Origin of the sequence: Novosphingobium subterraneum, from assembly GCF_000807925.1 — a bacterium.
GTDB classification, from domain to species: domain Bacteria; phylum Pseudomonadota; class Alphaproteobacteria; order Sphingomonadales; family Sphingomonadaceae; genus Novosphingobium; species Novosphingobium subterraneum.
Map to the genome: position 1 here is coordinate 1 of NZ_JRVC01000033.1, position 56,818 is coordinate 56,818.

The 56,818-nt window shown below is 61.5% G+C and carries 53 protein-coding genes and 2 pseudogenes (1 of these 55 cut by a window edge); 25 read left to right on the forward strand and 30 right to left on the reverse strand.

The window, feature by feature from the left end; translation table 11 throughout:
- Positions 1-188 precede the first annotated feature (188 nt).
- Positions 189-1,568, reverse strand: a complete 1,380-nt coding sequence (locus tag NJ75_RS21525) for a nicotinate phosphoribosyltransferase (RefSeq protein ID WP_039338029.1) — start codon at positions 1,566-1,568, stop codon at positions 189-191.
- A gap of 59 nt (positions 1,569-1,627) precedes the next feature.
- Positions 1,628-2,692, reverse strand: a complete 1,065-nt coding sequence (locus NJ75_RS21530; RefSeq protein WP_039338030.1) for a bifunctional nicotinamide-nucleotide adenylyltransferase/Nudix hydroxylase — start codon at positions 2,690-2,692, stop codon at positions 1,628-1,630.
- 102 nt (positions 2,693-2,794) lie between these two features.
- Between NJ75_RS21530 and NJ75_RS21535 the strand changes: the two genes are divergently transcribed.
- The gene (locus tag NJ75_RS21535) at positions 2,795-3,499 is read left to right on the forward strand and encodes an NUDIX hydrolase (protein WP_052242734.1); all 705 of its coding nucleotides are present in this window, start codon (positions 2,795-2,797) and stop codon (positions 3,497-3,499) included.
- Between the two features lie 156 nt (positions 3,500-3,655).
- On the opposite strand, the gene NJ75_RS23995 is transcribed toward NJ75_RS21535, so the two are convergent.
- Positions 3,656-3,820 (reverse strand): helix-turn-helix domain-containing protein, encoded by a 165-nt coding sequence (locus NJ75_RS23995; protein ID WP_231735508.1) that lies wholly within the window; start codon positions 3,818-3,820, stop codon positions 3,656-3,658.
- 51 nt (positions 3,821-3,871) lie between these two features.
- Here NJ75_RS23995 and NJ75_RS21540 point away from each other — a divergent pair, with 51 nt between their 5' ends.
- The 4 genes from NJ75_RS21540 to NJ75_RS24575 all read left to right on the forward strand — a co-directional run bounded on the left by NJ75_RS21540 (position 3,872) and on the right by NJ75_RS24575 (position 5,661).
- A complete protein-coding gene (locus NJ75_RS21540) occupies positions 3,872-4,069 on the forward strand; it encodes a carboxymuconolactone decarboxylase family protein (protein ID WP_230487962.1) in 198 nt (65 codons plus the stop codon).
- A gap of 212 nt (positions 4,070-4,281) precedes the next feature.
- Complete coding sequence (locus tag NJ75_RS24565; protein ID WP_156135919.1) at positions 4,282-4,443, forward strand: hypothetical protein; 162 nt, start codon at positions 4,282-4,284, stop codon at positions 4,441-4,443.
- Positions 4,428-5,330, forward strand: a complete 903-nt coding sequence (locus NJ75_RS24570; RefSeq protein ID WP_062780551.1) for a hypothetical protein — start codon at positions 4,428-4,430, stop codon at positions 5,328-5,330. The genes NJ75_RS24565 and NJ75_RS24570 overlap by 16 nt, the downstream gene beginning before the upstream one ends.
- Before the next feature lie 169 nt (positions 5,331-5,499).
- Entirely contained in the window at positions 5,500-5,661 is a 162-nt protein-coding gene (locus NJ75_RS24575) for a hypothetical protein (RefSeq protein WP_156135920.1), read from the forward strand.
- A 1,067-nt stretch (positions 5,662-6,728) separates the two neighbouring features.
- Here NJ75_RS24575 and NJ75_RS24580 read toward each other — a convergent pair.
- Together NJ75_RS24580 and NJ75_RS21550 are read right to left on the reverse strand one after the other, a co-directional pair.
- Positions 6,729-6,878, reverse strand: a complete 150-nt coding sequence (locus NJ75_RS24580) for a hypothetical protein (protein WP_156135921.1) — start codon at positions 6,876-6,878, stop codon at positions 6,729-6,731.
- 170 nt (positions 6,879-7,048) lie between these two features.
- Complete coding sequence (locus NJ75_RS21550) at positions 7,049-8,137, reverse strand: IS5 family transposase (RefSeq protein WP_039338312.1); 1,089 nt, start codon at positions 8,135-8,137, stop codon at positions 7,049-7,051.
- A gap of 232 nt (positions 8,138-8,369) precedes the next feature.
- On the opposite strand from NJ75_RS21550, the gene NJ75_RS24000 reads away from it, so the two are divergent.
- The 6 genes from NJ75_RS24000 to NJ75_RS21580 all read left to right on the forward strand — a co-directional run bounded on the left by NJ75_RS24000 (position 8,370) and on the right by NJ75_RS21580 (position 12,095).
- Positions 8,370-8,639 carry a hypothetical protein gene (locus NJ75_RS24000; RefSeq protein ID WP_174544622.1) on the forward strand — a complete coding sequence of 90 codons (270 nt, stop codon included), beginning with the start codon at positions 8,370-8,372 and terminating at the stop codon, positions 8,637-8,639.
- 457 nt (positions 8,640-9,096) lie between these two features.
- On the forward strand, positions 9,097-9,678 hold the full coding sequence (locus tag NJ75_RS21560; RefSeq protein WP_052242736.1) for an SRPBCC family protein: 582 nt from the start codon (positions 9,097-9,099) through the stop codon (positions 9,676-9,678).
- Between the two features lie 284 nt (positions 9,679-9,962).
- Positions 9,963-10,256: a hypothetical protein gene (locus tag NJ75_RS21565; protein WP_156135922.1), complete on the forward strand. Its 294-nt coding sequence runs from the start codon at positions 9,963-9,965 to the stop codon at positions 10,254-10,256.
- Positions 10,257-10,452: 196 nt separating this feature from the next.
- Positions 10,453-11,445, forward strand: coding sequence for a methyltransferase (locus NJ75_RS21570; protein ID WP_052242737.1), 993 nt, complete (start codon positions 10,453-10,455; stop codon positions 11,443-11,445).
- Positions 11,435-11,794, forward strand: a complete 360-nt coding sequence (locus NJ75_RS21575) for a hypothetical protein (RefSeq protein WP_230487956.1) — start codon at positions 11,435-11,437, stop codon at positions 11,792-11,794. The genes NJ75_RS21570 and NJ75_RS21575 overlap by 11 nt, the downstream gene beginning before the upstream one ends.
- Positions 11,795-11,882: 88 nt before the next feature.
- The gene (locus NJ75_RS21580; protein ID WP_039338035.1) at positions 11,883-12,095 is read left to right on the forward strand and encodes a hypothetical protein; all 213 of its coding nucleotides are present in this window, start codon (positions 11,883-11,885) and stop codon (positions 12,093-12,095) included.
- Positions 12,096-12,608: 513 nt separating this feature from the next.
- On the opposite strand, the gene NJ75_RS24585 is transcribed toward NJ75_RS21580, so the two are convergent.
- From NJ75_RS24585 to cas9, 3 genes are all read right to left on the reverse strand, one after another.
- Positions 12,609-12,845: a hypothetical protein gene (locus NJ75_RS24585; protein WP_156135923.1), complete on the reverse strand. Its 237-nt coding sequence runs from the start codon at positions 12,843-12,845 to the stop codon at positions 12,609-12,611.
- 377 nt (positions 12,846-13,222) lie between these two features.
- Positions 13,223-13,570 (reverse strand): CRISPR-associated endonuclease Cas1, encoded by a 348-nt coding sequence (locus NJ75_RS23560; RefSeq protein ID WP_156135924.1) that lies wholly within the window; start codon positions 13,568-13,570, stop codon positions 13,223-13,225.
- An 18-nt stretch (positions 13,571-13,588) separates the two neighbouring features.
- A complete protein-coding gene (gene cas9, locus NJ75_RS21590; protein WP_039338036.1) occupies positions 13,589-16,792 on the reverse strand; it encodes a type II CRISPR RNA-guided endonuclease Cas9 in 3,204 nt (1,067 codons plus the stop codon).
- A 338-nt stretch (positions 16,793-17,130) separates the two neighbouring features.
- Between cas9 and NJ75_RS24590 the strand changes: the two genes are divergently transcribed.
- From NJ75_RS24590 to NJ75_RS21600, 3 genes are all read left to right on the forward strand, one after another.
- Complete coding sequence (locus tag NJ75_RS24590; protein WP_156135925.1) at positions 17,131-17,289, forward strand: hypothetical protein; 159 nt, start codon at positions 17,131-17,133, stop codon at positions 17,287-17,289.
- 281 nt (positions 17,290-17,570) lie between these two features.
- Complete coding sequence (locus NJ75_RS21595; protein WP_211257966.1) at positions 17,571-18,725, forward strand: ATP-binding protein; 1,155 nt, start codon at positions 17,571-17,573, stop codon at positions 18,723-18,725.
- On the forward strand, positions 18,703-19,038 hold the full coding sequence (locus tag NJ75_RS21600) for a response regulator (protein ID WP_039338037.1): 336 nt from the start codon (positions 18,703-18,705) through the stop codon (positions 19,036-19,038). The genes NJ75_RS21595 and NJ75_RS21600 overlap by 23 nt, the downstream gene beginning before the upstream one ends.
- Before the next feature lie 469 nt (positions 19,039-19,507).
- Here NJ75_RS21600 and NJ75_RS21605 read toward each other — a convergent pair whose 3' ends face one another.
- From NJ75_RS21605 to NJ75_RS21615, 3 genes and pseudogenes are all read right to left on the reverse strand, one after another.
- Positions 19,508-20,188 (reverse strand): thermonuclease family protein, encoded by a 681-nt coding sequence (locus NJ75_RS21605; RefSeq protein ID WP_211257967.1) that lies wholly within the window; start codon positions 20,186-20,188, stop codon positions 19,508-19,510.
- Between the two features lie 772 nt (positions 20,189-20,960).
- Positions 20,961-21,566, reverse strand: a complete 606-nt coding sequence (locus NJ75_RS25225; protein WP_039338041.1) for a DUF6927 domain-containing protein — start codon at positions 21,564-21,566, stop codon at positions 20,961-20,963.
- A gap of 282 nt (positions 21,567-21,848) precedes the next feature.
- Positions 21,849-22,145: pseudogene (locus NJ75_RS21615) on the reverse strand (zincin-like metallopeptidase domain-containing protein); the annotation flags it as partial.
- A gap of 137 nt (positions 22,146-22,282) precedes the next feature.
- Between NJ75_RS21615 and NJ75_RS21620 the strand changes: the two are divergent.
- The 4 genes from NJ75_RS21620 to NJ75_RS21635 are packed head-to-tail and all read left to right on the forward strand — an operon-like array spanning position 22,283 to position 27,447.
- Complete coding sequence (locus NJ75_RS21620; RefSeq protein WP_039338042.1) at positions 22,283-23,416, forward strand: tyrosine-type recombinase/integrase; 1,134 nt, start codon at positions 22,283-22,285, stop codon at positions 23,414-23,416.
- Complete coding sequence (locus tag NJ75_RS21625; RefSeq protein WP_039338044.1) at positions 23,416-25,188, forward strand: site-specific integrase; 1,773 nt, start codon at positions 23,416-23,418, stop codon at positions 25,186-25,188. Before NJ75_RS21620 ends, NJ75_RS21625 begins: the two co-directional genes overlap by 1 nt.
- Positions 25,185-27,020, forward strand: a complete 1,836-nt coding sequence (locus NJ75_RS24925; protein WP_039338224.1) for a site-specific integrase — start codon at positions 25,185-25,187, stop codon at positions 27,018-27,020. Before NJ75_RS21625 ends, NJ75_RS24925 begins: the two co-directional genes overlap by 4 nt.
- Complete coding sequence (locus tag NJ75_RS21635; protein WP_039338226.1) at positions 27,007-27,447, forward strand: hypothetical protein; 441 nt, start codon at positions 27,007-27,009, stop codon at positions 27,445-27,447. Before NJ75_RS24925 ends, NJ75_RS21635 begins: the two co-directional genes overlap by 14 nt.
- Here NJ75_RS21635 and NJ75_RS21640 read toward each other — a convergent pair.
- The 5 genes from NJ75_RS21640 to NJ75_RS21660 form a co-directional block, all read right to left on the reverse strand.
- On the reverse strand, positions 27,431-28,330 hold the full coding sequence (locus NJ75_RS21640; RefSeq protein ID WP_039338227.1) for an ArdC family protein: 900 nt from the start codon (positions 28,328-28,330) through the stop codon (positions 27,431-27,433). The genes NJ75_RS21635 and NJ75_RS21640 overlap by 17 nt on opposite strands.
- A 2-nt stretch (positions 28,331-28,332) precedes the next feature.
- On the reverse strand, positions 28,333-29,055 hold the full coding sequence (locus tag NJ75_RS21645; RefSeq protein ID WP_082013520.1) for an ArdC family protein: 723 nt from the start codon (positions 29,053-29,055) through the stop codon (positions 28,333-28,335).
- An 823-nt stretch (positions 29,056-29,878) separates the two neighbouring features.
- On the reverse strand, positions 29,879-30,271 hold the full coding sequence (locus NJ75_RS21650; protein WP_211257968.1) for an RES family NAD+ phosphorylase: 393 nt from the start codon (positions 30,269-30,271) through the stop codon (positions 29,879-29,881).
- 107 nt (positions 30,272-30,378) lie between these two features.
- Entirely contained in the window at positions 30,379-30,729 is a 351-nt protein-coding gene (locus NJ75_RS21655; protein WP_039338229.1) for an antitoxin Xre/MbcA/ParS toxin-binding domain-containing protein, read from the reverse strand.
- A gap of 528 nt (positions 30,730-31,257) precedes the next feature.
- Positions 31,258-33,282, reverse strand: a complete 2,025-nt coding sequence (locus NJ75_RS21660; protein WP_039338231.1) for a ParB/RepB/Spo0J family partition protein — start codon at positions 33,280-33,282, stop codon at positions 31,258-31,260.
- Positions 33,283-33,538: 256 nt separating this feature from the next.
- Here NJ75_RS21660 and NJ75_RS21665 point away from each other — a divergent pair, with 256 nt between their 5' ends.
- Complete coding sequence (locus NJ75_RS21665) at positions 33,539-33,997, forward strand: helix-turn-helix domain-containing protein (RefSeq protein WP_039338233.1); 459 nt, start codon at positions 33,539-33,541, stop codon at positions 33,995-33,997.
- Positions 33,998-34,009: 12 nt separating this feature from the next.
- Positions 34,010-34,600: a PIN domain-containing protein gene (locus NJ75_RS21670; RefSeq protein WP_039338235.1), complete on the forward strand. Its 591-nt coding sequence runs from the start codon at positions 34,010-34,012 to the stop codon at positions 34,598-34,600.
- A gap of 23 nt (positions 34,601-34,623) precedes the next feature.
- Here the strand turns inward: NJ75_RS21670 and NJ75_RS21675 are convergent.
- The 8 genes and pseudogenes from NJ75_RS21675 to NJ75_RS21715 all read right to left on the reverse strand — a co-directional run.
- A pseudogene (locus tag NJ75_RS21675) lies at positions 34,624-36,396 on the reverse strand (strawberry notch C-terminal domain-containing protein); the annotation flags it as partial.
- 108 nt (positions 36,397-36,504) lie between these two features.
- Entirely contained in the window at positions 36,505-37,509 is a 1,005-nt protein-coding gene (locus NJ75_RS21680; RefSeq protein WP_039338238.1) for a tyrosine-type recombinase/integrase, read from the reverse strand.
- Positions 37,506-38,420, reverse strand: coding sequence for a tyrosine-type recombinase/integrase (locus NJ75_RS21685; protein WP_039338241.1), 915 nt, complete (start codon positions 38,418-38,420; stop codon positions 37,506-37,508). The genes NJ75_RS21680 and NJ75_RS21685 overlap by 4 nt, the downstream gene beginning before the upstream one ends.
- Positions 38,414-39,667 carry a tyrosine-type recombinase/integrase gene (locus NJ75_RS21690; protein WP_235527230.1) on the reverse strand — a complete coding sequence of 418 codons (1,254 nt, stop codon included), beginning with the start codon at positions 39,665-39,667 and terminating at the stop codon, positions 38,414-38,416. The genes NJ75_RS21685 and NJ75_RS21690 overlap by 7 nt, the downstream gene beginning before the upstream one ends.
- A gap of 439 nt (positions 39,668-40,106) precedes the next feature.
- On the reverse strand, positions 40,107-42,575 hold the full coding sequence (locus tag NJ75_RS21695) for a strawberry notch family protein (RefSeq protein ID WP_039338246.1): 2,469 nt from the start codon (positions 42,573-42,575) through the stop codon (positions 40,107-40,109).
- 426 nt (positions 42,576-43,001) lie between these two features.
- Positions 43,002-43,592 carry a hypothetical protein gene (locus NJ75_RS24595; RefSeq protein WP_156135927.1) on the reverse strand — a complete coding sequence of 197 codons (591 nt, stop codon included), beginning with the start codon at positions 43,590-43,592 and terminating at the stop codon, positions 43,002-43,004.
- Positions 43,593-44,202: 610 nt separating this feature from the next.
- Positions 44,203-44,406, reverse strand: coding sequence for a hypothetical protein (locus NJ75_RS21710; protein WP_039338252.1), 204 nt, complete (start codon positions 44,404-44,406; stop codon positions 44,203-44,205).
- 867 nt (positions 44,407-45,273) lie between these two features.
- The gene (locus NJ75_RS21715; RefSeq protein WP_039338320.1) at positions 45,274-45,840 is read right to left on the reverse strand and encodes a porin family protein; all 567 of its coding nucleotides are present in this window, start codon (positions 45,838-45,840) and stop codon (positions 45,274-45,276) included.
- A gap of 948 nt (positions 45,841-46,788) precedes the next feature.
- On the opposite strand from NJ75_RS21715, the gene NJ75_RS21720 reads away from it, so the two are divergent.
- Entirely contained in the window at positions 46,789-47,262 is a 474-nt protein-coding gene (locus NJ75_RS21720; RefSeq protein WP_039338254.1) for a Ros/MucR family transcriptional regulator, read from the forward strand.
- Positions 47,263-47,589: 327 nt separating this feature from the next.
- Here NJ75_RS21720 and NJ75_RS25385 read toward each other — a convergent pair whose 3' ends face one another.
- The gene (locus NJ75_RS25385) at positions 47,590-48,225 is read right to left on the reverse strand and encodes a GDP-mannose 4,6-dehydratase (RefSeq protein WP_322788230.1); all 636 of its coding nucleotides are present in this window, start codon (positions 48,223-48,225) and stop codon (positions 47,590-47,592) included.
- A 722-nt stretch (positions 48,226-48,947) separates the two neighbouring features.
- On the opposite strand from NJ75_RS25385, the gene NJ75_RS21730 reads away from it, so the two are divergent.
- A complete protein-coding gene (locus tag NJ75_RS21730; RefSeq protein WP_269078642.1) occupies positions 48,948-49,817 on the forward strand; it encodes an IS1595 family transposase in 870 nt (289 codons plus the stop codon).
- A 268-nt stretch (positions 49,818-50,085) separates the two neighbouring features.
- Positions 50,086-50,772 carry a transposase gene (locus NJ75_RS21735; RefSeq protein ID WP_039338261.1) on the forward strand — a complete coding sequence of 229 codons (687 nt, stop codon included), beginning with the start codon at positions 50,086-50,088 and terminating at the stop codon, positions 50,770-50,772.
- 6 nt (positions 50,773-50,778) lie between these two features.
- Here the strand turns inward: NJ75_RS21735 and NJ75_RS21740 are convergent, their stop codons facing one another.
- From NJ75_RS21740 to NJ75_RS21750, 3 genes are read right to left on the reverse strand one after another with little or no spacing between them, the layout of a single operon-like run.
- The gene (locus tag NJ75_RS21740) at positions 50,779-51,351 is read right to left on the reverse strand and encodes an LptA/OstA family protein (RefSeq protein WP_231735519.1); all 573 of its coding nucleotides are present in this window, start codon (positions 51,349-51,351) and stop codon (positions 50,779-50,781) included.
- Positions 51,348-51,992: an LPS export ABC transporter periplasmic protein LptC gene (gene lptC, locus NJ75_RS21745; RefSeq protein ID WP_039338263.1), complete on the reverse strand. Its 645-nt coding sequence runs from the start codon at positions 51,990-51,992 to the stop codon at positions 51,348-51,350. Before lptC ends, NJ75_RS21740 begins: the two co-directional genes overlap by 4 nt.
- A 24-nt stretch (positions 51,993-52,016) precedes the next feature.
- Entirely contained in the window at positions 52,017-52,634 is a 618-nt protein-coding gene (locus NJ75_RS21750) for a ribonuclease D (RefSeq protein WP_039338266.1), read from the reverse strand.
- A 306-nt stretch (positions 52,635-52,940) separates the two neighbouring features.
- On the opposite strand from NJ75_RS21750, the gene NJ75_RS23575 reads away from it, so the two are divergent.
- A complete protein-coding gene (locus NJ75_RS23575; protein ID WP_052242741.1) occupies positions 52,941-53,408 on the forward strand; it encodes a helix-turn-helix domain-containing protein in 468 nt (155 codons plus the stop codon).
- On the opposite strand, the gene NJ75_RS24600 is transcribed toward NJ75_RS23575, so the two are convergent.
- Together NJ75_RS24600 and NJ75_RS25530 are read right to left on the reverse strand one after the other, a co-directional pair.
- Positions 53,374-53,667, reverse strand: a complete 294-nt coding sequence (locus NJ75_RS24600) for a hypothetical protein (RefSeq protein ID WP_156135929.1) — start codon at positions 53,665-53,667, stop codon at positions 53,374-53,376. The genes NJ75_RS23575 and NJ75_RS24600 overlap by 35 nt on opposite strands.
- Positions 53,668-54,123: 456 nt before the next feature.
- Positions 54,124-55,086: a DUF7146 domain-containing protein gene (locus tag NJ75_RS25530; protein WP_456152439.1), complete on the reverse strand. Its 963-nt coding sequence runs from the start codon at positions 55,084-55,086 to the stop codon at positions 54,124-54,126.
- Between the two features lie 1,210 nt (positions 55,087-56,296).
- Between NJ75_RS25530 and NJ75_RS21765 the strand changes: the two genes are divergently transcribed.
- Positions 56,297-56,818 carry the 5' portion of a hypothetical protein gene (locus NJ75_RS21765; RefSeq protein ID WP_156135930.1) on the forward strand. Its footprint extends 27 nt past the window's final position, so the window shows 522 of its 549 coding nt (coding positions 1-522); its start codon is at positions 56,297-56,299; its stop codon lies off the right edge, out of view.

The following is a 56,818-nucleotide window of genomic DNA, read 5'->3' on the forward strand; positions in this document are numbered from 1 at the left end:
ACACATAGACCAGCGCGTGGGGCCCGCGGGTTCCTGCACTGGAGGCTTTCGTACGCAAGCGCCCGAAACCCTTCACAAATCCAGTCACTTCGGTGCCCATCTATGAACGGCGGCTACTTTCGAGAGCTGCCAAAGCGACATCATAGAATGCAAAGGGGGCGCCAACGCGGACGCACCCTGTGCAAGTCTCAAGCCGCCCGCGCCCGCAGTTCGTCAAAGCTGTGGCGCACCAGCATGGTCCCGTTGCGCCAGACCGGGCGGAGCAGGTTGTCGGCATCGGCCACGTCGTCCATCCGCCGCGCCACCATGTGGCCTGCTTCGAGCACCACCGCCTGCCGCCCCGCCTTGCTGGCCTTGCCGAGGTCGGTGGCAGGCGCCTTGGACACGTCGTGCCACACGCCTTCGGCATCGCCCATGGCGTTGGCCTTCATCGCAAAGCGCAAGGTGTCGCGATTGACCTGCTGGAGCAGGCCGCCGCCCATGCCGAAGGCGATGTTGTCGATGGCGAAGCCTTCCTCGATCAGCCGATCGATCAGACGGGCAATCGTGGCAGGCGTCATGCCATCGCCCTGGATCACGCGGACGTGGGGATCGAGCACGCGATAGCCCTTGGCGTTGACCGTGCCGCCGAAGGCCTCCCACAAGGTCTTGACTGCCCGCACCGGGGTTTCCACCGGGTCGCCACTGTCGGGCCGGACGACGAGCGTGCCCTTGCGCGCCAGCACCTTGTCGCGCAGGCTCCCGCCCCAGATTCCAGTCAGCGCCGCATCGAGGTCGTAGCTGTCCGAGACCACGGCGACGACCTTGCCTTCACCCTCGAAGGCGTCGAGCATGTTGGCATAGGCCGCTTCCTCGCGCTCGCGCCCCCAGCTGGTCATCGTGCTGTGCTCGGCCGCCGGGATCGAGAAGCCGGCCATGTCCGCTCCGTAATAGCGACGGGCGGCGATCAGCCCTTCCATAGTGTCGGTGCCCATGAAGTTGACAAGGTGGGCCATGCCGCCAAGGCCTGCACTCTCGCCGCTGCTGGTGCCGCGGGCGCCGAAGTCGTGCAGCTTGAATGGAAGCTGGCCTTCCACATCCTCGCTGGTCTTCGCGAGCCCTGCACGGATGATCAGGCGGCACTGGCGGCTGAGCGTGGCGACCGTAGTCGGATACCAGATTGCGCGAAGCAGCGCGGTCTCGATGAAGGTTGCCAGCCACGGCAGGCGCGGGTCTGTCGTTTCGACCTGCACCATCGGCACCCCGGTCGGCACGATCATGCCTTCAGGCAGAGCGCGGATCTCGATCGGCAGGTAGGCGCCATGTTCGTCGAGCACGATCTGCCAGCCCTTGCGATTGAAGGGCACGCCATGCGCGGTGCAGACTGCCTCGGCCTCTTCGATGTCAGCCTGGGTGATCGGCCGCCCGAGATAGTCCATGAGATAGGGCTGCAGGCCCATGAACAGCACTTCGTCAGCAAAGTCGTTGGGGCGAGCCTCGATATAGGCGCTGATCGCGCGGGTCTCGGGCGGGTACTGCAGATAGTGGCTGTGCTTGTAGCTGTCGGTTGCCAGGAGCAGGTTGGTCATGATGTGAACTCCTCACATTTTCGCCGGGTGCAGGACTCCCCTGCGCGGCGCTTCCGTCTTCAAAGGTCGGCCATTTCCTCGATGATGGCCCAGTGGTCCTCGAACAGCATTTCAGGCGACAGATCGCCAAAGCGGTACCACTGCGCGTGCGCCGCATCGTCACCGCCCTTCACGCTGAACAGCTTGCGGCGTTCGGGCAGGCGGAACAGGAAGGCGTGGGTGATGATACGACCACGCAAGGAACGGTTCGGCGCATCGAACACCCGCGTACGCGCATCCTCAATAAAGCTGGCGAGCATAGCCGGCGGGATCTGGCCCTTGCCGTCGCTGATCGCGGTTTCCTCGCGCAGCTCGCGGATCGCGGCGTCGCGAATGCGCTCGGCCGGATTTACGAAGCCACCCGGCAGTGCAAGCAGGCCCTTGCCCGGTGCCCATCCCCGTTCGACCAGCAGGATGTGTCCCGACTGGACGACGACCGCATCGGCGGTGACGAAGGGCCCCCTCCCCCATTGCGCAGGATAAGCCGCCAGAAACTCGGCTTCCTCAAGCAGCGCCTTGAAGGTCTCGCCCAGCATGAACTCGCGCAGGAACTCTGCAACACCTGCAGAGAGGATGGCGGCGGGCACTTCAGGGATGCGCTGGAAATAGCGCTGGCGCACGTCGCTCGACGAGAAGGTGCCGTACTGGCTCTCGACCTGCAGGTTCTCCCACTCCGGGAACAGCTTGAGGTAATAGGACGAGGCATCCTTGCCGTAGCCGGCCAGAGCGACACGGAAATCGCTCAGCCCATGGTTCTGGAAGCCGTGACCGTTGCCATGCTCGAGCACCAGGGAACGAACCTTGCGCTGGACCTGTGTGACCCAGGCGGTGTCGGAATAGAGGTGATCGTCGATGGGGGCGATGATCAGGCGGCCCTGTGCCACTTCGTGCCGGAAAGCGGAACGCAGCATCGCCTCCCGCTCGGCATAGGTGAAGGGATTGCGCGGATCGCGCGCGACATTGGCCGACCCCACCAGCACGAACAACCGCTCGACCTGTTCGAGCGTGCGCGTGATGACGTGTTCATGGCCGACGTGCAGTGGCTGGAAGCGTCCTATTAAGACGCCGAAATCGAACTTGCTCATATCCGAGGCTCCCCCAGATGATCGTAGCGAGGCGGACTCCCCGACTCGCACCAGTCTTATACACACTGGACTTATATCCAGTCAAGATATAAGACGGACGTCATGAGCCATCCACCCTTCGCCGTCACTGTCGACCTCGTGCTGATGACCGTCGTCGACGCTGTTCTGTCGGTCCTGCTGCAGCGCCGGGGCGAAGAGCCTTACGTCGACGCGCTTGCGCTGCCGGGCGGGTTCGTTGGCATTGAGGAGACGCTGGACGATGCTGCAAGGCGCATGCTGGTGGGCAAGGCAGGCGTTGCCGCGCAGGACAGCGCCTGGCTGGAGCAGCTGTACACCTTCGGCGATCCGCAGCGCGATCCACGGATGCGCACAGTGAGCGTCGCCTACTTTGCTCTGCTGCCACATGCGGTTCTACAACAGGCCGTTACTTCGAAAGCAGATCTTGCGTTACGCCCGGTCACAGAACCTGGCGAGCTGCTCGCATTCGACCACACCGCCATCATTGCAACAGCGCATGGGCGGCTCCGCGGCAAGCTCGACTACGCTCCCCTTGCCTTCTCTCTGCTGCCTGACCTCTTCACTCTGCGTGATCTCCAGGCCGTGCATGAGGCCATCACTGGCAGCACCTTCAACAAGCCCGCCTTCCGTCGCCGCATGCTCGACACTGGCTGGATCGAAGCAACAGGGCAGCGCGAGAGCGACACGCCGTTTCGGCCGGCGGAGCTTTACAGAATAAGTGCGCGTGTCACCGATAGCAGTGAAGTTTATCAACGAGACTTGGACCGCCGATACTCGAGGGTGCCCTGACAATTTCAAAAGTGTTTTGTGCTGTCTCCGACCAAATAAAGTCGTAGGGCCATGAACATCTAAATGGCAGCTCGACCCAAAACTAGACCATGATCTGCTCAGCTGTGATACAACAGGGGCGAGCCGAACGTTTGACGACCGAGCCAGATTTAGCATCTAAGCCGCCTTGGCCAGCCTACGCGGGGTCTGTGGTGGCTGGCCATACTGGCGCACGAACGCCTCGCGCATACGACGGATGTCGATGAAGCCCGATTCCAGCGCGATCTGGTCCATCGGGTGACGGGTCTCCTCGATCATCAGCCGCGCTGCAACCAGACGCATCTGCTCGACGGCCTTGGCCGGGGTTTGGCCGGGGCACCTCGGACGATCCCCGTGCCGCAGCCGCTTCCGCCTTCCCGCAAGGTTGCCGAAGCTCGAGGCAAGGTTTCGGCAGAGGATATCGAGGCGGTGAAGGAAGCCGGGTTCAGCGAAGGCCAGATCATCGAAATCGTCGCCGTGTTGGCCGAGATCTTCTTCACCAACCTGATCAACAACGTTGCGGGCACGGAAGTGAACTTCCCGGCGATTTAGGTCAGTGCTCCCAATGCCGAGGAAGTTGCGGCCTTGTGCGATTTTAAATCGCACTGGGCCGCGACCGATCGAAGGGAGGCCAACAGCGACACTGCTCGTAATCCGAGTCCGTCGCAAATGACCGCTTCGTCTCACGATCCGTTGATCCATTGCGACAGCAGCCGACCAATAGTGTTGAAAAACCCACTGCTGGGATCGAGGGTAATGTCAACTTGGCAACGGTTGAGGAAACGATGGGGTCGGACGTTGCGGGCCTGTTCCGTCCATGGCTGCAATTCATCGCGAATGAATGGGTTTACGATCGTGCGGGCATGAGCAAGCTGGAAGCCTTCATGCGGGCGACACAACGCTCGTCGGCATGGCTTACCGCCTAGGTACGATGTTCGCTCAGCTTGGTGGCTATGTCGGCTCGGTGGAGCGTATTGGTCCTCACTGGTTCGCGGCGGGCATGAACACGACGCTGCGCAATCCTAAAGAGGCCAGTGCCTTCGCTCTCGATCGTAGCCTTGAACTCAAGAGCCGCTTCGACACGCTGGACCGCGACATCAGGGAAAACGTGCGCCGCTTCGCTGGCAAGACTGACCTTGCTTCAATGGTGCAGCGCTACAGGTTCACCGGCATCAGCTTCTTCGATCGCCTCGTCGTCATTCCGACCTGGATCGGCGCGTACAACAAGGCCATCGCGGCGGGCATGGACGAAGACCAAGCGGTGCACGAAGCGGACTCCGCCGTCCGTGAAAGCCAAGGTGCGGGCGCTGCCAAGGATCTGGCTGCAATCCAGCGCGGGAGCGGTCCTGCCGGTGAGATGGGCAAGTCCCTGACGATGTTCTACTCGTTCCAGTTCGCGAACTATCAGCGGTTTCTGGAGTTGGCTTGGGACGCCGGAGAGGCTGTTCGCAGCCGCAATGGGAGATGGTGCCGGAACTGGCGATGCGCGGCCTGTTGCTGGCTGTCGTTGCTCCTATCCTGCCTGCGCTGCTGTCAGGGCAAGGGCCTGACGATGACAACGAGGAAAGTTGGACCGAATGGGCGGCCAAGACTTCGGTGTATGGTTTGGCGGCTCCTATCCCGTTGGCGCGCGATATCGTGCCTGTGGTCGGCCGCAAACTCGCAGGCGATCGGTCTTACGGCTATCGCTTCTCGCGAATCCAAGGCCTCCGGGAATCGCTTGAGCGTGTCGCTGGTGACGTTCGAAAGGCCGCTGAGGGCAGGGAAACCAAGAGGGCAACCCGTAACACTCTGGAAGCTGCTGGCTACATGACAGGGCTTGTGCCGGGGCAAGGCGCGGCATCGGCGCAGTTCTTCGTCGACGTGCTCGCAGGCGATACTCAGCCCCAAGACATGGGCGACTGGTTGCAAGGCGTGTGATTCGGTAAAATCTATGCGGAGCAATGACTTAGTTGCGTCAACGCAAGTAGGAGGTGGCCGCAATGGATGACATGGTAGAAATGTTAGCCTTGATCAAACAGGCCCGCGACATCTGGGAAGTTGATCCGGACGAAGCCAGCATCGAAGAGCAGCAGGCTTGGGAGGATTTAAACGAGGTCGGCATCAAGCTGGCGAGGCTCAAAGGTGAACCCGAACCGGGCTAGTCCTTCCAAATCGGCCCACACCGCACATCCTTGCACCCGTCATTTCGAGCACCTAAGCAAAGGCTCGACGAACATCATCATCAGGCTGCGGCCCTGCTTGTGCAGCGTTGCGTCAGAGCCCCGCATAGGACGTGGCTGGAATTATTTGTGATCGCCCTTGCGCACGTCGTCCAATTGACCGGAGCTTCGGAAGCGTTTGCAAATCATGTCGGCGATTACCCATGCGACGATAAATCCAAGTAGGACTATTGCGAGAACTGGTATGATCGGCATTACGATGCCCTCCGGCGAGTCGTCACTCTGGAGCGGCGCATTAAAGCCTACTGACTTTAGTTATGACAAGCCCCCCCTGTCTCCACGGGAACGAAGGGTCGATTGGGCTGTTGGTAGAAGAGGCCGGACGCCCCTTATCCGGCCCCTTTTACCGGTTGCACAAAATACTCCGGTCTGGTCATCAGATCGGAGTTTTTTGGATGGCAAACATGCTGCGAAGGCCGAACGTTGCCCGGTTCTTCAACGAAGGTAATATCTTGCCATCACGACAGGGCTTGAGTCGCCTGGTCGTGATGCCCTAGCCCTTGGGTGATCCAGCAAGGGCTAGGGCAGCTTATCGGAATACAACCCCAAGCCTGCAAGCATGCCGACGAGTAAGCAACCAAGCCCTGCAAGCGTCAGGACCAGCACCCACTCTGCAGCGTTCCAATCTGGCAGCTTCATGGGGTCCCTAGCCGTTCACTGCGAGTTGCAAGGCCAACAATGCCTTGCAGACGGCTCACCTAAATGTGAGTCTCAACAGTGTACCAAGGCGTTCTTTCCCATTGATTAATTGGGAAATTCGTCATCCTCGGTTCGGTCGCGCGACACGAATTTCCGAGACAAGATTTCCGCCAGGAACAAGGCCACAGCCAGGCCGACAACAACGATCAGGATTACAGGCAGGAGAGGCATTTGACGCGTCCCGTTGCATGCCGGGAGCGCGGTGGTCTCTCAAGCACCAGCAGGCGAACTGGCTGGTGACATCGATCTCCTACACTCGTTTGGAGTGAGTGTCGAACCTTACAAGGGCATTAGCTGTTTTGCGTTTCCGCTTTCACCGCGATCTTTCGCTCAGCATCAGCAATAGCTGCCTCGTCGAGTTTCCCAGACGCCTTCAAATAGTAGCCGGATTCGATGTCGAAACGGTCAATCTTGTCGCCTAATCCCACTGCTATTGCCACCTCTTGAACGAGGTCCAGAAATGCGGCGACAAAAGTGGACGGTTCGAAGAACCGTCTGATTCCGGCATGATAGGGACGCGATGGCCTGTGAGGAGATGGTGAGCCTCGGTGCTGGTTGGCTGATCCGCTGATTTCCTTGGTGGATCCGACTTCCGAACGAGGTTTTCGCGTTATGCAGGCGCACTACGCCCCTCAAGCCAGGCGAGCCTCTGGAAGTTATAGGCAAGGTTGGCCATGCCGATCTTGATGCGGGCGCGGGCAATGCCAATGGTGCGCACGATCAGGCCCATGCGGTGCTTTTGCCCGGCAAAGACGTGTTCGACTGCCGAGCGGATGGCTGAGCGCTTCGCATTGGCTCTGGCGACACGCTCGGGCATGGCACGGCGGTTCGGCTTGCGCTGGTGGATGTGGCTCTTGAACATACCCTTCTCAAGGAAGGCCTCGTCCTTCTTCGAACGGTAGGCGGTATCGGCCCAGACGCCCGAGCCGGTGTTGCTCGTGCTGATCAGATTCGGCAACCGGGCGCCGTCATTGGCATTGGCGGCGCTGGCATCCCAGGTCCGGATCAACCCGTGAGCCCGGTCGATGCCGATGTGGTTCTTGTAACCGAACATCGGGATGGCGAGATCGACCGGCTTGAAGGCCTTGGGATCGGCACCCTCCTTCACCTTGGCCTTGGTGTACTTCACGCTCCAGCGGGCATCGCGATCCTTCTGACGGAGCCGGGCTGGCTTTGCCTTCCATGCCTCCGGGATCCGGCCGTCCTTGATCGCTGCCTTCTCCTCCTCGGTGTTGCGCTGTTTGGGTGCAGGCACAACGGTAGCATCGATGATCTGGCCGCCCATGGCGAGATAGCCCCGGTCGGTCAGTGCGGCATCGAAGCGGGCGAAGAGCTTGTCGATTGCCTTGGCTTGCACCAAGCGCTCGCGGAACAGCCACACCGTCGTTGCATCCGGCACCGTGCCATCGAGCCCAAGGCCCAGGAAGCGCTGGAACGACAAGCGATACTTGATCTGGAATACCGTTGCCTCGTCCGAAAGCGAATAGAGCGCCTGCAGCACCAGAATTTTGAACGTCATCACCGGGTCAAACGGCGGCCGCCCGCCTTTGCCACGAACACTGCGGCGCAGAGCGGCGATCAATGGCCCCCGGAAAACCTCAAAGTCGACCACCCCGGACAGACGCTCCAACGGATCACTCGCTGCGCTCAAGGCCTCGTACTGGTTCGAAAGATCAAAGAAACCGGGCTGTCCCGCCATCATCGCCTCCGCTCATCCGCAAGGGCAGTGAATCAGGTCAGGTCACCAAACTCCAGAGTTTTTCGAGCCGTCCAAGTATCAGCGTCAAAGGGCTTCGCGTCCGCTGCTTTCATAAACATGCGCCGTGCGGTGATTGAAGATCTGAAAAAGAGGTAAGCCTTTCAGTTTTCAACTCATTCTTCGCACTTCGGTGTTAGTGGAGTCGGGTCTAATGAACTTGAGGTTGGTTTCTATGATCGAGTGGCGCCCCATTGAAAGCATGCCTGACAACCGAAAAGATGGCCGATACCTGCTTCTTTGGGATGCTGACGGCGCAGTGGTAGCGAGCTGGAATGCCGACGATTGGGAAAGGAGCGGCGGGTTCGACGACCCTATTGACGGTATTACCCATTGGGCGGACATTAATCGTCCAGGCGATCGCGCAATGAGAAATCCAAGCCAGGACGAAATTCTCAACGGGCTGGTCGAGAAGTTCAAGATCAGGCTCAATCGGTCAATCTGACGGCGGTAACGATCTCTAGCCCCACCGAGGCGTACGACACGGCAAGCCGAAGGCGGCAATGCGGGATGCACTGGGGGTGGTTGTTTCGCCCACCACCCGCCAAATTGGCGGAAGCAGAAGGCGACTGATCATCCGCTGTTATTGCCGTGCGCGACATGCCCGAGGGCTTCGACACGGGAGCCCACGCCCTGCGACCGGTGGCCATCCAGAATGTCGGCGGCCTGCTGTTCCTCTGCCTTTCCGAAAACCCGCCGCCGATCGACCGGGTGAAGGAGGACATTAGTTCCCCAGATCGCACTCTATCAGTTGGACAAGCTCAAGATCGCAGCCACTGAAGAGCTGGTTGACCATGCCAACTGGAAGCTGGTGATGGAAAACAACCGGGAGTGCTATCACTGCGAAAGCAATCACCCCCGAACTGCTGAAGTCACTGGATGGATCAGGCTTTGGCAAGGGCTTGCCCGAGGACAACGTCTGCGGCGTGAAGACCGACGCCGACCGGGCGGTCGAGGCACAGCGGGCCGAATGGGAAGCATTGGGCATCTATCGCGACCTGATTGAATTTCCGGACGGCTGGTGGCATAGCGTCGCCCGCCTCGGCCTTGCTCCGGGTGCTGTTACCCAGACCCTGAGCGGCAAGCCGGCATCGCGCAAACTGATCTGGCCCCATGGCGATCAGGTGGAAACCAGCCTGTCGGTGTGGACGCAACCCAACAGCTGGCATCACTTCTGCTGCGACCATGTGGTGACGTTCAGCCTCGTCCCGCTCGCCGCCGACCGTACCCTGCTGCGCACCAGTTGGCTGGTTCACGAGGATGCCGTCGAAGGCGTGGACTATGACGTGGACAAGCTCACCGAGGTGTGGCGCGCCACCAACGCCCAGGATGGCCGTCTTGCGGAGAACAACCACGCGGGGATCAAGACCGACGGTTATCAGCCGGGCCCTTACTCGAACGAGGAGAAGCTCGTCGATGCGTTCAAGTCCTTCTACGTCGTGAAGTCCCTCGAGGCGCTTGAACCGGCCGCAACAGAGGGCTGAGGATTGCACGGGGCCATCTCGCCGGCTTGAAAGCGAAAAGCTCAACCCGGCGATGATGGCCGCAGCGCTGACACGAGCAGGCTGGAACTGGTTGGCCCGACCGGTGCGCCCCGATCCCGCATGAGCTGCGCTCCCGGTAAAATCGGTCATGGCGCATTTCGCACACCTGGGCCGCAGTGCCGAGGGTGAAACGCCACACCCTTTTCACCCTCTATAAAGTTTATCCGCTTGGCGAATAAGCTTTGCATACGTATGGCCCGCATGACTTGCACCGGGGGGGTCAAATGGTCGTGAATTCAAATGCAGACGAGCAGCAATATTCTGTGGCGACGATGGCCATACATATCAATACTTTAAGAACACTGATCTCATGCTTGCTGCCCATGGCAGCGAAGAATGCCAATGATCCGTCACTCTGGATCGCGCAATTTGAAGCTCTGGCATTGCGAAGTGCCGATTACGCCGCATTCGAGGCCTCAGGCGCTGTCGATCCCGAGCTGATGAAGGCGGCAGTCATCAGTTCGCTGGAAGAGATTCTCGGCGCGGCCAAGCGCGCCATCATTCACGTTCAGGGCTGAGGCGCCACCATACGCCCGCTGGGCTGACGAGCTTAGCCCGGATCATGTTGCCGGCAGCAAGGGCGGACGACGCTCGTGCGTGGCTGGCCGCGGCTGCCCGCCAGCTGGCGAACAAGCATGGAGGCTGAGTGGGAACTTCCAGCCGCTGCGGTGCACTCCTGCCGCAACGATTCCATGGATCAGACATTGATTGCTGATGTTTGATCCGACACCAGAAAACCCTCTGTCCGCTCCAGATCAGGCTCTCGTTGCGCTGCTGCGTGCCTTGAAGGCGCGGCGCTATGTCTTCGTCACGCCAACTCCGGCGACGCACGCGCGGATCCGTGCCCGCGAGCCGACACGCGATGCCGCAGACCTGCGCGACGCATTGGGATGGAACATGCCGTTCGCCAAGGACCTGCTCGATCCGGAGATCCGCGACCTCCTCGACGCAGCCGGCGCGCTCGACAGGTTTCGGGACGGGCGATGGAAGTGCACCTTGCGCGTCTCCAGTCTCGGCACCGACCTGTATCTCCACTCTTCCTACCCGACCATTTCGGAAGACGCCGTCTTCTTCGGGCCGGACAGCTATCGTTTCGCAAGCCTCGTCCAGCGCGAACTCGCACCGCTTGCCCTGGCAGATGGTTGCCACCTCGTAGACATCGGCACCGGGTCCGGGGTGGGCGCCATCACGGCCGCGCAGGTACAGCCGGGTCTCCAGTTAACCATGACCGATATCAACCCGAACGCCTTGCGTCTGGCCCGGATCAACGCCTGCGCAGCGGGCATCAGGGTTCGTTCGGTCCAGGGGGAGACCCTCGACGGCGTCCGCGGGCCCATCGACATTGCCCTGGCCAATCCTCCCTACATGATCGACCGCAAAGCGCGTGCCTATCGTGACGGCGGCGACATGCACGGAGGTCAGGTCGCTTATGACATGGCCGTTGCAACAGTGGAGCGCCTGTCGTCCGGAGGAAAGTTCATCCTCTATACCGGCAGTGCGATCCTTCGCGGGCAGGATCACCTGCGCGAAGCGCTTGGCGCGATGGCATCGGGCTACGACTGCGACTTGCGCTATCGGGAGATCGATCCGGACGTCTTCGGCGAGGAGCTAGAAACTGACGCCTATGCCGCTGTCGAGCGCATAGCGCTCATTTCAGCGGTTTTCACGCGGCATGGCCAGAAAGCCCGTACAGCCAATGCCCGATGAAACCGAGCGCGGCGAACAGTTGCCGGGAACGATGGACCGGACCAAGCGCTTCACCCATATGCGCATTTCGAACTGGATGAGCCTCGGGCTTGAAAGCTGGACCTTGGCGGCAGAAGCGTCTGCGGTGATCGCCCTGCGCCTTGCGAGGTTCACCACCTGGGATGCCCGCTCGCAACACGAAGCGCTGCTGATGGTTTCCGAGAAGATCGGTACTGCCCTGGAACTGCAACAACGCGCAATCACTGGGCAGCTTGGACGGACGCCATACTCGGCCGCGAGCGCCTGCCTTGTGCACTATCGCAAGGCCGTGGTGGCCAACCGGCGGAGGTTGTCCAGGCTGCGGCACTGACGGGGACGTTGCATTGAATCCCGGCGCCGTGAAACCAGCGGCCCCCTGCGCCGTTGCGCCGTTGGACGGGATAGTGGAGTGCGCGGCTATGGCTTGGTCCTATCGCATCATCGATCACGGTCACTATTTTGCTCTTCACGCGGTGGAGGAAGGCAGCGCCGGCGAACTGCTGCAGTGTTCATCCAAGCCGATCGACTTTGCCTTCGACGCAGCCGGCGGGCCCGACAAGGTGGTCACCGAGCTGGAAATGGCCCTGAAAGCTGCTTCGAAGGCTCCCGTGCTGCCCATGCCACAAGAGTGACGCACCAGTCCAAAGCGAGCGGATCATGCCGGGCGCTGGCTGGTTGACAGGCTATCCCAACCTGATCCGGCGCGAAGAGATCTGGGAAGCTTCATTGAGGTTCAACGCTATAGGAACCAGCGGTTGTGAACACGTGCTGATTGAGGAGTGCCTTTCGCAAGCCAGAACACGCTAATCTCGACGTGCAGGAAGCCGGGCAGCCTTCGACTGGGTGGCCAGCGAAAGACTCTGTCTGGCTGCTTGGAAGGGCTTTGGGCTGGTCAGATGCAAGCGATAAAGGTCGCGCGACTCTGGGATTTAACATTCCTCCAAATGGGTCCCATCTGGGTCCGAATCGCGCTACAGCTGGACCGCGATTTCCAGAGTGCTATATTGTCGTCGCTCGCTTGACGCTTAGGGCGTTGTTGCAGCTGGACCGCGATTTCTGAAATGCTTTGATGGCTAGCAGAGCGAAGTGAAGTGCCGGGGTCGCAGCTGGACTGCGATTTCGGAAAAGCTGTGACAGATGGGCGTCTAACCAGTTGAATTGGGATTGGGAAAAACCCCATCTGTCACAGCGAAAATGCGCTTAATCTCAATGGCGAGTGCCGACTCGCGTTCTTCGAAACGCCTCGCAAGCAATTGAGCAAGGCGTTGGATCGCCACAGACACAGGCGAAATAGTTCCGCCCAGACGCAAATCATGCCCGATCAGCCGGGAAAGCCCTTGTTTTGCTTCTGGAGTTCCGGACATGATATCTTCGTCGATCATCCGCCGACTAGCCGGTCAACCCGAGGGCGAAACAGTTCCACACGATCGTCAGCGAGCGCGAACCGTTTATCCGATTTTTTGGTGGTGCAGGCCGATTACAGGGGGCAGTCCTGCCCCGATGATCGCCCCGGGCACGCAGGATCGCACGACAGTGCAGCGATGATTCAACTGGGCAGTGGCACCGCCGGCGTTCAGATCACGGGGAAAGTCAGCGCCCATCAGAGCCGGCCAATGTTTTCGTGCCGCCTGCGCCTCAAGATTGTCGCGGTCGCCGGAGCGGACGCGCCGCACCATCAGCATGAGTGCTCTGGCTTCTGCCTGCCTCGCGCTGCCAGCGATCACGCGTGCACTGTAATCCTGGTGACAAGGCTTTTCTGTCAAAGCTGTTTGAATAGCGGGCGAGCCGCATCCACTTTCGCCCGTATTCTCGCTGCCCGGGGATGGTGGCCGTCAATCGGTGATATGAAGGCGACCGCCGTATCGGTGTAAGTGCAAGGCACCAGGATTGTGCAGTGTTCTGCGAGCGCCACGACAAGGCTGGTCGTCCAGGTTACGCCGTGCGCATGAACAATAACCGCTTGAATATCGTCGAGCGCCACCCGCCCCTGTTCCTGACGATCAAGACTGACAACCAGAAATCCGCGATACGCGGACAGGTGAAGATCATCCGTGGCAATATCAACAATGCGATCCATGGCCAGCCTTTCGGGGTTGAAGGCTGGCACACCATGGATAATGACTGGTTAACGCGGTCCCGGATCAAAGATACGACCAAGTTCGTCGATACGGATCTGCCGAGCTCTAGCCTTCTGCAAACCGCCAGCAGAAGAATAGAAATATTTGAAGGGATCAATATCGGGCGAAGTCGCGTCTCGCGCTTTCAAGGGTCCTGCTTCCTGATGTTCTGCAAAGGTAATCTGACCCCCACTGGAAAATTTCACGACCCGCATAATCTTGCGCGGCTGACCTTGCGGCTCGACCGCTACCAAATCGTTCTGGCGCAAACTCAAAACTCTCTTCGCCGCTGGGTGTGGGCGCTGGACAGGCTGGCCGGCCTGGTGCGCTGCAAACATGGTTATGATGCCCGAATGAGCTTTCCCGTCCCTGTCCCTCCAGCTTGATACCCATTTTCCGTCCGGCATCCGCCACACGTCATATCGCGCGTTGGCATCGCCCTTGTAGGCTTTGAAGGCATGACCCGATGCGTCACGGATCGGGATGACCTTCAATGTTTCCCGCACTCTGACATGCCGTATACCCTTGAACACAGGGTCTGATTTGGAGAACTGGGCCAGCGCCTCCTGGAAATCCTTACCCGATTTGCCGTCAGTGGCCTCCCGCAGTGCCCGCTGCAAAGCAGCGTCCGGGATGCGGATGGGATTGGAAAGGTCATCCGGTTTTAGGCTGAGCAGAGGCACACGGTGGACGACAATCGGCAAGCCGCTTTCGCTGGTCAGGCCGGTCAGTCCGTAGGCAGTCTCGTTGTGCAGCCGTGCGGCGGTGGCATCCTTGCCCTTTGCCGGAACGCCCTTGCGGCCATGATCGGCCTTGTGACTGCCAACAACGCGCGCCAAAGACTCATGCAAATCTTCGCGGAATGTTTCCCAAGGTTTAGGCAGATCGATGAAAAGCCTGTCGAGATCCTGACGCTCCGCGCGGCCCGCCGCCCTCGAAATCTCGTTCAACAGACCCCGTGTCGTGACCCCGACAACGGCGGCATCAATCGCATGGTGGCGATGATCGAGGCGATTCTTGGGCGCGCCGCTATGGGGATTCTCGACATAGTTATGATCGGGCAGAAGCTCGTTCAAACCCCATAGGCGCCGCAGCATCGCGGTCATGCGACCGGGAATGACATAAACCCCGGCAGTGTCGGGATAAAGGCTCGAAAGATAGGTCCGTGCCATCCGCGACAGATATTGCGTGTCGCTCAGCTGACGCGCAATAAAGCCGCCCTCTTGATTGAAGCGTTCGATTGCGTCCGGGGCAAAGCGCCATTGCTTTGATTTATGGAGCCGTGACACTTGCTCGGCGATGATCGCCCAGCGCTCCGTGTGTCCCCAGGCTTCCCAAGGCGTCCTGTTGCCCTTCTCCCTGTTGCAGCTGCGATGCGCGATGACCTTGTTTGCGGCGCTATCGTCGAGTGAACGGGAATAGGGAATGATGTGTTCAATCTCGGTTTCGCCTGAGAACAGCGCCATTTGCCCGATGTGACGTCCGCAAAACGGACAGCACCGGTCGAGCGGATTGTTCGGATTGAGGTCTTCCCACAATTTCAGGAGCGACCGGTTCGCCCCGGTATCAGGCTGTCCGCTTTCGAGTAGTTTCTTCGACCTGGCCTCAGCAGCGCGAGTGTTAGCGCCGATACGCCGGTTGTGTTCGGCCTTGTCTTTCTCGCTGAGCTTCAGTTCGCGTGCCAGTTCGACAACAATCTCATCCGGGCGGCCATGAGCCTTGATAAGGGCATTCAGCAAGCGGCGGAGCTGGTTCAGGCCGATATGGACCGTGGGATTGGTGATCTTGCCCCAGCGTATTTCGTCGTCGTCGTCCGGATCGAGCGAGCCGGGCGGAATTTCCCGTGAAAGGATTTCACCGTAGTAAGGCAGCTGCTCCAGTATCTCGCCGGTGCGGAAATCGCTGTGCGACTTTCCGAGCGCGGCTTCCACTGCCTCGTTGTATGTCAGCGGATGTCCATCTTTCGACCCCGACTTGAGTTGGGCGAGAATCAATCGGCTGGCCGTTTCGCCGAGGCGCCCATGGCCTTCTGGCAGGCGCACACGCCCAATTGCTTCCGCCTGTTCCACAGTGACACCGTGCGTGGCCATCAACCAGTCGCGCAGGCGCACCGGATCTTCCTCCTCTGTCACCGTCTCGATAATTGACCATTGAACGCCGGGATCGAAATGCGCCCAACGATCACCAAAGCACCTTTTGTCGCTGAATGAGGTGAAGATATCATCGCCGGCAAGACCAGTGCGGTTTTCGGTAACCCTGCTGAAGCTCTCACCATCAGCGAGCTTCAGCAGTCTCGCCAGGCCTGAGAAACTCGCGGTCTTCGCCGATTTTAGTTTGCGGATGATCTTGTCGCGCTGGTCGAGCGTCAGCTTTCGAGATGGTGCTCCCGCTCTCGTGATTTCAAGCTGATTGACCTCTTCATACAACCGCCGTTCCTGAAACAGCGGGTGGGCCTTGGGCAGGCGTGGCTCTTCGTTGAAAAAAGTGCAGCCTCCGACTTTCGGTGCCTTCAATGGTCGCTGGAAAAAGATGATGCGCCGCAAGCGGTCACGGACAACATCGGTCAACAACGCAGGATTATATGCGGCCTGCGCGTCCCAGATTGCATCGAACTCAGCTTCCAGATGGCGGCGCTCGGGGTAAAAGTCATAGCCATCTCCTTCCGCGCGCAACCGCACGCGTCTTGAATCCCTGCCAGCCAGAAACTCCCCATAGGTGCGCGCGCCTGCTTCATGCATCGCCAGATCGAGCGCCTTTGCACCGTCTGCGATCTTGCCCCCCTCCTTGTCATCCCCTGCTTTGCGCTCAGCCTTACGGTTCGATTTGAAGCCTCGCCGCTGGTTCAGATGGAAGAGCACTCGGCCAAGAAGGTGGGCATCCAACGCTCTATCCAACGCTTGCGCGCGCAGAACATAAGGGTCGCACCCGGTCAGGGCTTTGGATTCCTGAACGTCAGCAGGCATGAGGCCAGTGTTTATCAGGGCCTCCAGCAGAGCTGACCGACGCCGAATATAGCGATCACGCCGCCGCCGCATTGCGCGTGCGACTCGTCGCTCAACCGCAAGAGACGCTCCTGACCTGGGATCGCGCCCGTCCGAGAAAATGCGAACGCCGATGTCGCGTATACCGATCGGCCTGCCTGATCCATCAAGATTGAAAAGGCACCAACCAATGCTGTTCGTGCCAATGTCGAGACCGAGACGCGTACCCATCGCAAATCCTGCTGTAAGCCGATATCCGATTTTGACGAGGGATATTGACGACTGCAAGCGACATGGTATTTTCAAGTCTCAGAAATTGCAGGTCTGGTTGTTAACAAGCAACTTGATTGCACCAAATAAGGTGGGGGCTGCGGCCCCCATTTTTACAGCGCGATTTATTTGAGTCTCGCGCTGAATTAGCTCGACCAGCGACACTCAAAGGCGCAAGTGGCGGTATCTTCCGGTCTATGTCAGGCCTATCCCCGCGAGACACACGAGATGGTGTTTGACGCCCAAGCCCAGGGCTTCGCCTTCTTCAACCGCGTTCCGCTGAGGGGGATCCATGACACATGAAAACCCGCAGATCCGCGGTCTTCGGGGCAAGAAGCGTTTACGACGACGGCATCAATAGCACCGTGACTTTTCCACCGGCCGCGACCTTCACCGCCGGCGCTCGAGTTACCGCGGCCTTCAACTCCAAGCTGAACCTCTATGGCAAGGCAGGCTAGGCCAATGCCCGCATAAAGAACGAACTCAACGGGTCCGTGATAACTCACCGAGTTTGGCAATCCGTCCAGGGAGCCCTACTGGCGAGGGGTGCTTGCCCGTCAGTCGCGGAGCCGCTTGGCGGCACAGGGCGACAGTGCGCTTGCGATCAATCCAACACAGTCTCGATCACGTCCGTGAGGAGAATCCTGTATTGGGGCTCAGGATTGAGCCACCCCGCGCAAGCAGGCCGATTGCTTCCAATGGCGATTGCGACGATGCTCGACCCTGTTAGGAGCGATCGATGGAAATGCTCGACAGGTTAATGCGCTTTATCCTGCAGACAGGCTTGCCGCCCCATGGCTTTTGCCTCCTTTGGGATCCGGGTCTTGTCTGGACGCATGTCATCGCCGACGCGCTCATTGCAATGGCGTATTACTCAATTCCAGTGGTTCTCTGGCTGTTTCTGAGGCGTCGTCCGGACCTTGAATTCGGTTGGGTCCTGGGCCTTTTCGCCCTCTTCATCCTGGCCTGTGGCACAACGCACCTGATCAGCATTCTCGTGTTGTGGGTTCCGGCATACGGTATCGAAGCGCTCGTCAAGGTCATCACGGCTGGCGCCTCGATCGTGACAGCGATTGTTTTGTGGCCACTTCTACCAAAGTTGGTTGCCGTACCCTCGCCGAGCCAGCTGCAATCCGCACTTGACCGATTGCATGAAGAGGTGGCCGAGCGCCAACGCGCGGAAGAAATGCTGCGGCAGTCGCTAAAAATGCAGGCTGTGGGCCAGTTGACTGCAGGGATCGCACATGACTTCAATAATCTTTTGACGATCATCAATGGCAATCTGGAGCGTCTGAAGCGCGGAGTTGATGACGAGCACAAGGCCGCAAGAAGCATCGAGAATGCCCTTTCAGCCAGCGAACGGGCGGCAAGGTTAACCGGTCAGTTGCTCGCTTTTGCCCGCAAGCAGCCCCTCCTGATCGTCCCGGTCGACGTCAATCAGGCAGTCTGCGATCTTGTGCCGCTAATCGAACAGACGACCAATGGGAAAATGACGATCGAGACGGACTTGTGGCCCGCGTCCCTGGATATCGCGATCGACAAGAACCAGTTCGACGGAGCGATCCTGAACCTCGCGCTCAATGCCCGGGACGCGATGCCGGCAGGTGGTCTTTTGCGGATCACCACTGCCCTGGAAGGTGGGTCCGTTGCTATCTTTGTGAAAGATCAAGGCGTCGGGATGGACAGCGAGACCATTTCACGGGCGGTCGAACCGTTCTTCACGACCAAGCCTGTCGGTTCTGGCACCGGCCTTGGCTTGAGCCAAGTCTTCGGATTCGTGGTGCAAAGCGGTGGGCAGGTCAAGATCGAGTCCGAGCCGGGAACTGGAACCAGCGTGAAGCTTTCTTTTCCGCGACGTGTTGGAGGGGCAGATGAAGCGAGTGCTGGCTGTTGACGATGAGCCGTTGCTTCTCGAGCTTCTCGTCGATGAGCTTGAACTTGGCGGCTACAAGGTCGAAAGTGCCTCGAACGGTGATGCTGCCATGGCCCTGCTGGGTTCGGATCACAGGTTCGACGTGATCGTCACGGACTTGAGGATGCCTGGCAAAGTCGATGGCTGGATGCTTGGCCGTCATGCCCTCGACAGCGATCCGGATGCTCGCGTAGTCTACATGACAGGGTATGCCGAAATGCCGGCGGCGTTGACCGATCGAGAGAAGTTTCTGCGCAAACCCTTCACAATGGACAAGCTTTTCTCGCTCCTCTGAGAAGGACCGTTCTTCCCTTCCAGGCCTTGCAGGCGATCTTTGTGTGTCGTCCTGGATCAACCCCTACGTTCAGTTACGAGCCGTAACTTGAGCCGCTGCGCAATGCGCAAATTGGCAGTCGCCCCGCAATTCCCGCCAATGACCGACCACCGGGCCTGACGCGAAACGAAAGTCACCTTGGCGATGATCGCCGAACCCACACAACCGGGCTGCCGCATCTGGCTGCGCCATGCCGACCTTGACGGCCATCCGGTGCCACAGGGATGCCAGCAGCCGGCAATTCATCGATAGAGCACCGGCAATAGGATGATCTGACCGATGGCAAGCAAGGCTTGCCATTCATGATTAATGCAAGCGTGCCATCGACTTTCCGGCAATGGTTTTGCGGGTGTGCCTTAGCGGCGGAGATGGCCGGGCCGTCGATCGCCGGGTGAACACGGCCGTTGACGGTTCGAGCGTGCGCTGCATCTCACGGCCGGACGATGGCCCGCCTGTATCCTGCCGCTTGCGCCTCCGCCTCGCTACAGAAGATTTCCTCCGGGCGGGTGGCTTCATAATAGGGCATCCCCGGCAGATGATAGATCCACTGGCCGCGCCTGTTGCGATTTCCCTTGATCACGCAACCGGACACGCGCGACGGGCGAGACGTGGAGGCTCGTGCGGTAGCGGCACGATCTCGAGGTTGGCCTGCATGGCGAAAATCGGCTGGCATCTGGAAGGTGCTGCTCCAGATGCCAAGGCCGTAGCGTTTGGCCCGAAGCTCCGCATCGACATAGTCGAGACTGTACTCGCGATAGGCTGTAGCCCAGCCATTCTCGACCAGAACCCTGTTCAGGTCTTCCGAACCGGCCTTGCAGATAGACACCGCCCGGCCATAGCTGTCTGTGCTCAAGCGTCTGCAATGGACCTGGGCACCTGCAATCAAGGCGGAAAGTTGCTCTTTGGCCGCTTGGCCGCAGGCCCAGGTCTCGCCATCGCGCTGGCATGTCTGAGCAAGTTCGGGCGCATCGATTCCGAACAAGCGGACCTTCTGGCCTGCGACAACAAGGGAATCGCCATCTGCTGCCGTTGCACTGCCCGTTATAACCTGAGCGTGTGCCGGAAAGGCCAAGGCTGCAACCAGGGCGAGGGCAGCGATCCAGTTGCGCATCATCATTCCTTTGCCGGTTCAAATCGCATAACCTCCATAGAATTCAAGAAATTACGATTCGGTGATCGGGCAGAAGCAGGACCACATTTGCCGATCTTGCAGCGCTCGGGTTTGGCGCGGCAAGAGACGATAATCCATGCGCGCGAGCGGACTCTTCGCAGGGCTTGTAACGCGTTGGCCGGGACACGCCCTGCTTGCCCATAGCGATAGCATTGTGAGGCATGAGCTTGATCGCTTGCCCTGGTCACCGTTATTCGAGGCACTGGCACCGTTGGCTAGCCCTTTTTCAAGCCGCGCTGGACATGCGGCGTGCATCTCATGGCCTGGCTGAGAGCCTTGCCGGTGCCCCCTCCCCTTCGCCGCACCATCTATCGCCGCGACATCGGCAGCGTCGAGCCTGAGCGTGAAAGGCGATGCCCAGCCCCGGGGCTCCCTCGGGCGCGTAGATTGCCTCGCCAATCTTCCAGCGAGCCAGATCGAGAATATCGACGGCAAGCCGCCGATCGCCGTCCAGTCGCGCTGCGCGTCTTCGAGCAGCTATCTGAACAGTCAATCTGTCTCAGGCGCATTCTGAAGCGCTCGACAGATCATTCGTACTGCTTTCGCGGGTGGCGAAGCGCTGGCGGGAACGCGCGGTTGGTGACCTGGTCGAGCCTTGCATTCCTATATCTTAAGTGGTCCTGGACATGCTCGGCGACCTGTGTGGCGATCCGGCTGGACGAGCATTGCCTCGGCGCGCGATCCGTCATGGCGCTGCCCGCTTGCTGCCAGGTCAGGAGGCAGACGGGGCGATGGCCGGCGGCACGATCGTCCAGGCCCTGCTCATCAGCCTGCTGATTTTCACCCCGACCCCATCGCTGACGCGGCACAGGATCGTCTTGTGGCCCGACTGGACTACGCGAAAGCTCCGCTCGCTCTGCCCGTCGGTGAAGGTCAGCGGCTCGGCGAGAACCAGCATATCGCCGGGCGACGGCTTGCGGCGCGCGGTCAAGGCAAGGCGCTGACGGCAGTGTTCGCGCCACTGCGCGGCATGTTCATTGCCGGGTGGCCCGAGCAGGTCGAGGATCGAGGCCGGGCAGTCGTAATTGTACGGCCCCATCGTTTCGGTGAGATCCTTGTAGCCGAACGCCTCGCTGCTGCGCGCGGCGGGCTTCCATTTGACGAGGCAGATGATCGCGAAAGTCTCGCGCGGGCCATCAGCGTCGTAGCTCTGGCAGGCGGCGTAGTAGGCACCTGAACGAACCGTCGACTTCAGGACACGCAGGCCCGTCGTCCGGCCCCTGTCGGGGTCGGGCGGATAGGTGCACTGGTTGTCGAGATAGGCTTGCGGCGTGGCGAACGGAGCCATGCCATCGCGTGACATGAATAGCCAACCCATGGTCTCTTCTCCTCAACTAGCGCCCTTTGGCGCGGATTTTTGAGTTTGCGGCCTTGCGGACGACAAGCGCGGGGAAACGCGTCGGCATGGCAAGGACGACGACGAGGCAGGAGTGGTTGCTCACCCCCGACCTGGCCGCACCAGCACTGATGGCGCAGGCGCGGCGGTCGTGGCGCTTATCGGGGAGGCGCTGTTGGACACAAAGATTGCCGGACAGAGCGCTTCCACATTCCTGACATGCCAGCGCCATGTGCCTTCCCGCGTAGACTTCCAAAGCGCAGGTCATGCAGCGAACTCCTCAGGCTGGGGCTGCTGGGCGTGCATCCAGTCAGCAGCAGCCTGAGCCTTGCTGGCGGCAGAGAAGATGGCGCGATGATCGTCTTTCAGCACGCGCAACCACGATGCAACGTAAGCAGAATGATCGGCGCGCGGATGGTGGGCGATTCCGAGGTCGGCAAGCACGAAGGATGCTGTCAGTTCAGCACAGATCTCCTCCATTGCCAGGCTGTCGCGCTTGAACCTTGCGGAGAAGTTGCGGTCGAGCCGGTGCCTTGCTCCTGTGGCGTGGGCTGCCTCGTGGTAGGTCCCATCCATAACGTGTCCTTTCTGTCCTCTTCTGCCAATCAAGCAGGACACATGATCCGAGCCCCCTCTTCTCTGCCGGACAGGGAGGGCCCGAGGGCCCTTCCTGTCCGGTTGCAATCTTGGGAGTGGGTATGGCGCAGCTGTTGTTCTCGACGCCTGCATTCCGGCCCGACGGATCATCGGTGGAGAATGTCCCGATGCTGCTCGACGCCCGGATGCGGCTCGTCGAACCGGCCTGCGCATGGCTGATGCACGTTGCTTTGGTGCGCGGCAGGACCCGCAGCCCGCAGACCTGGCGAACCTACGCTGAAGCTCTCTACGACTGGTGGCAGACGCTAGAGGCCAATGGCTGGGCCTGGGACGAGGTCGGTCCTGGCGAACTGGCCGCCTATCGCGATCAGATGCTCCGGCCCCGTGGCGACAGCGGCAGACCGCTGGCACGCAGTACAATCAACGGGCGGCTCAGGACCATAGGGCGTTTCTACCGCTGGAGCGTGGCGACCGGACTGATGAAGCAGGTCCCGTTCGCAAGCCAGGAAATCGCGTTGTCGCGCAGTCGCCCGCAGGCGTTCCTGGCCCATGTCGATGCCACCGGCGGTCGAATCCGGGCCAACGAGCTTACCGTGCGGCATATGCCGATGTTGCCGCGCCCGCTCGCGCCGGAAGCGATCCGGCGCATCATGGCCGCAATGCCGGCACGCGACAGACTGATCGTTGAATGGGCAGTGACTACGGGAATCCGTCGGATGGAAGTGGCGGGCCTGACCGTGCGTCATCTGAAAGGGGCCGGCAGTGAACCGATGGTGCCAGTGCAGATCGACGAAACCAAGGGTGGGCGGTCGCGAATAATATATCCACCGGCCCCGCTGGTCGATCGTACCCGTGCCTATGTGCGGGAAGAGCGGGCGGTCCTCGTCCGTCGTGCGGCGACAAAACGGGCAGATCGCGATCCCGAGGCTCTGTTCCTGACTTGTCGGGGGCAGCCCATGAAACCGCGCAGGGTTGGCGCGATGTTCACGGCTGCCGCCGAGGCAGCGGGTGTGACGGCGACGTTCCATGCGCTGCGACATACCTTCGCCGCCGCCATGCTGCGGTTCCTGCAACGCGAAGCCCGGGCCAATCCCGAACTCAATCCCTTGCTCGCGTTGCAGGTGCTGCTCGGCCACGCCGATCTGGCAACCACCGCGGTATACCTGCGCGTTGTCGAAACCGACCTCTCGGCAATCGAGACCTCGGTCGACGATCTCTATGCGGCGCTGCTGTAATGCCGCGTCGGCAAAAGGACTACCGGGTCGAGCCATCGCCGAAGCCGCTGATCGGCAATCCGGGCGCATTGCTGGTCAATGTCGTAGATGCCGACGGCCAGCTCGAATGCGCGTTCGACTTCTCGATCTTCGATCGGCCGACGATGGCTGCCGAGTGGGCGCTCGCGTTCCGGCATCACTATGCTGCCAAACAACCGGCCAACAGAGGCTCAGCGTTCCGTACTTTGAAGTTCTGGTTTGCGTTCCTTGCCGAATACGATTCCGCCATCTTAGCCACGCGCGACGTCGATAGCGGCATTCTCAATGCGTTTATCGTTTGGCTCGGCACGAGGCCCTGGAGCAAGGGGTCACGGTATACTGTCTGGTCGATCATCAAGCAGCACATGGCCTGGCTCAAGCGCAACCGGCCCGACCTGGTTCACCCCGAACTCGAAATCCCGTTCAATCCGTTCCCCCGCAAGAATGCGGAAGCGCGCCAGCGTGAGGCACTGAGCCGCGATGAAATGGAACGCGTGCTCACGGCGGCCCATCGGGACATCGAAACAGCCTGGGCACTGTTCGAGGAAGGCCGCGCTGCGCTGGCTCGGGTCGATCGCAAGGCCATTGTCTCCGAACCCGACCTCGCCAAGCTCGATCTCGACGATATCGGGGTCATGCTCGCGGTGATCGACGGTCGGTTCGGCGGCGTGCCACCCAAAGTCGGCGACATGTTGAGAAAGGGCGCGGGCCTCTCGCATCTCCACTTCGCCATGATCCGCCATGGTGGCATGGGCGAAATCGCGGGGCGGCTGTTTGCGCTGCCGGATACGATCGTTGCCTATATGATCGCCATCGGCGCGCAAACCTTTGCAAATGCCGAGGCCCTCAGGCTGATGCGGCGCGACTGCCTGAGCGAGCATCTGCTGCTCGAAGGCAGGGTTCTGGTCAGTTGGCGCAAGGGGCGCGCGGGACGTGAACAGCGCCGCAGCTTCCTGCGCGACAAAAGCTCCTCGGTGCCCGTGCTGATCGATCAGGTTCTGGCTATGACCGAAAGGCTGGTGTCGCATACGCCACGCCGCGACCAGAGTTATCTCTTCCTCACCGGGATGATACACGGGTCTCGCAGAGTCGGTGTGATCCCCGGCTATCTGGCCACGAAACTTACCCGGCGGTTTGTGGAGCGCCATGGCCTGCTGGGCGACGATGGCAAGCCGCTCAAACTGACGCTGGCGGCGCTGCGCGCATCGGGGCTCACACTAGCGCACGAGCGGCTCGGGCATGATATCCTGAAGACGCAAGTGCTGGCCAACCATGCTACTCCAGACACGACACAGCGCTATGTGGACCGGCCCCGCGTCCGAAAGGCGCAAGCGCTGGCAATCGGCAGGTTGCAAGCCCGGTTTGTGGAAATGGTCCGGGGCGATGTCGAGTCCCCGCCCGGGACGGAGGTGCTTCCCGATCTGCGCCACGCGACCGCAGGCGGATTTATCTGTAGCGATCCCCTTGCCGGCGCTGCCGAGGGACAGCGCAAGGGCGAGCTGTGTACGGCCTGGCTCGGATGCTTCACCTGCCCCAATGCCGTGATCCCGCTCAACGAGGACGTGCTGGTTCGCCTGCTGGCGACGCGGGCAGCGCTCACCGACGCGCGTGCCGCCATGGCTCCCGAACGCTGGCGGCTGCTTTATGCACCCAAGCTGGAAATCCTCGAGCGCGATATCCTGCCCCGGTTCTGCGAGGCGATGCTCGAAGCAGTTTCGAGGATGTCACTGCCACAGCTGCCGCCAGTCGAATGAACCAGCACCCCCACCCACTCACGCAGTCGTCGCCATCCTGGGAGGATGCGCGGCTTTCCCCGTGGAGCCGGTTCGGCGACGATGAATGGCGGCTCGATATCCGCACTGCGGGTCGCCGCGCGGATCAGAAGCGGTTCAGTTGGGCGTTGGCCATGCCGGAGCACACGCGCATCGGGAACAGTGATCATGCTCAGCTTGTCCGCGCCGCCAAGCACTTCCTCTGGTCGATGCACTATCATCCTCCATCAGGGCGCAAACGCTCGTCTCCGGCGTCGATCCATCACAAAGCAATGTTGCTGCGCGCGCTGCTGGAATGGATGGCATGCGAAGGACACTCGCGCTTTGCCGGGATCGATCCAGCTTCGGTCGAACAACTTTGCAAATGGTTGCGCAGTCGTCCTGCACGCGCCGGCGGAGGCAAAGGCAATATCTCAACTGCCACAATCACGAACTATCTGCTCGTGATCAAAGACCTTTATCGTCAGCGGGAAAAGCTGAACGATGCGCCACTGGTCGATCCGCTGCCGCTGGAAACGACCTATGAGGCCGCCGGCCACACCAGGGCGACCAAGGGCGTCATACCGTTCATCCCCGAAGACGTGGCCGTTGCAATCCTGAGCGAAGCCCTGCGGTGGGTCGAGGAGCATGGCGATACGATCGTCGCAGCCGAAACGATCCGCCGCGAAGCGCGAGCGCAGGGTCTGCGGCGCGGCAAGCGCCAGGCATCTGATCATGTTAGAGCGGCGCTGAGGCTCGCATCGCTGGCCGGACCATCGGGCGAACGGTTCGATGGCGCCTATGCAGTTCGGCACGCCGCCGTCCACCTCGTCGAGGCGTGCTATATCTTGATCGCGGGCTTCGTCGGGATGCGGTCCAGCGAAATCCTGTCAATGAAAACAGGGGCAATCGAGCATCACCCGATCGGCGAAACCGGCGTTAATCAGGCATATGTCGTGTCCCGGCTGTTCAAGACTGTCGATGATCTCGATGGCCGTAGGGAGCGCTGGGTTGCCCCGGCACCGGTCGTGCGCGCGGTGGAGCTGCTCGAGCAGCTGAGCGCGCCGCTGCGCGAAGCCTCGGGCCGCGACGATCTGTTCCTGGTGAAGAACACGCAGTATGGCCAAATCGTGCCGGTGACGCACATGCATATCGCCTGGCGCATCAATGACTTTGCGCGGCATGTCGGCATCCCCGATCATGATGGGAAACCCTGGAGGTTCAGCACGCACCAGTTCCGTAAGACCTTTGCCCGGTTTATTGCCAGGCGCGACCGTACCCAGCTTCTGGGCCTGGCCGAGCACTTCAAGCATGCTTCCGTTGCCATGACCGCGCGGGGCTACGTCGGCAACGACTTCGACCTGCATGGCCTCATCGACCACGAAGCCCGCGCCGAAACCGCAGCCGCCCTCGATCGCCTGCTCGCCGCGAAACGGCTCGGCGGCAAGATGGGCGAACGTATCGTCGCCGGAAACGCCCGGTTCCGCGGCCGCGCGGGAGAACAGGTACGCCGAGACTATGTTGCGTTTATCCTCAAGGAGACTGATCTTCGCATCCATGCCTGCGACTATGGCTGGTGCGTGTTCCAGCAGGAGACCTCCCGCTGCGGCGGCGAACTGCAACCGAATGAGGTCGGACGAGCGCCGGCGGTCTGCCTCTCATGCGCCAACATGGTGATCGAAGCGAAGCACGGAGCCTACTGGCGGGATCGCCGGAGACGCAATGCTGCGCTGTTGCCGGAGGCCAATCCGATGACGGCGGCCGTGCTCAATGAGGCGATCGGACAATGCGAGCGGGTGCTCACGCAAATCGGAGATGACGATGGGCAAGGATGATCAGGGGCAGCGCTGGCAATCCGCGGCAAGGAGCTACCGGGCGGCGCTGGCGAGGCTGGTGCGCGGCGAAGGGCGCCACGCCGACCATGCGGGACGCGTGAAGATCACGCCGACTTCGGTCGCGCGCGAAGCGGGACGCAGTCGCAATCCGCTCTATACGAGCCATCGGGACATCCTCGACGAGATCGAAGCTGCGGCAGGACCAGGCACGCCCGCACGCGACCTGGCAGCGCGCATCGCCACGCTCGAGACCGAGCTGACGCACCTCAGGGCCGATGCCCGGCGTCACGCCGAGGAGCGGCGCGAACTCGCCAGCGAGAACCTGACGCTGTTGCACCGCGCCCGAAGCGCAGAGGATCGGCTCACGGCGCTCCTGCGGCGAATGCCTGAGGCATCCACCGCAGGTGCCATCATGCAGCCACGCTGAGTTGTTCGGGCTGCTGCGTATGCATCCAGTCAGCTGCCGCCTGCGCTTTGCTCGCCAGCGTGAAAATCGCGCGAGCGTCGGCCTTGAGCACGCGTAGCCAGGACGCGATGTACGCCGCATGGTCCGGCCGTGGATGGTGCGCGATACCGAGATCTGCCATGACCAAGGCGGCTCCCAGATCTGCGATGGCCTCCTCCGCTGCATATCTGTCCGATCCGAACCTGCCGGACAGATCACGGTCGCAGCGGGACGCCGCTCCTGTGGCATGCAGACCTTCATGGAAAAGCGTGCCATAATAAGCGGCAGGCTCCCTGAACTGTGCGAAGGGTGGCATTTGCACGCGATCTTCCGAAGGAATATAGTACGCCTCGTTGCCGCCATGCCGGCACTCAATGCCAAGGTTGCCCCAAAAGATATCGGCGTTCCGCATCCGCGCATCGTCGGACAGGAGATCGATGGTTGGTGGAGCATAACCCTCTACCTGCGCCTCGTTGAAAACGCTGTACCCCCGCGCAAACATGCGAGCGCGGCCACGCCCCTCCTGCTCGGAATCCCGGTCATCGGCATCCTCGCCGCGATCGTTGACCTTCCAGAAGACAATCGTGGTGGCCTGCTCGCCCTTGCGAACCTGGGCTCCCAGCGCTTGCCACTGACGATAGCTGGCCCAGCGTCCGGAACTGTAGCCTGCAGCCTGCGCCGCGATCCACAAGCTGAGAATGTTGGATCCCCGGTAAGCCTTGCCGGTGCCGGCGTTGATGGGGCGCGAGGTCGCTGATCCATCGTGATGCCACGGCATTGTCCACGAGCCCGCCCCTGCCTCGATGGCGGCAACGATCTCGTTGGTGACGCGCGTGTATATATCGGTGCGTTCTTTGCTGCGCATGATCAGGACTCCCGTCCTGAAATCGCACAGCAGGCCGTACGATGGTTGGGAAACAGCAGCGCGCAAAGGCCATCGACTGTCCTCGAAATGAGGACACTTGCGATGTTACATACCTCGTGCAGAAGAGTGGCCATGTGTGCCGACGCATCCCGAAACTGGGAGAAGTGCGGCATGAAGATGTGATCGAGATCGATCCGGTAATGCGCATCGTAAGCGCCTTCGGTAACCGGAACGTTCAGGGCTGCCACGAAAGCCTCGGCATGTGCGAGCCGCTCGCTTTCGGGCAAGACCGCGACCGGGAGGGGCTCATAGCCCTCGACCTGTGCGAGGTTGAACACTGTGAAGGCCCGGGCGAACATGCAGGCAGGGCCGGCTTGGTCGTCGCCATGATCGTCACTGGCAGGTGAGGCCACCTGCTTCCAGAGCACGACAGTCGTTCCGCGCTCTCCCTTGCGAACTTGCGCGCCAAGCGCTGCCCATTGACGATAGGTCCCCCAAAGACCGCTGGAGTAGCTGCTCGCCCTTGCGGCGATCCATAGCGCCAGCACGTTGACACCCCGATAACGGCGGCGTGAGGCAACGTTCTGCGCTCGGGCCGTGGCAGCGCCATCATGATGCCAAGGCATACGCCAATTGCCGGCGCCGGACTCGATGGCAGAAACAATTTCGTGGGTGATGCGCGAATAGACATCGGCTCGCGGCGTTGAAGGGTGGGTTCGGGACATGGCGGACCTTTCACGACGGGCAGACAGGAGCTCTCCTCCCCTCCTTCAGCCCGTGATCCCCACACCCGCTTTCTCTCCCTCCTGTCACACCAGCGAGAGCTGTGGCAGTCTCCTGTGCGGGCTGTTCCAGGGAAACGTTCGATGCTCGCAACCTGGCCCTGAGGCATCACCTGCTGCGGTTCTGCAAGGCCTCTTCTCGCGCAGCGTCAGCCGCGCCTCATCAGCCCCCGCATTGCCATGCCGGGCGATGCGGTTCAGCGATGCTGGCGTAAGGCAGCTGACCGACCGGACCCTGACGTCTTGGTTTCCCTCGCGTCGGGTTCCAGAAGCATGTCGAGGAACAACGGCAGTAGGCCAGATCAGGGCCTCCGTCGGCGAGCGGGCCGACAGGCAGTGTCCGCACAAGGCTGCCCGCTATCGTGCGGCAGGTGCGCAATGACGCGTGCCGCTTTGCGATTGTCAAGGTCGACAAGGGTCCCCGATCTGGGCGACTGCGCACCGAACCTCGATCTCTCGCCGGAATCCGGACCGGCTACTGCCGGCATAGCTCCGAAAGCTCCAATACCGGCTTGCGAGCCCTGTCGGGGCTGTCTTCGACAGCTGACGGGGCTTGGGCATCGTCCAGGCACTGGATGACCTTGCATGGCTGTTCGTTGTCCTGCGTCCCTTACTGCGCGATGCAGGGAACAGATTCATCGCCCGGGCCATCAGCTTGGACCGCCCGTCGATCCTGTGGCCGCGAGCGATCCCGAAGGGCCTGTCCGAGCATGCTCGGCCGACTGCCTCGAGGGGCCCTCGTGGTATCTCGGCTCGGCGGCAGAAGTCACGGAGCGCGCAGGCCAAGCCGGTCGTCGTCATCGACGAGCGTGACGCGCCCTTCCCACTCCCACAGGACGAGGTTGAGAGCGTCGGCGGGAGCGCCGCGGGCGTAGCTCGACACGACAATGCCGACATAGCCTTGCGCAATCGCGGCCTCGGCGAGGTCCTGCGTGGGCACGGGCTTTCCAGAGAGGATCCGGTCCCGCCAGCTTGGGCCGCCAAGCTCCGCCGGCGCCATGCCGAAGGGCTGGAGTACGGCTGTATCGCGGCCATCCAGCAAAGGCCCGATATCGGCCCGATAGGCTACCAGGGTGGTCGGCTGCAACGTGCCGACCTGATTGGCCTCACGCAGTGCCGTCTGAGGCGCAAGCGAAGTATAGAGCGCCGCGCGCCACATGCGATTGAACCGTCCGCCAAACCGGGCAGCCCCCTTCCCCCGAGAACGGTTCGCGGGACCAGACCGGATTGTGGGCGCGGTAGAGCAGCCCGGCGAAGTGCATGAGGCTAGGCGTGAATGCCGGCGTCGACAGCGTCGATATAGGCCAGCACGTCATCGGCCCGGTTGTTCTGCACGAGCTGCATTGCGGTCTGGCCCGAGAAGCCCGGCAGCGGCTCGGAGCGGTACCAGGCATAGGCCAGCAACGCGGACCCGAAGCGCGGCTCGACCTTGTTGAGCACTTCGACCATCTGGCGAAGGCGGCGCTGGGTGCGTGTCGACGCGATCCGGTCCTTGCGCTGGATCGCGTTCTTGCCGAGGCCCAGCGAGCGTGCCAGTTCGTCGCTGGTGGTGCGCAGCACATCGACGACCTTGCGCGGAGCGAACGCACCGTTGTCAGCGTAGTTCTGTATCGCCATTGCAATGCTCCGGAAATTTTGCCGCTATAAAGCGTCATTCCTCGCGGCATTCAATCCGAGGTGTGGTTGGAAGCGATGTGCGTCAAGGAGAGACAGCTTGCAGCTCGGTCGCGCCTGCAAGCGTTTACGAGGTCGGCATGCACAAGGGCTGAAGCTCGCCCCGGCCTTGCAGCAACATTTGCGATTTCGTCGGCATGAAGCCATGCGTGGCTGTCGGATATCTCGTGATCGCAAGTGATGTATCTCGCCAGACCGTAGATAGATCGCTCTGTTCGTAATGAACCGACGCTCCAGCCACCGCCAGCTGCTTGTGTCGGCGCGGAGACTGCCCCGCCCCTGCCCGCACTTCAGCCTCATCCTGGCAGTTCGAGATTGCAGACCTAGCATACAAGGTAACCCTGGAGGTCGCCTCAGGCGAGACCCGCGCACCTGGCCTGGTGTTCATGGTCATGGTGTCGTGTCCTGGAGGGACCGGCACGCTGCCCCAGAGCGACGGTGGGCGCTGGCCAGCGTGCCGACAAGGCTGGTTCAGGCGTCGACGGTCTCGCTGGTTGCGACGTCCTCCTCTTGGGCAGGTTCGTGCTCGACCGGTGCCTCCTCACAGGGCGCGCTCGCGGCGAGCACCCGGAAGCGCATGGCTTCGGGCACCCAGGCGAGTGCTGCTTCCCTGATCTCGGGGGCAACAATTGTTTCGCCTGAGAACAGCTTCTCGCAGCTGGCCGAGAGGTCGCTCTTCTTCGAGCCCATGAAGCTTGCTGCCATGGCCGGCCCGCCGACTTCGCGGACATGGCCGAGCAGGGTCTGCTTGGCTACCCGGTCGAAGTAGTTGGCCGAGGTCGGCCGCCAGTGGCTGGCGACCTTGATCCCCATCAGGGCGGCGAGATGGTCGTGAAGGTCGATCGGCTCAGGGCCGGGCTGGCCCGCCTTCTTGTCGATCCCCATGCTGGCCTCGAGCGTCTTGGCCATGCACAAGGCAAGCCAGCTTGCCTTGGCATCGTCGTCGAGCGCGCTGAACGCGGAGAACCGGTCGACCGTGCGGCAGTGCTCGGTCCAGGACAGGTCGAGCGTCTCGCGCATGTCGGCCATCAGCGTATGCGCCGGGCTTTCCGGGTAGTTGGCGAGGGTGAGCGAGGGCGACGGCGCGCGGAGCGTCGTGCCCAGGGCCTGCGCACTGTAGAGCGCACGGGAGTCGGCGATGGCGAAGATCAGGTAGTCGAGTGCGATCGCCGGGTTTGAGGCGAGGTTGATCGCGAGAATGTCGCGGCGCTGGACAGCGAGCTCTTCGACCAGCTTCTGCGACAACAGCTTGGGGGCCGTAGCGGCGCTACCGCCCTCCCCTGCTCCGCTGGCACCCTCGCTCGCGTTGGACCCACGTGCCTTACGGCGTTCGAGCGGCTTGTCGCTGTAGAGGCCGCTTGCAACCGCAGGCCGGCCATCGGCGCCGATGATCACGAAGCAGCCGACGTTGGCCTTCATTTCCTCCGGGATCACCGGGGGCTTGTCGTGGAGCGCATCGTAGGCGCTGCTTGCGGCATCCCAGCGCTCCTGGAACTCCGCGGCAGCGGCCTCGTCGTCTTCGTCGAGGGTTTCGCTTTCCGCTTCGAGCGCCGAGATCGTCTCGAGCAGTTTGTCGGCCTCGACCTGTTCCTCCTCGGTGAGCGGTGCCGGTTCGAGATGGACCTGGTGGAGGTTTTCGGTCGCGTTATAGGTGACACGGGTCTCGAGGATCGGGCGCACCCAGGCATAACCGGAGGCTTGGGCGATCTCGGCCGCAAAGGCCTGGAGCTTCTCGCCGGCAATACGCTGGGCAATGTCGGCATCGATCCAGGTCTCGCCGCCGTCCTCGGTGAACAGGTCGCGCTCGATCTTGCCACCGGCCGCGAGGTAGTCGGCCTCGCTCGCCAGCTTGGCCATCGGCGAGGATGAGCGGATCGCGCTGTGCGTGACCATGCGGCGGATCGAGTCCGGATTGTTGCCCTGCCAGGAGTTCGACAGCTCGTTCCAGACCATCATCTGGCGCTCGTGATTGGGCGTGGTCGCATAGGCCTTGGCGACGTCGAGGGTGATCTTGCCCTCTTCGAGCGCGGCGAAGATCGGATCGGCAAGGTCCGCAAGCCGCAGGCGGCCTTCGATGAACCGGCGGGTGCGGCCGAACCGCTTGGCGATCGCGTCGAGGTCCGCGCCTTCGCCCACGAAGTGCTTGTAGGCGCGAATCTCGTCGGTCGGCGTCATATCGAGGCGAATGACATTCTCGATCAGCGAGAGTTCGGACTGCTCGGCGGCATCGATGTCGAGCACCCGGCAGGCGATGGGGTGGTCCTTGGGGAGCTTGCCGGCCGTCAGAAGGAAGTTGAGGGCGCGCAGGCGGCGACCGCCTGCGGTCACGTCGAAAAGCCCTCGCTTCTTGGCGGGCACGACGATCAGGTTCTGGAGGAGGCCTTTGGCCTCGATATTGGCGGCCAATTCCTCGATGAAGAGGTTGCTGTCTTGTCTGCGGACGTTGGCTTCGGACAAGCGCAGCTTGCCGAGCGGGATCAACTCGATATCGTTCATGGGGGTGCTCCTGAAAGCCGGATTTGGCCGAGCTCTTCGGCTCACCCCTTCCAGCCCCCCTCCCCTCACGATTTCAGGAATGCCCGATTTCGCGGGAAAGACTGCGCGTCCCAAGGTGGCTCGCTCGATGCCGTGAGGCATAGATTTTAGATTTATGCCTCACGGCCCGGATCGTCCGCGGAACCCAGATTGCACAACTTGGTTGCGTTTATTGCGAATATGCGCTAGGGAATATCGCCATCAGCGGAGAGACACGATGACACTGCCAGCCAATGCCTTGCCCTTCGGCAACAGGCTGCCCTCTGCCGACGATCGCCAGATCGCCAACCAGCTTCGGCGCATCCTTGCCTCGCAGAAGGCCGGCGAGGCCAAGTTGCGCGTTCCCGATCCAAAGACCAGGAAACCGGTCGAGATCACGCTGACACCAGCGATGTCGGACCTGTTCCTCGAGTTGTTGCGTCACATCGGGAGCGGGGATGCCGTCACGCTCGTGCCGATCCAGCAGATGTTGACGACGCAGCAGGCAGCAGATCTGCTTAACATGTCCCGTCCTTACCTGATCAGGTTGATCGAGAAGGGTGACATCCCGCACAGCATGGTAGGACGGCATCGGCGGCTCAAGGCCGAGGACGTGTTCGCGTACAAGGCGGAGCGCGATAAGATCCGTTCGAAGGCGATGGACGAACTGATTGCGGACGGCTCGGACCTGTATTGATCTGAACCTGCCATGTTCGCCAATCGCTACACCGCTCTGGTCGATGCCTGCACACTGGTCAGCGCGCCGCGTCGTGATCTGCTGCTCACTCTCGCCGAGGCAGAATTCTTTCGTGTGCGCTGGTCGCAACGTATCCTTGATGAGACTCGTGCGGCATTGGACAAGATCTTTGCCGAGCGAGGGTTCGCTGACGCACCGACAAGGGCCGCTCGATCCGTCGACGCCATACACCAGGCTTTTCCCGAGGCTCTCGTTGAGGCGCACGCTTCAGTTGCGGCCCTGAAATTCGGACTTCCCGACGCCAATGACGAGCATGTGCTGGCCGCTGCAGTCCAGACGCAGGCCCAGGCTGTCGTGACCGAAAACATCAGCGATTTCCCGGCAGCGATTCTCGCACCGCTCAACATCGAAACGCGAACCGCAGACGAGTTCATCGCGGACACCATCGCGCTCGACGAGGGCAAGGCGGTTGCCGCCATCCGGACGTTGCGCATTCGGTTGAAGCGGCCGGAAATGTCCGCTGAGGACTACCTGCGCTCCCTGGAGGCACATGGCCTGTTCGTCACCGCGTCGATCCTGAGCGGCCACGCCGAATCTATCTGACCTGCAGTGACGCAGGCCAACGACTAAGCGATGATCCTCCCAAGAATCTCGCTTGCTCCGTCCATCGGCACGAACACGCGGGTCTTGTAGGCTATGATTTCGGTGAAGCAGCCCTGAGACTTGAGCTCGGGAATGCGCGCAGCTTCGGCATCGACAATCTCGATCCTTCGGGAACCGTTCACGCGGGCTGTGCGGATCGTGAAGCCCAAGGGGTGCGGGGCCTTCCATGTGCCCCCGCCGAGAATGGCGGCAGCAATCTTGGCGGGATCGGTCTGCGCCTTGCGGGCAACCCCGAGTTTCTCGAGGGTAGCATCGACGTAGAGGTCCTGAACATGCCGCCCAAGCCAGGAGGCGCCGGACTTGTCGACGATGCGATTGACTGTGAGATCCTCCTTGGGAAGCGCGCCCCAGATTGGCAGGAGTAGTCCCGTTGCGAGATAGACGGTCTCGGTCACAAGCTGGCTCTCGTCGGCGGCGTATTCTTCCTCCCATAGCGCACTGAACGTGGACTTGGTGAAGGGCTCCCAGGCGGACTCGTGGAGGCGGTCAGCGCGCAGGTACTCGCTGCGGAGCGGTCGCACGAGTTCGAAGCGGCGGATCATGTGGCCCTCCTCGTCCATGTGCGAGGGCGCCGCGATGCCGAGTGCGACTTTGCCCGACTTGTCATTGCGCAGGAACAGGGGCTCTTCCTCATGTGATGCCAATTTGAGCACGCGCTCGAGCGAGAGGACCTTGCGCCGCTGGGTCAGAGACAGTTCAAGGAGGTGCGAAGTCGCGCCGGTCACGGAATCGGTTCGGATCACCGTGTCCGACAGCACCTCGCAGGTTTCCACCGCTACGGTCTCGACGCCGATATCGAAGGTCCCGGCTTCCTTGGCGGCCGAGACGCAGGTTTCGACAAGGGTCAGGAACTCGTCGAAGATCGCGTTTTGTACGGCGATCTTCATCGCGAGGATGCGGTTGAGCCAGCGCTGAATCGGCGGCAGGTCCTCGCGCAGCACGCCGTCCTTGTCGGTGAGTTCGAGTCCGCTCATCTGCTGGAACTCGGACAAGGTGGTGCTTTTTAGCTTGGCCGTCGCCAGCAGGCCGTACCAGTCGTGGAGCGCATGCTTCGCATAAATGCTCTCGAGATTGTCGGACGCATCGAACATCCCCTGCCCACCGGTCTGCCGCTGGCCGCGGGTCAGCGCGCCCAAGGCATCGAGACGGCGCGCGATCGTGCTGGTGAACCGGGCCTCGCCCTTGCAGTCGGTGGTGACGGGGCGGAACAGCGGCGGGCAGGCCTGGTGCGTGCGGTGCGTGCGCCCCAGCCCCTGGATCGCCCGGTCGGCGCGCCATCCGGGCTCGAGCAGGAAATGGACCCGGCGCTGCTGGTTCCTGGCATCAAGACTCGCATGATAGCTGCGCCCCGTGCCGCCAGCATCGGAGAAGACGAGGATGCGCTTGGCCCCGGTCATGAACGCGGTGGTCTCGGCAAGGTTGGTCCGGGGTGAGCGGCTTTCGAGACGCTGCCGGCCCGATCCATCACGGACCAGGCGTTTGCTGCGCCCTGTCACCTCGGCGACTGCGGTCACGCCGTAGTGCTCGAGCAGCGCATCGAGCGCGGTCGGGATCGGCGGCATGGCGCAGATGTGCTCGATCAGGTCGGCGCGCGCGGCCTCGGCCTGCGGGTTGTGGACCGGATTGCCCTCCTCGTCCCACATCGGCCGCGAGCGTACATCGCCGAGCTCATCGGTGTATTCCTCCATTTGCCGGGTCGGGAAGGCCCGGGTGAGGTAATCCACGATCGCTTCTTTGCAGTCGCAGTTTATGTCGAGCGTGGCAGCGGGAGGCGCAGGTTTCCTTCGGTTTTCCATGATTTCACTCCAGATAATATGAGTGCCAGGGGGTTGTCCGGAGACGGGCTAGGCCCGCCTTCGAACGTCGGTGAGCATCGTGATCAGGGCATCGGATGGCGGCTTGAAGCGCCCGGGCTTGATGGCAGGAGCGCCGTGCGCCGCGAGAATCTGCAGCTTCTCCTCGGGATCGGCGCGCAAATAGGTCTCGGTGCTCTGGATGCTGGCATGGCCGAGCCACAATGCGACTTTGCGAATGTCCCCTGTCGCCGCGAGCGTGTGCATTGCGCAGGAATGGCGCAGCACGTGCGGTGTCACGCGCTTTCCAAGGATCGACGGCTGCTTCGTTGCCGCGGTCTTGACGTGCTCGGCCAAACGGAACGCAAATCCGTCGCGGGTCATGGGTCGCCCGTTGGCATTGAGGAATATCTCGGCGACCTCGGCTTCGGGGCGGATCGCAAGCCACGCGCGCAATGCGAACTGGGTCTCCTTCCAGAGCGGGAGGACCCGTTCACGCCGACCCTTGCCCAAGATGTGCACGGTCGAAAGCGAGCGATCCGGGAAATCGCGCAGTTGTAGCGTTACGAGTTCCGACACCCTCAGCCCGCCAGCATAGGCCAGATGCAGCATTGCGCGATCGCGGGTGCCAAGGCGTGTCCGGGGATCCGGGGCGTCGAGCAAAGCCTTGATCTCCGCCCGGTCGAGGTAGTCGATCAGCGCCTTGTCGGTCTTCTTGGTAGGGATCGATCTGACGCGAAGGGCCTGATCCAGGCAGGCCGGAATGCGATACTCGATGTAGCGGAAGAACGACCGGATCGCGGCGAGCCTACCATTGCGGGTCCGAACACAGCTGCCGCGACCGTTCTCGACATGGTCAAGGAAGGCCATGATCATGTCGGTGCCGAAATCCTCGATCTCAAGATCGGTCGGCCGGCGCTTCAGCCGACCGGCGGCGAACTGGACGAGGAGGACGAAACAGTTGGCATAGGTCTTCACCGTGTGCGGGCTAACAGCACGTTCACGTGGCAGATGTTCACGCAGGTATGCCGAGAGATGCGGAGCGAGCGCCGTCATGCCGCTTCTCCCAGGTAAAGCTGCTCGCTGGCAGCTGCGATGTCGCGCAGTAGCACCGGGGTGGCCTCGAGATACCAGTACGTGTTGGCGACCGACGCGTGCCCCAGATAGACACTGAGACCGGCCATGTGGTGGGCGATGGCTTCCCTGTCGGGCGGACATGACTCCAGTGAACGGACAGCGAAGGTGTGCCGCAAATCGTGGAGTCGCATGCCCGCCGTACCGGTCGGCCCACGATATCCGAGAAGCCGGGCCAATCTGACGAACACCACGTGGGCGCGCACCTTGTGCGGTGCCCGCCCCCGGATAGTGACGAACAGGTCGCGGCCCCTGGCCGCGTGCTTCTCGCGGAGGGCGAGATAGGCTTCAAGTGCTTGGCGCGTCGATGGCTGCAACGCTACAAGCCGCTGCTTGCCGAACTTGCCGTTGCGGACGATCAGGCCATCCTCGACCAGATCGGCGCATTGTAACGCGAGGGCCTCGGAAATCCGGAGACCTGTCGCAGCGAGCAGGCCGAACAGGTAATGGTATGTGTATGGGCTGATCGTGCCTTGGGGTGGAACGCCCAATGCTGCAGTCATGATCGCCTGCACCTGGTCCGGTTCAATGATGGTCGGCGTCGGGCGTGGCCGTTTTCCCCGGCCGAAGACGCCGGCAGGCGGAACTTCGTGGTCTGAATCTTCGGCGTGAGCGAAAAGGCTGAAGTTGCGCGCAGTGTCGAACCTGCGACGGGCCACATATTGTGAGCTCGACGTGTAGCACCAGTCATAGATGCGCTGGACCTGAGTGTGCCGATCGCCGAAACCCTCGGCGTAGCCAGCGTACTGACGGAGCATCCGGTCCTGTTCGGAATACTTCCGACCCAGGCTGCGATGCAAAGCGACGTATCTTGAGATGTGTGTGTTCAACATGGCAGATCTCCGGGCCAGGGCTGCGCGATCTTCATGAGCATCGGCAAATCGACCTTGGCGTAGATGGCAGTGGTCTCAGGCGAGCTGTGACGCAGGATGGTCCCAACGGACTCCAGGCCTGCGCCCGCGCGCAGCAGGTTGGTGGCAAGCGAATGCCGGAATATGTGCGACCCGGTCGGCACTCCTTCGATCCCACCGCGGTCGCGCGTTCGAGCGACGATGCCCGCGATCTCGGCGGACGAGCGGAATGGCCGAAACGGTGCTTGTGCACGCAGGAACAGATGCTCTTCGGCGGCCTCCGGGCGGGCTGCCGCAAGATATGCCAAGATCGCGTCGCCGACATCCTGCGGCAATGGCAGACGGTCCGGTCGACGCGTCTTGCCCTTGACCGTCAGGTGGCCGGACCGCCAGTCGATGTCGTCGAGACGCATGTCCTGAACATCGGCAGCCCTCAGGCCGAGCCTGGCGAGCAGGAGAATGATGGCCTTGTCCCGGACTTCTACCGGACGATCTGTCGGGCAGGCCGCAATGATCCTCTCGATCGTTGCCGGGTCGACGTGGCGCGGCAGCGTCGAAAGGCGGTAGCGCTGCACTGATGGAACTGCATGCAACAATGCAGGCCGGCACTCGCCACGCACGACCAGAAACCGGATGTAGCTCCTCATTATCGTGACGAGCAGCGATGCCGAGCCCGGCGTCTCCTTGCTTCGTCGTTGGAATGCGCTCCTGAGTCCGGCGGCATCCCATTGCGAAGGCTCGCCCAGCATCGGCATGAGCCGTCTGATATCGGTCCGGTAGCGCCGGATCGTCTCATCGGTGGCGCCGCGATGTTGCTTGAGCCACGTGAGGTAAGCCGACATGTGCGGGTCATCGTCAGCCACCGGTTCAACCGATGGGATGACACCGCGGCCTCGCAGGAACTCGACGAAGTGCCGTGCGCATCGCCGCCGCCGCTTCGTGCCCGTGGCGACCAGCTTGCCGCGCTTGCGCCATACCGGGCATCGGCAATCATGCGCAGCGTACTGGTCGATGATCGTGTCGTCGATATCGATCCATTGGCGTCGCGTAATGCGAAGCCAGGCCATGAAATGCTCGGCCTCGGACCGATAGGCCTGCGCGGGTCCCTCGGCGAGTTGCAGGCGGCCGATCGCATCGGAATAGTCGGCGAGGTGCCGTGGCAGATCGTCGATCCCGTCGTCGACTTCGACGTAGCCTTGATCTTCGAGGAACCGGACGAAGCGCCTCACCCTTGCTGCTTGGTCAGCCTTGTAGTGCGCTTGCTGCGCCGAATACCGGTGGCACCGGCACCGATGCTTCTCGAACCGTCGGACAGCCTGATCGTCAATCGTGCGGATCGCGGTCCTATGCCGTTCCAGCCAATGCAGGAAATGGCGGACCGCCGCGCCAAACAGAACCGCACAGCCTGACTTCTCGTCGAGGGACAGAGAGGAGAGAAATGCGGTGAGAAGAGCGCCGTGACTGGGCGGGTCTTCGACCCGGAGCGGGGTAGTCCGAAACGGCAGTGATGATCGTGTTCGCATGTTGGCTCCTTCGACTTGCTGAGGTCGACGGAACCGTAGTTATCTGGAGTGAAATCATGGAAAACCGAAGGAAACCTGCGCCTACCGCCGCCACGCTCGACATAAACTGCGACTGCAAAGAATACGTGTAATGTTGAGCTCAACATTACACGTATTCCCTGGGCGACAGGTCCAGTTCCAGCGCCTCGCGTTCGTCGGGATCGAGCTCATTGAGACGCCGGTTGAGGATCGATTCTGCCGTGCTCACCAGTTGGACAACGACGCTTTCGTCGTTTGCCAGATGCTCGTCGATCGCGGGATAGATCGAGGGCAGCTTCAGCGAGAGCAGGACCTGCGCAAAGAAGCGCTGCTTGGTCCCCTCGAACCGGCTGCGGGCGGCCGCCTTGGCGCCGCTGTTGAGCGTCCTGTTCTCAAGCCCATCGACGATGCCGGTGAACTCAAGCGCCGCTTCGAGGTTCTGGTGAATGATCGTCCAGGCCTCGCAATAGGTGTCGTAGACCGCGATCTGCTCAGGGGTCAGGTCATGGCGCAGGATGTCGTACTCGATTCCGGCGAAGCTCAATGCCCGGGCGAGGTAGAGCCCGGAGGCCTTGAGGTCGCGCGCCACCAGTTCCATCGCGGCAATGCCGCCGTCGCGGATCTCGCTGATGAACTGCTCGCGGTTTGCGAACGCCGTGCCCGGTCCCCACAGGCCAAGTCGGACCGCATAGGCAAGATTGTTGACGTCCGATGCGCCGGTGACCGAAGCGTAGAGCACCCGGGCGCGCGGCAGTATGTTCTGGAGCAGCACCCCGGCGATGCCCTGGAGCGAGCCCTGTTTCTGGCCCCCGGATCTCTGGCCAAAGCCCCCTTCCCCGCCGGCGACGCCGCCCATTTCGTGGGCCTCGTCGAAGACGATGACCCCTTCGAAGTCTTCACCGGCCCAGCGAACGATCTGGTCAAGCCGGGTATCCTCCACCCTCGAACTGCGCAGCGTGCCATAAGGAACGAACAGGATGCCCTCGGGCGCGGTGATCTCCTCGCCGATCTTCCAGCGAGCAAGGTCGAGAATGTCGGACGGCAGCCCTCCGATCGCCGTCCAGTCGCGCTGCGCGTCTTCGAGCAGCGGCGCATTCTTCGATATCCAGATGTGACGGCGATTGCCCTTGAGCCATTGGTCGAGAATGCAGGCCGCCGCCTGCCTCCCCTTCCCTGCCCCGGTGCCGTCACCAAGGAAAAACCCGGTCCGGTAGAGGTGGCCCTCGGGATCCTCCTTGAGCGCGACTTCGCCGTCAGGATGACTGAAGCGGCCATGGAGATCGCGGCTCCAGGCCTCGCCTGCGTAGATCACGGTTTCGAGCTGGGCGGCCGAGAGCAGCCGCGCCGTGACGGTCCGCTCGGGTAGCGAGGGCACGTAGCTGGGTTTCGGCGCGGCGATCGAAGCCATGGCGGCGGATTCGACGAGGTGGGTGGGATGTTCGCCCGCTTCCGCGATCACCACGCGGGATGGCCGGTAGTCGGCATAGACCCCGCGCTGCTCGCCCATCGCGGCCGGTTCGTCCAGGACTTCGTAGGCGACAGGGCGGACGTCGTTGGTCTGCAGAGTTCGAACGATCACGGGCCGGGCTGGACCGGTCTTCACCGAGCGGAAGAGGCTGAGCTTGGGTCGGGGCGCTGCCGCCTGCGTCGGGTCGCGCAATGGCGCCCGAGGTGGCACGGTTGGCAGCGCGGCGAAGAGTTCGCCGACCGAGCCGCGATTGATCGTGGATACGCTGATCTCGCCTGGCACCTTGTCGATCACCAGCATGCGGACCGCGATACCGGTGCCGTGCTTGACGTAGCCGCCCTTGTCGAGGCGGAGCGACAGGACGACCCGTCCGCCTTCGAGGGTGCGCCGAAAGGTTTCTCCGTGTTTGGCCGAAGGCGAGAACCAGTCCGGGATGATCGCGACGATCCGGCCACCCGGCAGCATGTGGTCGAGCGCAGCACGCAAGTGCCTGGCGGCGGTGTTCTGATCTTGCCCACGTGATTGCGACACCGAGAACGGCGGGTTCATCAGAACGACGCTCGGCCGTTCTGTCCCGGAGAGCAGCGCGCTGAGTTTCGCGCCGTCGTGGCGGTAGACCTTCGTGCCCGGAAACACGGTCTCGAGCAGGTCCGCGCGGGTGGGTTCGAGTTCGTTGAGGATCAGGTCCTTGACCGTGCCCTTGGCAAGCGAAGCGATGATCCCGGTGCCCACGCTCGGCTCCAGCAACACGTCATCGCCGGAAAGCCGCGCCAGATGAACCGCGAGCCTGGCCAGCGCCGGCGGCGTCGAGAACTGCTGGAACTGGATCTGGTCCTCGCTGCGCACCGTGTGCGTTGGCAAGGCTCGGGAAATCGCCTCGAGCGTACTGATTGCAGCTGCCACCTCCATCCGGCCCACGAGCGTCGGAATGGCAAGGCAAAGTGCGACTTCCAAGGCCTCGAAACTGTCGCGCTGCTGCCACGCTCCCTGGAAATCGCTGCCGCCTGCGCTTTTGGTCATGGCTTGGGTGAGAGTGGCCCTGCTGATCGACCCCGCAAGAAGCAGTCTATCGGCAAGGGTGCGCGCTGCGCCCATAATGGCACTGGCGCGAGCATGAGTTAGGGTCATGGTTTTCTCCGGGAATTGCTGCAAAGGCCTGAAGCCGACAAGGCGGCATACCTGCCCGCTCCCCCTCCCCTCCCCGCGCCTTACCCGGGCAAATCCCTGGCAGATCGCTTCAGCCTGCAGATTCGACCGGGACGCGACGGCTTGACACAGCTCGCCTGAAAGAAGGGTGCTGAATGCAAAGGACGCTTTGCCGATGCCCAGATGGGCAGCAGAGCCGTTGGGAGATCCCCGAACCGATGAGCCGCCAGCCTCGAGCATGGCAACCTGGCGCACCAGTATTGAGAGCCAATCGGCAAAGGCGCAATCTCCCTGATGTCAGGCTGAACCTGCAGCGCGTTACGCCAGCATCTGTGGCTTAGCCGGAGACGCCAGGCATCTGCGTCAGGTCCGTGGCCCTGTGCTTTTCGCTGCCGCTGTCCAGCCCGATCAGCATGGGCACACCTGTCGCTTCGGCCGGCTTCCCGCAACACGCAGTGTCCGGTCGAGGGCACCGATGTGCACAGCGAGGAAAACAGTCCTCAAACCGCCGCTGCCTATGCAGACAGTTTTGACTTCTGCCCGTTCGACCTCGTTCAGATTGTTGACGCCATCACGCAGTTTGGAGTCGGCTGGCAGGTATCCGAGCGGTTCACCGCGCCTGTTCACGGCAACAGTGGCACCTTCGCCGTGATCATGTGCCGTCACCGACGTGAGGGTGACACCTTCGCCCAGAGCAAGCTTGCGGATTGCAGTCTGGAAGTGCTGTTCCCCTGACAACTGGACGGAATGGACATGGTGATTCTCAAGCCAGGCCATGTCCGGTCGGGCATCGCCTGGTCCGGTGACCACTGCAATTCGAGGCGCCAGCAGTTGCCCCTTGCCGTCTTCTGCGCCAATGCTGGTGATCCTGGCAGCAAGCACCGCGTCGGCGTCGGCAATAGCCCTGGCAAGTGCACTCTTTGCGCCGATCCTGCCGATCAGGGTGCCATCCTGCAATGTAACGATGAAAGCGCCCGCACAATCCGGATCAGTCTTCACGAGCACATCTGCCTGCGGCTGGCAGCGTTCGATACCTTCCTGGCACTCGGTGGCGCCGAGAAGAGCGACAGGTGCGTGCCTGACAATTCCGGCACCGTGTAACGCTTGGGCAATGGCCTTTCGCCTGAGCAGCCCGGGCGCTTGTGTAACCGGCCGCTCTGAGCGTGCGAATAGCGCCACTGCACTTCGTTGGACAAGGTCACATTGCGTGAGGCCTTGCCGCCCCTGCCCCTGCCCTTGCCCTTGCGAACGATGCAATCAGCTAAACTCTTCCAGGAGCTCATTTTTACCGCGGGCAGATCCTGGCAAGACGGTTATTGGACCCAGGCTGGCAAGTCCGTGTGCTGGATCACAACGCGCCGCTCCATCGCATGATCTGGCACGCACTTTCCCGATGAGCGCAGGTGTGTCTGTATCGTGCAAGAGGCTGCATGGGCTGTGAAGATTGCCCTTTGCCCGGACAACGCCATTCAAACACCAGGATCAGATGGCAGAGCTCGGGAGGCGGATGGATGCCGAAGGTCGAGCGCCCATCGAGGAACTTGCTGAGGCTGCCATTGTCTCGCGATGCGATGAGGGCATTGCCGCGCTGTTCCCTCAGATGGCGGCATCAAGATGAATACGCGTTATCGGGGAGCAGATGCTGGAGCACAATGACAACGAGGCGGTATCCCGCCGCTCCATAACGCTGGAGATTCTCGGCTCTGCGAGCCGTGATCGCGTTGTCCGCCTGCCAGCTCTGGCTGCCTGACCCGAACCCGGTCCCGGCGTGAAGCGACAGTCCTTGCGCCACCTTGCGGGACACGACGGTCATCACGCCGCAGGTGCAAACGAAATTCGGAAGGCATTCGGCAGAACCGCAGCGCTGATGCGTTCGGCAAAGCCGCAATGCCCTCCTGCCAACCGTGTCTAGGCAAGTGCCCCTAAGATCGCGTTAACGATGCAGCAACCATAAACTCCTGCCTTGGCAGTGCTGCTGGTGGCTGCCTGAGAACCGAATTCGCCACCAGGCTGGGTGCTATCGATCATCCAATCCGACATCAGCCCCGGGTCGTTCATCGGCATGGCCTGGCTAAAGACTTCGGGAGTTGAACGATAGGGGCGGTTCCTGCTCAGGCGCGGTGTGACCTGCGCTGACTTGGCTTTACCAGGCGCTTGACCGATGCCCGGCGGCGGCTCCTCGAACCGTTCTTTTCACCGCCATTCATGTTTGGCGCATCGGCATGAATAGCCCGTACTGCAGATCAACGAGGCCATCCTCTTCTTGCTGCACCGTGGACCGCCATGATGATTTACCGCACTGGTTTGCGTCCCTCGCAACGGTTGGGTCGCTGCTCCATCTGCGGCGGTTTTCAAGGCCTATGTTGCGAGCAAGCGCGCAAATGGACCGAGACAGAGGGCCGTGTGTGCTGGCTGCCATAGCCGGTGGCGCACCCTTCGCTGGCCGATGGCGGTCATGCTCAATGCAAGCCCAGAGATGCCCTGCACCCGCCTCGCAAGGACTTCTTGCAAAACCTGGCAAGGGCAATTGCTTGGTTGATCATGGTTTCAATCCTGCAATCTGCCCGACGCGTGGCAGGAGCCTCAAGCCTTGCAGATAAATCCAGATCGGGCCGAGAAGACCACAGAAAATGGGGAGGACAGCGCCGCTGGCCTCCCCAGTCCGTTCACTCAGGAGTGATCAGAAGCGCAGGCCGACGCCTGCGAGCACCTGGTTGCGCGAGAAGTTGGATTCGTAGTTCGAGTAACGGTACTCGAGCAGGCCGTAGCTGTTGCCACCGAGGCCGAGCTGAGCGCCCAGGCCAAGGCGCACGCCATCACCGTTCTCGCCATCCTTGAAGCCGTTGAGCTCACCCTTGATGCGGGCGTTCGTGTAGCCAACCTTGCCATAGAGATTCAGCTTCGGGTTGACCGCGGCAGTCACGCGAGCACCGACGTAGAGGTCACGGCCGGTCGAAATCACCGCGCGATCGACGCCATCGTCATAAACGTACTTGGTCGACGAGTCCGAGACTTCAGCGTCAACGCCGAAGGCGACGTTGCCGGTGGTCGGAATGTCATAGCCGAGAGCCAGGCCAAAACCGACACCGTCTTCGCTGTACGTGCCAAGGCCCAAGTCATTCAGGTCGAGCGAGACGCGATCCCAGCCAACAAGCACTTCGGTGCGGACGCCCGAGGGAGCCTCGGCAAACGCAGGCGTGGCGCAAGCTGCAACAACGGCTGCGAGCGCGATCGTGATCTTCTTCATGATGTTCCCCATTCTTGCATATCGCGGTTCTGATTGCGTTTTTCCGAGACCGCGGCGGCGCGCCCATCTGAGGATTGTCCGGCTGGGACAACCGCAAAGTGGGGCATGCGATGTCGCGAAAAAACAACGTGTTGCCGCAATGCAACAAAAATCGCGATGCCATCGGGACACGAAAGCTGCTTGCGAGAAAATCACACCAGGGTCGCAGAAATGTGCGCTTGCTCACTTGAACGGCCTCGAGCGACAGACGGGCCAGGTTCCCGGTAACCAACCGGTTTCCTGCATCCCGCCCGAATACTGGGACCTGGGCGGCATCCTGTGGACTGGCGCCCTCCGGCCGCCGTTCGGTCCGCACACTCATGGTGACAATGAACTGGCGACCCTTGCCGCCCTTCTTGCCCAATCCGGCCTTCGCTGGCGGGACCGAGGCTTGCGGTGGTGTCTTGCGCGGTTTGCCAACCAGCGCCTCGATCGCGGGTATCGGTGCTGACATCCGCGCAGTTGGCGCACGATGCGCAGGCAAAGGCCTGCTCCAGGCAACTTCGCGGCGGCTATGAAAAAGGGTGATGGAGCCATCCACTGGATGCATCGGGACCAGATTTACCGCGCAACCCATTCCTGCCAAATCTGCAAGCAGTTAAGCACAGACACCAATCGCGGTCCCCGGGTATGGTTGTGGTTGGGTACGACGATTTTCAGGGTCTTGCATGAGCGGAAGCAATTTCCGAATTTTATTGAATTTCTCGGTCTCCTGACGACATGATCATATCGTGGACATGCTTATACTCGCGCATTGTCCAACCATTTATTAACCTTGTTTTTCCGGTTTTTGAATAAATCCGCAGCCGATCATCCTTGCGGATAAGGAAGGGCTGGTCCTGCAAGTCAGCGTGCGCTAGAAGTTCACGAATTATTCGGGGCTGCAATGCACAAAGGGAGCTGACTGAAATGCAAGATGATCTTGCCAATCGCGAAACGCTTGTCACACTGACGTCGGATATTGTCTCCGCTCACGTGAGCAACAACAGCGTCGCAGTGGGCGACCTCCCTGCGCTTATCGCCAACGTCTACAACGCTCTTGCAGGTCTCGACAAGCCTGAGGAGGTACACGAATCCCTTCCTGAGCCTGCGGTTTCGGTTCGGGCATCTGTCAAGAACGACTACATCGTGTGCCTTGAAGACGGCAAGAAGATGAAGATGCTCAAGCGCCATCTGGCGAACCGTTACAACATGACGCCCGAACAATATCGTGCGCGCTGGAACCTGCCTGCCGATTATCCGATGGTGGCGCCGGCATATGCCGAAAAGCGCCGGGAACTCGCCAAGGCGATCGGGCTGGGGCGCAAGCCCGGAACCAAGGTCGTCAAACCGGTGGCCAAGCGTGGCCGCAAGCCTGCGAAGCCTGAAGCGGCACAGCCCTGACGCACTAAGCAGGCGACTTGCCTGTCGGGGCTCACGGATGAGATAGCTGCCCTGTTCTCTTGCGTTTCGCGAGACAGCAGAAGTGTCCGAGCCCCAGGTGTGTCACATCGGGCCCGAACTGCGCCAGCTGACCGCGGCAAGCCTTCGGGGGAGGACCTTGGGGCAAGGAACGCGCGCTCGCAGCGTGTAATCCTGGCTCGCTCCGCCTTGCGCGTAATGTCCCGGTTGGGCGTCTGTCTCGGGTGCGTCCCTCAGGCCTGCGCGAATGAAGTGGCTGGTTTCACCCGCCTTTGCTTGTCAGGCAGTTGCAACGCCCAAACGGCAAGCTCAAACCCCACTATGTGAGGTTTTGGGGGCATGGTCTCCGGCATTGTGCCGGGTCCGACAGGGTGCCTGCATCTCGACAGTAAAGAGACACTGGGCACGCCAAACCACCTGGGCGGCACGCCGTGTGGCAAGGGTTGGGCGAGCGTGCGCATCCCATGGCCGGAACATGCGCGCGGCCTTGAGCAGGCTGCTGGTGCCGATCACATTCGTCTCGATGAAGGCGTCGGGCCCCGTGATCGAGCGATCGATGTGGCTTTCAGCGACAAAATGGACGAGCGTTGCCACACCTTGCTCGCGCAGCAGCTTCTCGACAAGCGCTGTGTCGCCAATGTCACCGACGACGAGGTCAGTCTGCTCGACATCGGCAATGGTCGAACGGTTGCGGGCATAGGTCAGGCAATCGAGCACGATGATCGTATCGTCGGGATTTTGCTTGCTACAATAGCGAACGAAGTTGCCGCCAATGAAGCCGACACCGCCAGTAACAAGCATGTTAGCCAAGAGCTTTTCCTCTTTCAACATCATCCTGAGATGGGCGTTCCAGTGGATATGACCGGCACCCTGATCACGCGGGTTGCCGATATTTCGAGCGCCGAGCAGGACGGCTGCCGTACTAGCGGGGGCTTGGCTGGCCATCGAGCAGGTCCAGGAAGGCACTGGCCCCGCGCAGCGGCGATGTCTGTCGAAGCACCTGGGCGGCGCACCTGTTATCATTGCGTGCCAGCGCCATAACACCCCCTGCCACGGCCGAAGCTTCTGCTATTGCTTGGCGTCAGAATACTCATAATGCCTGACGCTGCCGACAAAGTCGGTCGCGGGGCAGCCGGAATGACGCGGTACATCGGAACTGGCATCGCCTTTCATGCGACGTTGCGATCCTCGTGCGACTACGCGAGCCGGGCAAGGGCCAAGTGCGAACGGCCTTGCCGTATCGCGGCAAGCGGCGGCCCCTGAGAACTTGAAATCCTGCTCCAGCAAGCTATCGTCAAGTGTCTGCTCGATCTTCGTCGTGAGAGTGGATCCGCCAGAACCGGCGGTCGAACACGGGCTCCGACTCCGTCGGGTGGCCTGCGAAATACAACACCCATGGGGAATACGCGGGGCGCGTTTTCCCTGTGTTCACGCGCGACGAACCGCCCGGCTCGTCGCGAGGACGAGTCGTGCAAATGCTTCTTCGGCAATGTCGCGAGGCTTGCGGCCGCGCGGACACTACGGATCAGCACCTTTACGGACAGGTGCCGTTTGGCTGGCGTCCGCTGGTGATTTCCTCGACCAAAGAGACTATCGTGGGGACAAGCCTCGACCTGTTCAATCAGGTCTTTCCCGATGATGCTGCCTGTCTCCGCCATGTCTTCGACATGCGCTTTGGCCAGGGCCATCCCTGCCCGAAGTGCGGTCGGCCCGCCCGCTGGTCAAGACGCAAGGGTCGCTCGTGCTTCACCGCGCGGTGTTGCAGCAACGCGGAGATCTATCCCTTGGCGGGCACCTTGTTTGGTCACAGTCGCTTACCCTTGCGCGATCTCTTCCTGGTCCTCCTGCATTTCACAAATTCCAAGGTCGGGTTTTCCGCATCGCTCACCCGCCGCCTGCTCGGCATTTCCCATCCCGCCGCTTTCACGCTGTGCGACCGGATCCGCTGCCACCTCGCCATGTTGACCGGTCGCAACCGCATCGGCGGTCCTGGCCAGCAGGTCTTTATCGACGAGGCCTTGCTGCGCGGCGTCCTGACCACGGGCAACCGGCCCAACAAGGCCAGTCTGGTTGCCCTGTGTACGCGTCAGGACCTGTTGACGGCGATTGTGCCTGACAGGCGCGCAGCGACGCTCGTCGCGTTGATCGAACACGTCGTCAGGCCTGGATCCATACTCGTGACCGACGGCTTTGCCGGCTATCGCGGCCTGCACCGGCGAGGGTGGCATCATGAGGTCGTCAATCATCATCGCAGGATCTGGGTCAATAGCAACGGAGCCTGCCAGGCCCAGGTCGAGACTTACTGGTGGCATCTCAAGCGCACCTTGCGCCTGACGTACCTGCGAATAGACCGTGAGAATGCATGGAAATACATAAACGCGTTCAATTTTGTCTATAACAGGCGAACGAGGAGCCGCGAGACCTTCTGGGATGCAGTGTCGCACTTTCCTGCCTTCCCGGACGATCCCAGGGCCTATCTGGAGATGGACCTCGAACTCGGCCTGATGCCGGCATTGCAACTCGACGAGGGCCATTGACGTGGCACAAGCAGCGGCTTGCCCATCTTTACAGGGGATCGCGGAGCTGCGCCCCGTCAGCGCACCTCGCCACCGCAGCGGCACCAGTTTTCGTCAGGTCGAGCAATGCCTGGGCAGCGAGGAGGCAATAGTCGCCCATCTGTTCAGGTGTCGCGAGAAAGAGCTAAGCCTGTGCCCGACATGCGCAAGGCCGGTCAAACTCGTGCCCACGAAAAGAATTGGCACGTATTCAGGCACGTGCTGCCAGGCCTTCCACCGGATCGTGACAATGGACACGTTGTTCGAACGCAGCACCTGGCCTCTCACGTCATGGATAATGGCGATGGTCTACTTCGCAAACTCCCGTAGCGGGATTTCCCGCGCCTTCCTTCAAACCATGTTCGGCCTGACCGGGGGCAGCGCCCATATCATCTGCAAACGCATTCGACAGCACATGGCTCTGCTCGAGGATGAAAGGCAAGTGGGTGGGCCGAGCGAACCCGTCGGCCTGTCATTCCAGCGGATAAAAGGGGCGCGAGGCAGTCGTATCCAATCGCGTAGCGTGCTGGTCATGGCAATTCACGACGCATCCCATGTCGTACCGGTCGTTGTTGCAGATCGCAGGCCCTCGACGATCCATCCTATCGTCCGGGCAAAGGTGCGGCCCGGGTCGATCCTGGTCTATCGCGACCGCATCGAGCATGCGCGCCTCAACCAGTTTCGGTCGAACTGGGGACTGGCACGCTCGTTCGCGATCGAGCCCGCCTCCCGGTATTCCGGGATCGACAACGCCATACTTGTCTTCTGGATGCATTTCCGCAGGGTCATGGCAGCTGGGCACGGCCATTTCGCAAGAGGCAACCTGTGGCTCTATCTCGGAGAATTTGCCTTCCGTTTCAATCGCCGCTCCGAACCGGACCAGATCTTCTGGGACATGGTCTCGCACTTTCCTCCGGTCGTCGGGCGTGGAGCATGAAGCTGATCAGTTCCTGCGTTTGACGTTGAAAGTTCCGCTGACGCGGCCGCCGCTACCGCCACCTGATCGCCCGTCGACGCTCGAAAGGCCAGAATCGAGATCGATGACCAGGCGCCCGCCGTTCAACGTATCGCCGTTGCGACGGAGCGCCACGTTCCCTGTCATGGTGATGATGTTGCGGTTGAAGTCGTAGACGGCAACATCGCCGCGCGCACTTTCACCTCCACGGTTGACCATGACACCTCCTGTCGCATCGATCCTGTCGATCTGGATGTCGCCGGCATTCCTGTAGGCAACGGTTGTCCGGGCGGCCTGCATGCGCAAATCCGACTGGGTGATGTCGACGTTGCCGGACAGGACGACGCGCTTTGTCTTGTCCTGCACCTCGATGCGATCTGCCGCGTAGTTCACAGGCGCATTGCTGTCATGTCCCGAGATGCCCTGCGCCCAAAGATGCTGACCACCCGCCATGAGCGCGGCCGACGCGGCAAAACCGATAGCGGCCCAGCGCAGCGGACGGGCCGAACGAATGATCTCGCGCGTTGTCAGGGGATACTTGGTCATCGGTGTCCTGCTCATGGCATTTGCATCCTGCCCGGTACCATGCGGAGGCGGGCATTACCCTCGAGCGCAACCGTACGCTCGTTCAGATTGGCGCTAATCCGATCGGCGGAAAAGGTCCCGGCAGGAATGCGCCCTTCGACAGGCCCGCGACTCTTGAGGGTTTTGCTGCCAAGATCGATGTCGACGTTCGTCGCAGTCATGCGATAGCCGTCCGAAGTCTGGACATTGATCGGGCCTGCGATATCCACGATCTCCTTCCCGAAATCGTAGTTGCCTCTGCTCGCAGTGAGCAAGGCCGGGCCATTGTCCAGCATGATCCGCGCGGTCAGTTGATCCAGCTCGATCATGGGCTGCGCCTTGGTTCGTTGGACTGCCGAGCCTGCGGTGATCGAAAAATTGCGACCGTCATCATCCTGCCCGCGATACATGGCACTCGAAACCTGCATGCGTTCATTGACCATCGCAACCTTGCGACGATCCAGCAGGAAACTGATTTCGCCGCGTGGCGAAAGCGGCGTAATGATCATGACAGCCAGCAGAGCGCCGACCAGCGCTGGCAAGCCGCGCGCGAGAAAATGGACAAGACGGTCATGAAAGCCGCCCGGCGCTGCAAAGCTGCGACGCTGTGTGCGAATCGTGTCTGCCGCGACAGTCATCGCCCGCCCTTGTCCTTTGCCACTTTACTCGTGGCTGAACACATCACGCTCTGCCCAACCTGCGAGGTCGAGCCGGGCGCGCATCGGCAGGAAATCGAAGCAGGCCTGCGCCATCGCGGTGCGGCCCTCGCGCTCCAGACGCTCGACGAGGATCGCGTGCATGGCATGGAGGTGGCGCACGTCGGATGCGGCGTATTCCTGCTGCGCATCGGACAGCACCGGCCCACCCCAGTCGCTCGACTGCTGCTGCTTGGAGATTTCCTTGCCGAGCAGTTCGCGCACCAGGTCCTTGAGGCCGTGGCGATCGGTATAGGTCCGGACCAGCTTCGAGGCGATCTTGGTGCAGAACACGGGCGCCGCGACCACGCCGAGGTAGTGCTCGATCGCGGCAAGGTCGAACCGCGCAAAGTGGTACAGCTTGACCCGCGAAGGGTCTGCCAGCACGGCCTTCAGATTGGGCGCCGCATAGCTGCTGCCCGGTGAGAAGCGGACGAGGTGTTCGTCGCCCTGCCCGTCCGAAATCTGCACGACGCAAAGGCGGTCACGCGGCGTGATCAACCCCATTGTCTCGGTATCGACGGCGACGGCACCGGGCGCAAGCACGCCTTCGGGAAGGTCTTCTTCGTGGAAATAAACGGCCATTCCTGTCGCTTAGGCGGTAAGTCAGCTTCTCGCAAGCAGTGTGTGAAGCCCGCTGGCACCTGCTCGTGCTACCAACGCGCGTGCCAATACGAAACTGGGAAGGGGCGACATTCGTCCGGGGCTTGAGCAGATTTCGCAACGGTGCGGGAGGCAGGTCCACGATCGTCATCGGGCACGTGGCAGCGGTATTGGCCTTTTGCCGTGCCGACACTGCGCCTTGCCAACTTTGATCGATCGCAATGACCAGGTTGCGATGGTGTGCGAGCAGGCTTGCCAGAACTACGGGAAGAGGAAGAGCATCTCGCCATGAACCATGCCGAGAAAGTGCAGATCGGGATAGCAAGCAAGATCTTGACACAGTTGCTCGAGCCCCAGCACGTGCCACGGGCAGTCCCTACCTCGCATCAATTCGACGCCCTTGCGATCGCGCGAGCCTTGAAGGAGAACTTTGCCAAGCGGGAGGAGCTCCTGCCAATCCTGCCGGCATGCAATCCTGGTTGGCGCATTCTTATCGAACTCTACATCGCAAGACGCGAAAGGGTCCGGGTCAGCATTACTGACATCACCCTCCTTACCAATCTTGCTGGCGCAACCTCGCTGCGCTGGCTGAAACTGCTCGACGATGGAGGACTGGTCATTCGCCAGCCTGACATCAACGACCGTCGGCGCTTTTGGCTCTGCCTGACCGATCGGGGGCTGGGCACTGTTTCAGAGGTTTTGGAGAACATGGCAGCGCAATTCAATCCGGTATTCGACCTTGCCTACGCCATGTAATGAGCCAAACCGCCCTGAAGAGCTTGCACAGGCCCTGCAGGCGATTCAGCGCCAGCTCGATGCCATGGGCATGAAAATGGCTGCGATCTATATCGAGCATGCCCTTGAAGCGCTCGCGGACAATGCACGATGTCGCCCGACAACCGAGCACGAAACGTCCTGAGACCGTATGGTGGCAGAATGACTTTTGCTTCGTGCCCTGAACCGAGCTCGCGGCCATGAGCAGGGGTTCGTAGCCCAGTTGTTGCAGATCACGCACCGCACGGATACTTGCTTTTTGCCCCAGTGCATGCCGAAATCCTCGGAAAGGGGACGCAAAGCTTGCGCGGGGGACAGACCGGGATCTGCAACTTCAAGAGCAGCATCGACTGGCCTTGTCCTTGCCTTGCCCTGCTTCCTGAAGCCTGGAAGCAGGGCCATTTTTACGTTGGCAGATTCAGCAGATTCGATGGTCCCAGAATGCCAGGAAGCGGTGCCTCGATCCGGCCATGGGCCTCCCTGCTCCTGACTCCGTACTATCATCCTGCCAATCAGCCTGATCGTCGACCAGTGGCTGAACCTGTAAGAGGGTTACGGCAATGCGCCGTCGCGACCATGTCGCCACCGCCCCTCCTCCAGGAACCGGGGAATTGTCCTTTTGACATAGAGACGATCGCTTCTTGCAACGGGCGCGAAAGACTCGCACGACCTGCGCGAACACAAGCCTGTATGCTGCCTACTGCTTCAAGGCGTCAGCCCAGTCGTTCAGGCCCCGTGACGGCCATAAGGTTTCGATGTCGAGGCCTGGCCGGGCAAGCGTGCGAGATGCCCTCCTCTGGGCGCGATGCCCCTCCCGGTCATTGTCTGCCAGCAGGATCAACCGCTCAAGACCTTGCGGCAAGTCGATCTGGTGGAAGCGCGCCGCTCCCATGGTAGCAAAGGCCTGAATTCCGGTGAGACAGGTGAAGGCAGCTGCACTCTCGAAGCCCTCGCAGATACCCATCACCGAGCTCGGGTGGCCATTGGACCAGGCAGCGCCGACAGCCCGGCCAAGAACGAACTTGCCGGTACATGCAGCGGTTTGCGGGTCGAGGAAGATGCGTTGCATGGCGCATACCCGATCCGCTTTTCGCATGGCGACAAGCAAGGCCGGACGGTATGACGCAGACTTGCCCGACCCGAGCGGACACCGTTCGAGATAGCGGATATCGTGCAGGGCCCTCACGCTCGTCCGGGGAAAGCCGCGCAAGTCGCAAAGATAACGCATTGCAAGCGTATCTTCGACAGTCCCAGCGCGGCTCCAGAGGGCTAGCGCGGCACTGCTCGTCACATGGCAGACGTTCGGCAGGGGCGTGGCCGGGACACCGCTAACTGGGGCGCGGTCAAGGCCTAGAAGGCGCACGACCGTTTCTCTTGGGCAACCGGCATGGCACGTCACGAGAATGGCACGTTGACCTTGGCGGAGCGAGAGGGACGGGATGCGATCATCGTGTGCAGGACAGCGACACATCGCATAGTCACCGTACCATCGCCCGCCAAGACGCTGGACGAGGCTCTGAAGGCGTGGCGTTGGAGCAAAGCGTTTCATGCCCTTTGCCACCCCCCTCTCCTCCCCTGCCGTGACAGGCTCTGCCGCTCCCTTCCAGCCCTGCGCCGCAGCGAGCGGCGATGCTGGCGGAGCGTGCCCCCGATCTCTCATGTAAACGGCAATGCCGACCAATCAGGCCGACGAACTAGGGACTACGAACCAGGCTGGTCGTGAGCCCTTGGCGGAGCGAATCCGGTTGCTTCGACCTTCAACCAGTTTCGGGGCGAAAGTTGTGGCAAGATATGAGCGGAGTGTAGATAACGACCCGAGCGATCGGCGCCCCACCCGCCCCAAATCCTTATTGTAAGGTGGGCCGATCGGAGTTTGGCCGCAGCGTCCTCCCGTGTCGCTGCGGCATTTTTTGTGTCGGCAATGCCCATTTGTTAGCGCACCAGGAGCGCTCGAGCGGTGCAGTCCATCGCTACCCGACCATCGCCCGCTCGCTAGCGATAGACGATCGAGCATCAAGTGCTGCGACGACACCGTATTGCCAACTTGGCCGGCCTGTGCGAGCATGCTGATGGGTTAAAGCAGGTGCAATCTCCACTGCGAGAGTACCGATGATCGAAGCAGATTCTCCAGTTCTGCCAGCTACACCTGCGAAAGCTCGCGAGGTAGAGTCCAATTCCCAACGTTCGTGCACCTGCAGGTGTGCTCGCCAAGGCAACTTGCTGCTCTTTGTGGAGTTCGGTCTGATTTTCGCACTCGCCTTTGCCCAGGTGGCATATCGTTTGATCGATCTGGCGGCATCCTGGGTCCCCAGGCTATACCACTGCCATCCTTGGCGTAATCCCGCAGGGCAGGCCGTGCGATGATCCTGAAAGGCAAGATCGGCATCGTTTTCCTTGCCTGATCAGGACCTGCCTGCCCGGGACGGCGTGCCCTGAGCTTGCCTGCATGGCACCTTAAGCCTGCCAGACCTGACAGGTACATACCTGCTTGTTTTCCTTGGTGAAAATGGCATCGTCGTGCTGCCTTGGCAGTGCCAGGATGGGTCGGCACGGAGTGTGTTGCAATGGCGTGCGGTCGATACCCTTTTGAGACCGGACCCGAAATTGACCTTGTCGCGGCTAGGCAACCGGTTCGTTCTTCCTTGTACCTGCGCTTGATGGACCTGTTGGCCAGCGCGAGGATGGGTCGGCTCGATATCGAAACTCTCGCCGAACGCGGGGCGCATCTCCAGATGGACTGTTTGCTTGGCGCTGCTGCACCGTTCTATCTTGCGGGCAGCGTTCAATTGCGTGACTGCCTGTTCATCGGTCCAAGAGCCTTGTCTGGCGCCTTCTGGGCGACCATCGGCGCGCGCGCCCCGCGATTTTTCGTGCTGATCGTGGTCGAGGCAGCAAACGCCCGCGCTTTGTATCTTCGTTCAGGCAGACGAATTGATCTTCGCGATGGTGTCAGCGGATCGGTTTCGCACGCGATGCCGGTGGGTCAGATGCCGGTGGGTCAAGGGCCATTTCTGGTGCTGGTATGCGCAGAATTCGATTGGTCGGGCATCCCGCAGCCGAAGTCTGCTGCCGTGGTGCCTGTTTGGCGCCGCGACCAGTTCACCCCCCTCGCCTGCAGTCACGAGCGGGATATGCTGGATTGTCTTGCTGCAATCATGGAGCGTCTCGATTGCCACGGCACTGCACTGCAGATTGCTCGACAGCTTGGTGCAGATGGTCCAGCACAGGTTTTTGCTGGCCGTCTGTGCCGCGACGGGCTCAAGCAAGAGTTCGAGCTCACCTGCCTGCCCTGCGACGCCGATCGTCTCGAACCGAGCTTGGCGGCTTTGCCTGGCGGTGAAAGGCTGTCATATGTTCCCGGGACGGCAGGCTTTGACAAACTATGTGCCGAC

Coding starts and splice junctions, on each gene's coding strand:
- NJ75_RS21525 (WP_039338029.1), bottom strand. CDS start 1,568: ATGACCAACCTGCTCCTGGCAACCGACAGCTACAAGCACAGCCACTAT.
- NJ75_RS21530 (WP_039338030.1), bottom strand. CDS start 2,692: ATGAGCAAGTTCGATTTCGGCGTCTTAATAGGACGCTTCCAGCCACTG.
- NJ75_RS21535 (WP_052242734.1), top strand. CDS start 2,795: ATGAGCCATCCACCCTTCGCCGTCACTGTCGACCTCGTGCTGATGACC.
- NJ75_RS23995 (WP_231735508.1), bottom strand. CDS start 3,820: ATGCGTCTGGTTGCAGCGCGGCTGATGATCGAGGAGACCCGTCACCCG.
- NJ75_RS24570 (WP_062780551.1), top strand. CDS start 4,428: ATGGCTTACCGCCTAGGTACGATGTTCGCTCAGCTTGGTGGCTATGTC.
- NJ75_RS24575 (WP_156135920.1), top strand. CDS start 5,500: ATGGATGACATGGTAGAAATGTTAGCCTTGATCAAACAGGCCCGCGAC.
- NJ75_RS21550 (WP_039338312.1), bottom strand. CDS start 8,137: ATGGCGGGACAGCCCGGTTTCTTTGATCTTTCGAACCAGTACGAGGCC.
- NJ75_RS24000 (WP_174544622.1), top strand. CDS start 8,370: ATGATCGAGTGGCGCCCCATTGAAAGCATGCCTGACAACCGAAAAGAT.
- NJ75_RS21565 (WP_156135922.1), top strand. CDS start 9,963: ATGGTCGTGAATTCAAATGCAGACGAGCAGCAATATTCTGTGGCGACG.
- NJ75_RS21570 (WP_052242737.1), top strand. CDS start 10,453: ATGTTTGATCCGACACCAGAAAACCCTCTGTCCGCTCCAGATCAGGCT.
- NJ75_RS21575 (WP_230487956.1), top strand. CDS start 11,435: ATGCCCGATGAAACCGAGCGCGGCGAACAGTTGCCGGGAACGATGGAC.
- NJ75_RS21580 (WP_039338035.1), top strand. CDS start 11,883: ATGGCTTGGTCCTATCGCATCATCGATCACGGTCACTATTTTGCTCTT.
- NJ75_RS24585 (WP_156135923.1), bottom strand. CDS start 12,845: ATGATCGACGAAGATATCATGTCCGGAACTCCAGAAGCAAAACAAGGG.
- cas9 (WP_039338036.1), bottom strand. CDS start 16,792: ATGGGTACGCGTCTCGGTCTCGACATTGGCACGAACAGCATTGGTTGG.
- NJ75_RS24590 (WP_156135925.1), top strand. CDS start 17,131: ATGAAAACCCGCAGATCCGCGGTCTTCGGGGCAAGAAGCGTTTACGAC.
- NJ75_RS21595 (WP_211257966.1), top strand. CDS start 17,571: ATGGAAATGCTCGACAGGTTAATGCGCTTTATCCTGCAGACAGGCTTG.
- NJ75_RS21600 (WP_039338037.1), top strand. CDS start 18,703: ATGAAGCGAGTGCTGGCTGTTGACGATGAGCCGTTGCTTCTCGAGCTT.
- NJ75_RS21605 (WP_211257967.1), bottom strand. CDS start 20,188: ATGCGCAACTGGATCGCTGCCCTCGCCCTGGTTGCAGCCTTGGCCTTT.
- NJ75_RS25225 (WP_039338041.1), bottom strand. CDS start 21,566: ATGGGTTGGCTATTCATGTCACGCGATGGCATGGCTCCGTTCGCCACG.
- NJ75_RS21620 (WP_039338042.1), top strand. CDS start 22,283: ATGGCGCAGCTGTTGTTCTCGACGCCTGCATTCCGGCCCGACGGATCA.
- NJ75_RS21625 (WP_039338044.1), top strand. CDS start 23,416: ATGCCGCGTCGGCAAAAGGACTACCGGGTCGAGCCATCGCCGAAGCCG.
- NJ75_RS24925 (WP_039338224.1), top strand. CDS start 25,185: ATGAACCAGCACCCCCACCCACTCACGCAGTCGTCGCCATCCTGGGAG.
- NJ75_RS21635 (WP_039338226.1), top strand. CDS start 27,007: ATGGGCAAGGATGATCAGGGGCAGCGCTGGCAATCCGCGGCAAGGAGC.
- NJ75_RS21640 (WP_039338227.1), bottom strand. CDS start 28,330: ATGCGCAGCAAAGAACGCACCGATATATACACGCGCGTCACCAACGAG.
- NJ75_RS21645 (WP_082013520.1), bottom strand. CDS start 29,055: ATGTCCCGAACCCACCCTTCAACGCCGCGAGCCGATGTCTATTCGCGC.
- NJ75_RS21650 (WP_211257968.1), bottom strand. CDS start 30,271: ATGTGGCGCGCGGCGCTCTATACTTCGCTTGCGCCTCAGACGGCACTG.
- NJ75_RS21655 (WP_039338229.1), bottom strand. CDS start 30,729: ATGGCGATACAGAACTACGCTGACAACGGTGCGTTCGCTCCGCGCAAG.
- NJ75_RS21660 (WP_039338231.1), bottom strand. CDS start 33,282: ATGAACGATATCGAGTTGATCCCGCTCGGCAAGCTGCGCTTGTCCGAA.
- NJ75_RS21665 (WP_039338233.1), top strand. CDS start 33,539: ATGACACTGCCAGCCAATGCCTTGCCCTTCGGCAACAGGCTGCCCTCT.
- NJ75_RS21670 (WP_039338235.1), top strand. CDS start 34,010: ATGTTCGCCAATCGCTACACCGCTCTGGTCGATGCCTGCACACTGGTC.
- NJ75_RS21680 (WP_039338238.1), bottom strand. CDS start 37,509: ATGACGGCGCTCGCTCCGCATCTCTCGGCATACCTGCGTGAACATCTG.
- NJ75_RS21685 (WP_039338241.1), bottom strand. CDS start 38,420: ATGTTGAACACACACATCTCAAGATACGTCGCTTTGCATCGCAGCCTG.
- NJ75_RS21695 (WP_039338246.1), bottom strand. CDS start 42,575: ATGACCCTAACTCATGCTCGCGCCAGTGCCATTATGGGCGCAGCGCGC.
- NJ75_RS21710 (WP_039338252.1), bottom strand. CDS start 44,406: ATGACCGTCGTGTCCCGCAAGGTGGCGCAAGGACTGTCGCTTCACGCC.
- NJ75_RS21715 (WP_039338320.1), bottom strand. CDS start 45,840: ATGAAGAAGATCACGATCGCGCTCGCAGCCGTTGTTGCAGCTTGCGCC.
- NJ75_RS21720 (WP_039338254.1), top strand. CDS start 46,789: ATGCAAGATGATCTTGCCAATCGCGAAACGCTTGTCACACTGACGTCG.
- NJ75_RS25385 (WP_322788230.1), bottom strand. CDS start 48,225: ATGGCCAGCCAAGCCCCCGCTAGTACGGCAGCCGTCCTGCTCGGCGCT.
- NJ75_RS21730 (WP_269078642.1), top strand. CDS start 48,948: ATGCGCTTTGGCCAGGGCCATCCCTGCCCGAAGTGCGGTCGGCCCGCC.
- NJ75_RS21735 (WP_039338261.1), top strand. CDS start 50,086: ATGGACACGTTGTTCGAACGCAGCACCTGGCCTCTCACGTCATGGATA.
- NJ75_RS21740 (WP_231735519.1), bottom strand. CDS start 51,351: ATGAGCAGGACACCGATGACCAAGTATCCCCTGACAACGCGCGAGATC.
- lptC (WP_039338263.1), bottom strand. CDS start 51,992: ATGACTGTCGCGGCAGACACGATTCGCACACAGCGTCGCAGCTTTGCA.
- NJ75_RS21750 (WP_039338266.1), bottom strand. CDS start 52,634: ATGGCCGTTTATTTCCACGAAGAAGACCTTCCCGAAGGCGTGCTTGCG.
- NJ75_RS23575 (WP_052242741.1), top strand. CDS start 52,941: ATGAACCATGCCGAGAAAGTGCAGATCGGGATAGCAAGCAAGATCTTG.
- NJ75_RS25530 (WP_456152439.1), bottom strand. CDS start 55,086: ATGAGAGATCGGGGGCACGCTCCGCCAGCATCGCCGCTCGCTGCGGCG.